The 56604-nt window shown below is 71.4% G+C and carries 56 protein-coding genes (2 of these 56 running past the window's edge); 45 read left to right on the plus strand and 11 right to left on the minus strand.

Annotated features, from left to right (window positions below; all coding sequences use genetic code 11):
• The 5 genes from Asi02nite_RS13245 to Asi02nite_RS13265 form a co-directional block, all read left to right on the plus strand.
• Positions 1 to 305 carry the final stretch of a [protein-PII] uridylyltransferase gene (locus tag Asi02nite_RS13245; RefSeq protein ID WP_203712907.1) on the plus strand. It extends 1957 nt beyond the left edge of the window, so the window shows 305 of its 2262 coding nt (coding positions 1958-2262); its start codon lies off the left edge, out of view; its stop codon occupies positions 303 to 305.
• An 83-nt stretch (positions 306 to 388) separates the two neighbouring features.
• Positions 389 to 1279: an ABC transporter ATP-binding protein gene (locus Asi02nite_RS13250; RefSeq protein WP_203712908.1), complete on the plus strand. Its 891-nt coding sequence runs from the start codon at positions 389 to 391 to the stop codon at positions 1277 to 1279.
• Positions 1269 to 2090 carry an ABC transporter permease gene (locus tag Asi02nite_RS13255; protein ID WP_203712909.1) on the plus strand — a complete coding sequence of 274 codons (822 nt, stop codon included), beginning with the start codon at positions 1269 to 1271 and terminating at the stop codon, positions 2088 to 2090. Before Asi02nite_RS13250 ends, Asi02nite_RS13255 begins: the two co-directional genes overlap by 11 nt.
• A 15-nt stretch (positions 2091 to 2105) precedes the next feature.
• A complete protein-coding gene (locus tag Asi02nite_RS13260) occupies positions 2106 to 3281 on the plus strand; it encodes a sensor histidine kinase (protein ID WP_444541770.1) in 1176 nt (391 codons plus the stop codon).
• Between the two features lie 428 nt (positions 3282 to 3709).
• On the plus strand, positions 3710 to 4375 hold the full coding sequence (locus Asi02nite_RS13265; RefSeq protein ID WP_239126686.1) for a response regulator transcription factor: 666 nt from the start codon (positions 3710 to 3712) through the stop codon (positions 4373 to 4375).
• Here Asi02nite_RS13265 and Asi02nite_RS13270 read toward each other — a convergent pair.
• On the minus strand, positions 4351 to 5328 hold the full coding sequence (locus Asi02nite_RS13270; protein ID WP_203712912.1) for a hypothetical protein: 978 nt from the start codon (positions 5326 to 5328) through the stop codon (positions 4351 to 4353). The genes Asi02nite_RS13265 and Asi02nite_RS13270 overlap by 25 nt on opposite strands.
• 309 nt (positions 5329 to 5637) lie before the next feature.
• Between Asi02nite_RS13270 and ffh the strand changes: the two genes are divergently transcribed.
• The 4 genes from ffh to Asi02nite_RS13290 all read left to right on the plus strand — a co-directional run bounded on the left by ffh (position 5638) and on the right by Asi02nite_RS13290 (position 9285).
• Positions 5638 to 7194, plus strand: a complete 1557-nt coding sequence (gene ffh, locus Asi02nite_RS13275) for a signal recognition particle protein (RefSeq protein ID WP_203712913.1) — start codon at positions 5638 to 5640, stop codon at positions 7192 to 7194.
• Between the two features lie 35 nt (positions 7195 to 7229).
• On the plus strand, positions 7230 to 7631 hold the full coding sequence (locus Asi02nite_RS41570) for a hypothetical protein (RefSeq protein WP_239126687.1): 402 nt from the start codon (positions 7230 to 7232) through the stop codon (positions 7629 to 7631).
• 146 nt (positions 7632 to 7777) lie between these two features.
• Complete coding sequence (locus tag Asi02nite_RS13285) at positions 7778 to 8206, plus strand: VOC family protein (RefSeq protein ID WP_203712915.1); 429 nt, start codon at positions 7778 to 7780, stop codon at positions 8204 to 8206.
• On the plus strand, positions 8203 to 9285 hold the full coding sequence (locus Asi02nite_RS13290) for an amidohydrolase family protein (protein ID WP_239126695.1): 1083 nt from the start codon (positions 8203 to 8205) through the stop codon (positions 9283 to 9285). The genes Asi02nite_RS13285 and Asi02nite_RS13290 overlap by 4 nt, the downstream gene beginning before the upstream one ends.
• A 23-nt stretch (positions 9286 to 9308) precedes the next feature.
• Here the strand turns inward: Asi02nite_RS13290 and Asi02nite_RS13295 are convergent, their stop codons facing one another.
• Positions 9309 to 9686: a carboxymuconolactone decarboxylase family protein gene (locus Asi02nite_RS13295; protein ID WP_203712916.1), complete on the minus strand. Its 378-nt coding sequence runs from the start codon at positions 9684 to 9686 to the stop codon at positions 9309 to 9311.
• A 47-nt stretch (positions 9687 to 9733) separates the two neighbouring features.
• On the opposite strand from Asi02nite_RS13295, the gene proS reads away from it, so the two are divergent.
• The 13 genes from proS (at position 9734) to Asi02nite_RS41575 (ending at position 19545) form a co-directional block, all read left to right on the plus strand.
• Complete coding sequence (gene proS, locus Asi02nite_RS13300; protein WP_203712918.1) at positions 9734 to 11140, plus strand: proline--tRNA ligase; 1407 nt, start codon at positions 9734 to 9736, stop codon at positions 11138 to 11140.
• On the plus strand, positions 11140 to 11790 hold the full coding sequence (locus tag Asi02nite_RS13305; RefSeq protein WP_203712919.1) for a ribonuclease FAU-1 family protein: 651 nt from the start codon (positions 11140 to 11142) through the stop codon (positions 11788 to 11790). Before proS ends, Asi02nite_RS13305 begins: the two co-directional genes overlap by 1 nt.
• A gap of 229 nt (positions 11791 to 12019) precedes the next feature.
• A complete protein-coding gene (rpsP, locus tag Asi02nite_RS13310) occupies positions 12020 to 12505 on the plus strand; it encodes a 30S ribosomal protein S16 (RefSeq protein ID WP_203712920.1) in 486 nt (161 codons plus the stop codon).
• Positions 12480 to 12740 (plus strand): RNA-binding protein, encoded by a 261-nt coding sequence (locus Asi02nite_RS13315; protein ID WP_203712921.1) that lies wholly within the window; start codon positions 12480 to 12482, stop codon positions 12738 to 12740. The genes rpsP and Asi02nite_RS13315 overlap by 26 nt, the downstream gene beginning before the upstream one ends.
• Positions 12740 to 13270, plus strand: a complete 531-nt coding sequence (gene rimM, locus Asi02nite_RS13320) for a ribosome maturation factor RimM (RefSeq protein WP_203712922.1) — start codon at positions 12740 to 12742, stop codon at positions 13268 to 13270. Before Asi02nite_RS13315 ends, rimM begins: the two co-directional genes overlap by 1 nt.
• On the plus strand, positions 13270 to 14004 hold the full coding sequence (gene trmD / locus Asi02nite_RS13325; protein ID WP_203712923.1) for a tRNA (guanosine(37)-N1)-methyltransferase TrmD: 735 nt from the start codon (positions 13270 to 13272) through the stop codon (positions 14002 to 14004). The genes rimM and trmD overlap by 1 nt, the downstream gene beginning before the upstream one ends.
• Before the next feature lie 374 nt (positions 14005 to 14378).
• Positions 14379 to 14735 (plus strand): 50S ribosomal protein L19, encoded by a 357-nt coding sequence (gene rplS, locus Asi02nite_RS13330; RefSeq protein WP_203712924.1) that lies wholly within the window; start codon positions 14379 to 14381, stop codon positions 14733 to 14735.
• A gap of 204 nt (positions 14736 to 14939) precedes the next feature.
• Positions 14940 to 15773, plus strand: coding sequence for a signal peptidase I (lepB, locus tag Asi02nite_RS13335; protein WP_203713005.1), 834 nt, complete (start codon positions 14940 to 14942; stop codon positions 15771 to 15773).
• A complete protein-coding gene (gene lepB, locus Asi02nite_RS13340) occupies positions 15770 to 16426 on the plus strand; it encodes a signal peptidase I (RefSeq protein ID WP_203712925.1) in 657 nt (218 codons plus the stop codon). Before lepB (Asi02nite_RS13335) ends, lepB (Asi02nite_RS13340) begins: the two co-directional genes overlap by 4 nt.
• 112 nt (positions 16427 to 16538) lie before the next feature.
• The gene (locus tag Asi02nite_RS13345; protein WP_203712926.1) at positions 16539 to 16997 is read left to right on the plus strand and encodes an NUDIX hydrolase; all 459 of its coding nucleotides are present in this window, start codon (positions 16539 to 16541) and stop codon (positions 16995 to 16997) included.
• 6 nt (positions 16998 to 17003) lie between these two features.
• Entirely contained in the window at positions 17004 to 17786 is a 783-nt protein-coding gene (locus Asi02nite_RS13350) for a ribonuclease HII (RefSeq protein WP_203712927.1), read from the plus strand.
• A gap of 332 nt (positions 17787 to 18118) precedes the next feature.
• Positions 18119 to 18442 carry a DUF2469 domain-containing protein gene (locus tag Asi02nite_RS13355; RefSeq protein WP_007075222.1) on the plus strand — a complete coding sequence of 108 codons (324 nt, stop codon included), beginning with the start codon at positions 18119 to 18121 and terminating at the stop codon, positions 18440 to 18442.
• 611 nt (positions 18443 to 19053) lie between these two features.
• On the plus strand, positions 19054 to 19545 hold the full coding sequence (locus Asi02nite_RS41575; protein ID WP_373312251.1) for a murein hydrolase activator EnvC family protein: 492 nt from the start codon (positions 19054 to 19056) through the stop codon (positions 19543 to 19545).
• Between the two features lie 118 nt (positions 19546 to 19663).
• Here the strand turns inward: Asi02nite_RS41575 and Asi02nite_RS13365 are convergent, their stop codons facing one another.
• A complete protein-coding gene (locus tag Asi02nite_RS13365; protein ID WP_239126689.1) occupies positions 19664 to 20833 on the minus strand; it encodes an aminotransferase class V-fold PLP-dependent enzyme in 1170 nt (389 codons plus the stop codon).
• 81 nt (positions 20834 to 20914) lie between these two features.
• Between Asi02nite_RS13365 and Asi02nite_RS13370 the strand changes: the two genes are divergently transcribed.
• Complete coding sequence (locus tag Asi02nite_RS13370) at positions 20915 to 21412, plus strand: NUDIX domain-containing protein (RefSeq protein ID WP_203712930.1); 498 nt, start codon at positions 20915 to 20917, stop codon at positions 21410 to 21412.
• Here the strand turns inward: Asi02nite_RS13370 and Asi02nite_RS13375 are convergent, their stop codons facing one another.
• Positions 21413 to 22345 (minus strand): tyrosine recombinase XerC, encoded by a 933-nt coding sequence (locus tag Asi02nite_RS13375; protein ID WP_203712931.1) that lies wholly within the window; start codon positions 22343 to 22345, stop codon positions 21413 to 21415.
• Positions 22346 to 22402: 57 nt separating this feature from the next.
• On the minus strand, positions 22403 to 23194 hold the full coding sequence (locus Asi02nite_RS13380) for a hypothetical protein (protein ID WP_203712932.1): 792 nt from the start codon (positions 23192 to 23194) through the stop codon (positions 22403 to 22405).
• A gap of 164 nt (positions 23195 to 23358) precedes the next feature.
• Here Asi02nite_RS13380 and Asi02nite_RS13385 point away from each other — a divergent pair, with 164 nt between their 5' ends.
• The 10 genes from Asi02nite_RS13385 to Asi02nite_RS13430 all read left to right on the plus strand — a co-directional run bounded on the left by Asi02nite_RS13385 (position 23359) and on the right by Asi02nite_RS13430 (position 34578).
• On the plus strand, positions 23359 to 23718 hold the full coding sequence (locus Asi02nite_RS13385; RefSeq protein ID WP_203712933.1) for a YraN family protein: 360 nt from the start codon (positions 23359 to 23361) through the stop codon (positions 23716 to 23718).
• Positions 23719 to 23812: 94 nt separating this feature from the next.
• Complete coding sequence (locus Asi02nite_RS13390) at positions 23813 to 25345, plus strand: YifB family Mg chelatase-like AAA ATPase (protein WP_203712934.1); 1533 nt, start codon at positions 23813 to 23815, stop codon at positions 25343 to 25345.
• A complete protein-coding gene (gene dprA / locus Asi02nite_RS13395) occupies positions 25338 to 26531 on the plus strand; it encodes a DNA-processing protein DprA (protein WP_203712936.1) in 1194 nt (397 codons plus the stop codon). The genes Asi02nite_RS13390 and dprA overlap by 8 nt, the downstream gene beginning before the upstream one ends.
• Positions 26532 to 27410: 879 nt before the next feature.
• Positions 27411 to 28241, plus strand: coding sequence for a 30S ribosomal protein S2 (gene rpsB / locus Asi02nite_RS13400; protein ID WP_203712938.1), 831 nt, complete (start codon positions 27411 to 27413; stop codon positions 28239 to 28241).
• A gap of 69 nt (positions 28242 to 28310) precedes the next feature.
• Positions 28311 to 29147, plus strand: a complete 837-nt coding sequence (tsf, locus tag Asi02nite_RS13405; protein WP_203712939.1) for a translation elongation factor Ts — start codon at positions 28311 to 28313, stop codon at positions 29145 to 29147.
• A gap of 120 nt (positions 29148 to 29267) precedes the next feature.
• A complete protein-coding gene (gene pyrH / locus Asi02nite_RS13410; protein WP_203712941.1) occupies positions 29268 to 30038 on the plus strand; it encodes a UMP kinase in 771 nt (256 codons plus the stop codon).
• A gap of 33 nt (positions 30039 to 30071) precedes the next feature.
• On the plus strand, positions 30072 to 30629 hold the full coding sequence (frr, locus tag Asi02nite_RS13415; RefSeq protein ID WP_203712943.1) for a ribosome recycling factor: 558 nt from the start codon (positions 30072 to 30074) through the stop codon (positions 30627 to 30629).
• Between the two features lie 118 nt (positions 30630 to 30747).
• Entirely contained in the window at positions 30748 to 31920 is a 1173-nt protein-coding gene (locus Asi02nite_RS13420; protein ID WP_203712945.1) for a phosphatidate cytidylyltransferase, read from the plus strand.
• Positions 31921 to 32264: 344 nt separating this feature from the next.
• Positions 32265 to 33386 (plus strand): dual-specificity RNA methyltransferase RlmN, encoded by a 1122-nt coding sequence (gene rlmN / locus Asi02nite_RS13425; protein WP_203713007.1) that lies wholly within the window; start codon positions 32265 to 32267, stop codon positions 33384 to 33386.
• Between the two features lie 43 nt (positions 33387 to 33429).
• The gene (locus Asi02nite_RS13430; RefSeq protein ID WP_203712946.1) at positions 33430 to 34578 is read left to right on the plus strand and encodes a DivIVA domain-containing protein; all 1149 of its coding nucleotides are present in this window, start codon (positions 33430 to 33432) and stop codon (positions 34576 to 34578) included.
• 693 nt (positions 34579 to 35271) lie between these two features.
• Here Asi02nite_RS13430 and Asi02nite_RS13435 read toward each other — a convergent pair.
• Positions 35272 to 35496 carry a hypothetical protein gene (locus tag Asi02nite_RS13435; RefSeq protein ID WP_203712947.1) on the minus strand — a complete coding sequence of 75 codons (225 nt, stop codon included), beginning with the start codon at positions 35494 to 35496 and terminating at the stop codon, positions 35272 to 35274.
• Positions 35497 to 35629: 133 nt separating this feature from the next.
• On the opposite strand from Asi02nite_RS13435, the gene Asi02nite_RS13440 reads away from it, so the two are divergent.
• Positions 35630 to 37234, plus strand: coding sequence for a Rieske 2Fe-2S domain-containing protein (locus Asi02nite_RS13440; protein WP_239126690.1), 1605 nt, complete (start codon positions 35630 to 35632; stop codon positions 37232 to 37234).
• Between the two features lie 178 nt (positions 37235 to 37412).
• On the opposite strand, the gene Asi02nite_RS13445 is transcribed toward Asi02nite_RS13440, so the two are convergent.
• Together Asi02nite_RS13445 and Asi02nite_RS13450 are read right to left on the minus strand one after the other, a co-directional pair.
• Positions 37413 to 37901 (minus strand): GyrI-like domain-containing protein, encoded by a 489-nt coding sequence (locus tag Asi02nite_RS13445; RefSeq protein WP_203712948.1) that lies wholly within the window; start codon positions 37899 to 37901, stop codon positions 37413 to 37415.
• A gap of 81 nt (positions 37902 to 37982) precedes the next feature.
• Positions 37983 to 38690, minus strand: a complete 708-nt coding sequence (locus tag Asi02nite_RS13450; RefSeq protein ID WP_203712949.1) for a TetR/AcrR family transcriptional regulator — start codon at positions 38688 to 38690, stop codon at positions 37983 to 37985.
• Positions 38691 to 38791: 101 nt separating this feature from the next.
• Between Asi02nite_RS13450 and Asi02nite_RS13455 the strand changes: the two genes are divergently transcribed.
• Positions 38792 to 40966, plus strand: coding sequence for an MMPL family transporter (locus tag Asi02nite_RS13455; protein WP_203712950.1), 2175 nt, complete (start codon positions 38792 to 38794; stop codon positions 40964 to 40966).
• Positions 40967 to 41057: 91 nt separating this feature from the next.
• Here Asi02nite_RS13455 and Asi02nite_RS13460 read toward each other — a convergent pair whose 3' ends face one another.
• The gene (locus tag Asi02nite_RS13460; RefSeq protein ID WP_203712951.1) at positions 41058 to 41888 is read right to left on the minus strand and encodes a YhjD/YihY/BrkB family envelope integrity protein; all 831 of its coding nucleotides are present in this window, start codon (positions 41886 to 41888) and stop codon (positions 41058 to 41060) included.
• Positions 41889 to 41938: 50 nt separating this feature from the next.
• Between Asi02nite_RS13460 and Asi02nite_RS13465 the strand changes: the two genes are divergently transcribed.
• From Asi02nite_RS13465 to ispG, 5 genes are read left to right on the plus strand one after another with little or no spacing between them, the layout of a single operon-like run.
• On the plus strand, positions 41939 to 42481 hold the full coding sequence (locus Asi02nite_RS13465) for a GNAT family N-acetyltransferase (protein ID WP_203712952.1): 543 nt from the start codon (positions 41939 to 41941) through the stop codon (positions 42479 to 42481).
• Between the two features lie 46 nt (positions 42482 to 42527).
• A complete protein-coding gene (locus Asi02nite_RS13470) occupies positions 42528 to 43049 on the plus strand; it encodes a YcxB family protein (protein WP_203712954.1) in 522 nt (173 codons plus the stop codon).
• Between the two features lie 35 nt (positions 43050 to 43084).
• Positions 43085 to 44278: a 1-deoxy-D-xylulose-5-phosphate reductoisomerase gene (gene dxr, locus Asi02nite_RS13475; RefSeq protein WP_203713010.1), complete on the plus strand. Its 1194-nt coding sequence runs from the start codon at positions 43085 to 43087 to the stop codon at positions 44276 to 44278.
• Positions 44278 to 45519 carry a M50 family metallopeptidase gene (locus Asi02nite_RS13480; protein WP_203712955.1) on the plus strand — a complete coding sequence of 414 codons (1242 nt, stop codon included), beginning with the start codon at positions 44278 to 44280 and terminating at the stop codon, positions 45517 to 45519. Before dxr ends, Asi02nite_RS13480 begins: the two co-directional genes overlap by 1 nt.
• Before the next feature lie 34 nt (positions 45520 to 45553).
• Positions 45554 to 46726, plus strand: coding sequence for a flavodoxin-dependent (E)-4-hydroxy-3-methylbut-2-enyl-diphosphate synthase (gene ispG, locus Asi02nite_RS13485; protein WP_203712957.1), 1173 nt, complete (start codon positions 45554 to 45556; stop codon positions 46724 to 46726).
• A 506-nt stretch (positions 46727 to 47232) separates the two neighbouring features.
• Here the strand turns inward: ispG and Asi02nite_RS13490 are convergent.
• Positions 47233 to 47781: a PadR family transcriptional regulator gene (locus Asi02nite_RS13490; protein ID WP_239126691.1), complete on the minus strand. Its 549-nt coding sequence runs from the start codon at positions 47779 to 47781 to the stop codon at positions 47233 to 47235.
• A 213-nt stretch (positions 47782 to 47994) separates the two neighbouring features.
• Here Asi02nite_RS13490 and Asi02nite_RS13495 point away from each other — a divergent pair, with 213 nt between their 5' ends.
• From Asi02nite_RS13495 to Asi02nite_RS13515, 5 genes are all read left to right on the plus strand, one after another.
• Positions 47995 to 48834: a GNAT family N-acetyltransferase gene (locus Asi02nite_RS13495; protein WP_203712961.1), complete on the plus strand. Its 840-nt coding sequence runs from the start codon at positions 47995 to 47997 to the stop codon at positions 48832 to 48834.
• A 125-nt stretch (positions 48835 to 48959) separates the two neighbouring features.
• Positions 48960 to 49505 carry a hypothetical protein gene (locus tag Asi02nite_RS13500; RefSeq protein ID WP_203712963.1) on the plus strand — a complete coding sequence of 182 codons (546 nt, stop codon included), beginning with the start codon at positions 48960 to 48962 and terminating at the stop codon, positions 49503 to 49505.
• Between the two features lie 89 nt (positions 49506 to 49594).
• Positions 49595 to 50410, plus strand: coding sequence for an SAM-dependent methyltransferase (locus Asi02nite_RS13505; protein ID WP_203712965.1), 816 nt, complete (start codon positions 49595 to 49597; stop codon positions 50408 to 50410).
• Between the two features lie 2 nt (positions 50411 to 50412).
• Positions 50413 to 52560, plus strand: a complete 2148-nt coding sequence (locus Asi02nite_RS13510) for a putative bifunctional diguanylate cyclase/phosphodiesterase (RefSeq protein ID WP_203712967.1) — start codon at positions 50413 to 50415, stop codon at positions 52558 to 52560.
• Positions 52561 to 52768: 208 nt separating this feature from the next.
• The gene (locus Asi02nite_RS13515; RefSeq protein ID WP_203712969.1) at positions 52769 to 54163 is read left to right on the plus strand and encodes an MFS transporter; all 1395 of its coding nucleotides are present in this window, start codon (positions 52769 to 52771) and stop codon (positions 54161 to 54163) included.
• Positions 54164 to 54246: 83 nt separating this feature from the next.
• On the opposite strand, the gene Asi02nite_RS13520 is transcribed toward Asi02nite_RS13515, so the two are convergent.
• A protein-coding gene (locus Asi02nite_RS13520; protein WP_203712971.1) for a GcvT family protein crosses the window boundary here: on the minus strand, positions 54247 to 56604 show its 3' portion. It continues 54 nt past the right edge of the window; only the last 2358 of its 2412 coding nucleotides appear in the window; its start codon lies off the right edge, out of view — the gene reads right to left on this strand; the stop codon is at positions 54247 to 54249.

Here is a 56604-nt window from a genome sequence, read left to right on the forward strand (position 1 = left end):
ACGTGTCGGTGACGCAGCGGCTGCGCGGCCGGGGCGGGCGGCCGGCGGCGGGCTCGGGCGCGCCGCCGCGGGTGGTCTGGCACCGCGACGCGGCCACGGACGCCGTGGTCCTGGAACTGCGGGCGGCGGACTCGCCGGCCCTGCTCTACCGGGTGGCGGCCGCCCTGGACGAGGCCGGCGCCGCGGTCCGCGCCGCCCGCATCTCCACCCTCGGTGGTGACGTGGTGGACGCCTTCTACCTGGTCGGCTTCGGCTCGGGCGAGCAGGCGGTCGAGGCTGCCGTGCTCGCCGCCGCCCAGGGCTGAGGCCGCTCGTACGTCACCGGGCGTAGGCGGGGTGCCGCTTTCGTGCGGACGTGTTCGCGCGCGCCGGCGGGCAGCCTGTGGTCATGGAACCGGTGGTGTGCGAAAAGCTGACGAAACGGTACGGCGAGGTGGTGGCCGTACAGGATCTCGATCTGGTCGTCCGGGCTGGTGAGGTCTACGGGTTCCTCGGGCCCAACGGCGCGGGGAAGACGACCACCTTGCGGATGCTGCTCGGGCTGGTCCGGCCGACGGGCGGAAAGGTGCTGTTGCACGGGCGGCCGCCGGGCGATCTCTCCGGGGTCGGCGCGATGATCGAGGGGCCGGCGTTCTATCCCTACCTGAGCGGGCGGGACAACCTGCGGGTGCTGGCCAGCTATGCCGGTGTCGAGGCGCGGCGGATCGACGTCGTCCTCGATCTGGTGGATCTCGCGGCGCGTTCCCGGCACAAGTACGCGACCTACTCGCTCGGAATGAAGCAGCGGCTCGGGGTGGCGGCCGCGCTGCTCAAGGATCCGACCCTGCTGATCCTGGACGAGCCGACCAACGGGCTCGACCCCGCCGGGATGGCGGACATGAGGGCGTTGATCCGCCGACTCGGGGCGGCCGGATCGACGGTGCTGATCTCCAGTCACCTGCTCGCCGAGGTCTCGCAGATCTGCGACCGCGTCGGGATCATCGCGCGCGGGCAGCTCATCGAGGAGAACTCGGTGGCCGAGCTGCGCGGGGCCGCCGGGCTGCGGATCCAGGCGACGCCGGTCGAGCACGCGGCGTCCTGGCTGCGGCTGGTGCTCGGGACCGCCGCCGTCACGGTCGTGGACGGTGGGCTGGACGTCACCGTCGACCCCGCGCGGGCCGGAGAGATCAACGAGTCGCTGGTGAAGGCGGGCGTCTCGGTCAGCGAGCTGCGGCCGCGGGAGCGCGACCTGGAGCAGGTGTTCCTCGAGCTCACCGGGGGTGAGAGCAATGGTCGGTAGTTTCCGCGCGGAGCTGGTCAAGCTGACGAAGCGGCCGGCGGTATGGCTGCTGCTCGGCATCGCACTGGCGCTCGGGGCGCTCTTCGCGTACGTGATCCCTTATCTCGGCGCCACCACCGGCACCGCCGGGCCGACCGCCGACCGTGGCCTCGCGGCCGTCCTGCCCGCCTCGATCGTGGGCAACACCCTCGCGGGCTATCCGGTCTTCCTCGGCGCGCTGCTCGTGGTGCTCGGGGTGCTGTTCGTCGGGGGCGAGTACGGCTGGGGCGCGTGGAAGACCGTGCTCACCCAGGGGCCGTCGCGGGGCGCGGTGCTGGCCGGGAAGCTGTCGGTGCTGACGCTGGCCGCGCTGGGCTTCGTACTCGCGATCTTCCTGATGGGCACGGTCGCCAGCCTGTTGATCGCGGCTGCCGAGGACGCGTCGATGACGTTCCCGTCGGCGTTCGACATCCTGCGCGGGATCGGGGCGGGGTGGCTGATCGCCACGATGTGGACGATGTTCGGGGCCGTGCTGGGGATCCTGCTGCGGGGGGTGGCGCTCGCGGTCGGGCTCGGTCTGGTGTGGATGCTGGTCGTGCAGAACCTGATCTCGGAGCTGGCGGCGCCGCTGCTGCCCTGGGTGGACTCGGCGCAACGGGGGCTGCCGGGGCCGGGGGCGGGCTCGCTGGTCTCGTCGCTGGGTGCGCCGGTGGGCACGCCCGGGGTCGAGGCGGTGCTGAGCGGCGGCCCGGCGACGGTGGTGGTCGCGGCATATCTGGTCGGTTTCGTCGCGCTCGGTGCGGTGGTTCTTCGCCGCCGTGACATTCTCTGAACTGTGGAGGCTGTAATGAGCTCGCGCTTGCGCCATAGCGCCCTGCGCCGTTGGCTGGTGGATGGGCTCATTACGGCGTTTCTGCTGCTTATGGGGGGGTTCGGGTCGCAGTTCGCGGAGCAGAACCAGGAAGCGACCGGGACGCTGCGTACTGCCCTGGACCCCCTGGCATACGGGATGATCTTCGCGGCGGCGGCGGTGCTGATCGTCCGGCGGCGCTGGCCGGTGACCACGCTGGGGGTGGTGGCCGGGCTGACCGCGGCGTACCTGATCGTCGGTTATCCCTACGGTCCGATCCTGATCAGCTTCGCGGTGTCCATCTACACCGTGGCGCGGGAGCTGCCACTGAGCCGGGCGGTCTGGTTCGGCGGGGTCGCGTTCGTCCTGCTCGCCCTCCACGCGTTCTTCCCCTTTCACGACTTCACCAACACCAAGTTCGGCGGTCTCCTCCCGGCTGCGGCGTTCGTCGCGGTGCCGTTCGCGATCGGGGTGACGGTCAAGGTCAGCCGGGAGGCGGTGCAACGGGCGCGCGCCGACGAGGCCCGCCGGATCGCCGACGATGAGCGCCTGCGGGTGGCGCAAGAGGTCCACGACGTGGTCGGCCACGGGTTGGCGGCGATCAACATGCAGGCGGAGATCGCGCTGCACCTGCTGCCCCGCAAGCCCTCCGAGGCGGAGGCGGCGCTGACCCGGATCAGCCGCAGCAGCAAGGAGGCGCTCGACGAGCTCCGGGTGACGCTCGCGGTGCTTCGCCAACGCGGCGACCGTGCCCCGGCGCCGGGCCTGGGCCAGGTCCCGGCGCTCCGCGACCGCTTGGCGGAGTCGGGCCTGCCGGTGACGCTGTCGGTGACGGGTTCGGCGGTGGAGCTGCCGCTGGCAGTGGATCTGGCGGCGTACCGGGTGGTCCAGGAATCCTTGACCAACGTCCTACGCCACGCGGGCACGGCGGCGGCGACGGTCGCGATCACCCACCTGCCGTCCTCGGTGGTGGTCGAGGTGACGGACACAGGCCGCGGAGGGGTGGTCCCGGTGGGTTCGCCGGGCCACGGCTTGGAGGGCATGCGGGAGCGGGTTACGGCCTTGGGGGGCACGCTCTCGGCGGGCCCGCTGACGGCGGGCCGTGGCTGGCGCGTCCGCGCCGAACTCCCGGTAGCCCCTGACGACTCCACCGACACGGATGGCCAGTGGTGACGCTCATCCGCTGGGCCAACGGCGCAGAGGCGCGGAGGCGAGCTGGTGGGCGATCGCGCGGTAGCGCACCGGCGCGCGGTGCGTTTGGTGCGGTGGCGGGGGCTGCGCAGTGCGGTGGTGGAGTTGGCGCGGAGGCTCGCGGCGTGGTGGTGCGGTGGCGCAATGGCGTCTGGCGCGGGGTGCGGTGCCACGCAGCGGAAAGCTCGCGGTGGCGACGGCGCGCGGGCGCGGCGGGGCGGCACGGTGGCGGTGGCGCCCCGGCGTGGTGCGGTGGCACGGTGGCGTATCGGCGGCGAGCGGGTGTTCGTCTGCCGGCCGTGCGCTCGTCGCGGGCCGTTGGGGATGTGGTGGTGGGTGGTGACCGGGTCAGGTTGGCCCGCGGGCTCGTTGGGGGCGGCGGTGGGTGGGCGATGGGGAGAGTGAGTGGTGTGGCGGATGAGATCGGCGTGCTGATCGCGGACGATCAGGATCTGGTGCGGATCGGGTTGCGGTCGTTGGTTGATGCCGAAGACGGCATGCGGGTTGTCGGGGAGGCCGTCGACGGGCTGGATGTGGTGGCGCGGGCCGCGGCGGCCGCGCCGGACATTGTGTTGATGGATGTGCGGATGCCCGGGATCGATGGGATCGAGGCCACCCGGCGGATCGTGGCGGATCCCGCGTTGGAGGGGACGCGGGTGATCGTGTTGACGACGTTCGAGCTGGACGAGTACGTGTTCGACGCGTTGCGGTGTGGGGCCAGCGGGTTTCTGACCAAGGACACCAAGCCCGCTGAGTTGTTGCGGGCCATTCGGCTCGTGGCCGCCGGCGAGGCGTTGTTGTCGCCGTCCGTTACGCGGCGGGTCGTGCGCGAGTTTTCCGCTCGGCCGTCGCGGACGCTCAAGCCGCACCCGCAGCTTGGTGCCTTGACCGAGCGTGAGCGCGAGATCGTCGGGCTGGTCGGTGAAGGACTGTCCAACGAGGAGATCGCGGGGCGACTGGTGGTTTCGCCCGCGACGGCCCGGACCCACGTCAGCCGCGCGATGATCAAGCTTGGTGCGCGGGACCGGGCGCAGCTCGTCGTGTTCGCCTATCAGTCGGGTCTGGTCGAGTTCTGAGCCCAGGCCAGGACCCGGCGGGCGCGTAGCGTGTTCCACCGGCTGGGCTTGCCGTCGCCCTCCTCCAGCGAGAAGAAGACCAGCCCCGGGTGCGTGTTTTCCAACAGCCAGGTGCCGTCGGGCTGCTCCTTGCTCCTGACCAGGTCGACGGCCTCCTTGACGCGGTCGTCGGGGGGGTTGCCGGTGGAGCGGAAGTAGTCGAGCGCCCGTAGCACGTCGTAGTGCCATCGGAACGGGAACGAGAAGCCGAGCCAGTCCTGGTCGACCACCTCGCCGGTGGTCCTGCGGCGGAACAGCCGCCGCTCGAGCAGGTATTCCTCGCCCCGCCGCAGCGCCGTCTCGACGTCGCGGTCGCCGCCGGTCTGCTGGTAGGTGAGGAGCCCGTCCAACACGTTGATCGTGCTGGCGAAGGAGGAGACCGTGGAGCCGTTTTCCCGCTCGCAGTTCCAGCCGCCGTCGGGGTATTGCTCGCCGAGCAGGCGGTCGACGATGCCGTCGACGGGCTGGCCGAAGTAGGCGCCGATCTTCACGGTGCGGCCGTTGATGCAGGCCTCGACCTCGCCGTCGAAGAACGGTAGGGAGTCGTATTCCCAGCGCACGTGCTCGCGGACGCCCGCGATCGCCTGCTGGACGCGGTCGTCGGCAGGGTCGACGCCGAACTCGACCAGGACGTCGAGCGTCGGGAGGGTGGAGACCCAGGGCTGCCCGTCTTCGCCGTTGGGCGGGGGCTCGTGGTCGGGGCCGGTGTGTCGGTATCCCCGGCCGGGGAAGCACGCGCCCCCGGCCCAGCCGCCGCCGTCGTCCTGCAGGGCCAGCAGCCGCGCGCCCCAGCCCTCGCGGGCCACTCGGGCGCGCTCGGCGGCGACGACGTCGGGCGCGGCTCCGTCGAGATCGCGCAGCACCTGCCACCGGAGAGCCGGGTCGGAGTCGAGCAACCAATCCATGACGGTCATGCTGGGAGGCTAACGAAGGGGTCCGACAATCCGCCGCCCCGAACGGGTGAGCCTTACGGGGGCAGCTTCGGGGTGAAGGAACGCGGGGTGACCCGCCGCGGACCTGGCAGCGGAGCGAAGCGCAGCGGTGTCCGGCGGGAGCGACGGTCGCGCCCACGGCGGACCCGGGCAGAACAGGAACTTGATCTGAACCGGCAGAATGGCCGTCCGCCACCGGCGTGAGCGGCCGTCGCGGACAGGGCCGGATACCCTAACGAGGGTCCTTCCGGCCTGCTTCGCCCACCGAACTATGACAAACGGGATGTTTACGTGTTCGACACCCTGAGCGACCGCCTCAACGGGATCTTCACCAAGCTCCGTGGCAAGGGGCGGCTGACCGATGCCGACATCGACGCCACCGCGCGGGAGATCCGGCTGGCGCTGCTCGAGGCCGATGTCGCGTTGCCGGTGGTTCGGGCGTTCATCGCCCGGATCAAGGAGCGGGCGCGCGGGTCCGAGGTCTCGCAGGCGCTGAACCCGGCGCAGCAGGTCATCAAGATCGTGCACGAAGAGCTGGTCAACGTCCTGGGCGGCGACACCCGGCGACTCCAGCTCGCCAAGCAGCCGCCGACCGTGATCATGCTCGCCGGTCTGCAGGGTTCCGGTAAGACGACGCTCGCCGGCAAGCTGGCGCGGTTCCTGGCGGGGCAGGGGCACCAGCCGCTGCTCGTCGCCGCCGACCTGCAGCGGCCCAACGCGGTCACGCAGCTCCAGGTGCTCGGCGAGCGGGCCGGTGTCGAGGTCTACGCGCCGGAGCCGGGCAACGGGGTGGGCGACCCCGTCGACGTGGCGCGGGCGTCGATCGACCACGCGAAGCGGGTGGCGCGTGACGTCGTCATCGTCGACACCGCCGGCCGGCTGGGCATCGACCAGGAGATGATGGCGCAGGCCGCCAACATCCGCGACGCCGTCGACCCCGACGAGGTCCTGTTCGTGATCGACGCGATGGTCGGTCAGGACGCGGTCAACACGGCCGAGGCGTTCCGCGACGGGGTCGGCATCACCGGCGTCGTGCTGTCCAAGCTGGACGGTGACGCCCGCGGTGGTGCGGCGCTGTCGGTACGCGAGGTGACCGGGCAGCCGATCCTGTTCGCGTCCACGGGCGAGAAGCTCGAGGACTTCGACATCTTCCACCCCGACCGGATGGCGAGCCGCATTCTGGGGATGGGCGACGTTCTCACGCTGATCGAGCAGGCCGAGCAGGCCTTCGACGCCGATCAGAAAGAGAAGATGACCGCCAAGCTCATGGGCGGCGAGCAGTTCACGCTCGAGGACTTCCTCGACCAGATGGTCGCGATGCGGCGGATGGGCCCGATCGCCAACGTGCTGGCCATGATGCCCGGCATGGGCCAGGTCAAGGACCAGTTGGCGGATCTCGACGACAAGCACTTCGACCGGGTGACGGCGATCATCCGCTCGATGACGCCGGGCGAGCGGGTCAACCCGAAGATCATCAACGGCTCGCGGCGGGCGCGCATCGCCAACGGCTCCGGCGTCACGGTGATGGACGTCAACCAGCTGCTCAACCGCTTCTCGGAAGCGCAGAAGATGATGAAGCAGATGGGCGGCATGATGGGCCTGCCGGGCTCGCGTCGCAAGGCCACGAAGAGCCCGAAGAACAAGCGCAAGGGTACGAAGGGCGGCTCGCGCCCACGCCCCGTCGGCGGCGTTCCGGGCGGCGGTTTCCCGGGCGGGATGCCGGGCCTACCGCCGGGCTTCGACCCGTCGGCGCTGCAGGGTGACGGTGCGCAGGGGTTGCCGCCGGGCTTCAAGCTGCCGAAGATCGACTTCAACAAGCTCCGCCGCCAGGAGGGCGACAACAAGTAGTCCCTGCCCGGCGGCTCGCGTCAGCGGAGGAAGCGGTGAGCGAAACGGCAGCGTCGTTCGGGCCGGCGGAGGGGGAGTGGACGGTCGACGACCTGGCCAAGCTGCCCGGCGACGTGCGTTACGAGCTGATCGACGGAAGGTTGATCCTGGAGCCGGGCGACTGCGCGCTGCCGGTTCGGAGGGCCAGGTCCGCCGGGCGGGTCCGACACGCGATTCTCGCGGCGTTGGAGGCCCATCGTCCTGATGACGCGTTCGTGGTGGAGTCGGGTGACGACGTGCTGGTCCTCGTCGCCGAACGGCCCAGCTCGCGCCTGCTCGTCGACGTCCTTCCGCAGGGGAGATCGCTGGGTGGGCGCTGCAACGACTGTTCACCCAAGGGCGGCATGGCACTGTCTTGTACTGGGTCGTCGATCTGTCCGGACCGCACGTCTCGCTGACAGAGTTGATCATCGGACCGGACGGTCGATATGTCGTCGACGGGCACACCGAGGGCTTCTTCCGTACAGGCCGGCCGTGGCCGGTGAGCCTTGACCTGCCCGCGTTGGACGGGCGTGATGTCGTACCGCGCATTTAGGATCGCCGGATGGCATACGAGTTTCAGGTGACGTTGGACTGCGCGCGGCCGCACGAGTTGGCTGACTGGTGGGCCGAGGCGCTCGACTGGGAGGTCGAGCCGCAGGACGAGGGGTTCATTCGGAGCATGATCGAGCAGGGTCATGCCACCGAGGACGAGACCACCCGGCACAACGGGAAGCTCGTCTGGAGGAGCGGCGCCGCGATCCGGCACCCCGACGGGCTCGAGCGGGCCCCGCGGCTGCTCTTCCAACTGGTTCCGGAGCCCAAGACCGTCAAGAACCGGATGCACCTCGACCTGCGTACGGGCGACGACCGCGACGCCGTCGTGCAGCGGCTCGTCGCCAAGGGCGCCACCTTCCTGCACGACGGGCGGCAGGGGCCGAGCACCTGGGTGACGCTCGCCGACCCGGAGGGCAACGAGCTGTGCGTGAGCTGACCCCACTGCACGTCCGCGGCGTGGTGCTGCCCGACGACACCACCCGCGACCTCTGGCTCGTCGGTGACCGCGTCACCTTCGAGCCGGTGGCCGGCGCCGAGACGGTCAGCGACGGCGGGTTCGTGCTGCCCGGCCTGGTCGACGCGCACTGCCACATCGGCATCGCCGCCGGCGGCGCGCCGATCAGCACCGTCGAGCAGGCGCTGGCCGCCGCCGTGATCGACCGTGACGCCGGCACGCTGGCGATCCGCGACGCCGGCTCGCCGTTCCCGTACCCGGCGCTCGACGACCACCCCGACGCGCCGCGGCTGTCGCGGGCCGGCCGGCACCTGGCCGCGCCCAAGACACACCTGCGCGGCATCCCGATCGAGTGCTCGCCCGACGAGCTACCCGCCGCCGCCGCCGAGCAGGCCCGCGCCGGCAACGGGTGGATCAAGCTGGTCGGCGACTGGCTCGATCGGTCGAGCGCCGATCTCGGCCTCACCTTCGAGCCCGACGTCCTCGCCGCGGCCATCGACGCCGCGCACGCCGCCGGCGCCCGGGTCGCCGTGCACACGTTCAGCGAGACCGCCGTGTCCGCGTTGGTCCGCGCCGGCGTGGACTCGGTCGAGCACGGCACCGGCCTGTCCCTCGACGACATCGACGAGATGGCCCGCCGCGGCACGGTCCTCGTGCCCACGATGATCAACATCGAGACGTTCGGCGACATCGCCGAGCGGGCGGAGGGCAAGTTCCCCGGGTACGCGGCCCACATGCGCGCCCTGCACGCCGGCTTCCCGGAGGTCGTCCGCGCCGCGCACGAGGCGGGTGTGCCGATCCGGGTCGGCACGGACGCCGGCGGCGCGATCCCGCACGGCGTGGTCGCCGACGAGATGCTGATGCTGCACGAGAAGGCGGGCCTACCGGCGACCGACGTGCTGGCCGCGGCGTCCTGGGCGGCCCGGGACTGGCTCGGGTTTCCGGGGCTGGTCGAGGGCGGCCTGGCTGACCTGGTGGTCTACGAGGCAGACCCCCGGGAAGACCTGCGACTCGTACGGACGCCGCAACGGATCGTCCTACGCGGGCGCGTCATCCGTTAGCCCGGCCGGCAAAGGCGCCGCTGTCACGCGGACTCGGCGAAGACCGCCAGCGCCGTCTGATACGACTCGAAGGCGCGCGCCGCCCCCGCGTACGCCTCCAGATGGATGAAGAGCTCGACGATCTCTTCCCTGGTCACGCCGCAGTTCAGGGCGATCCGCAACTGACCCCGGAGCGGCTCCGCCGTCCCCAGCGTCGCCGCGATCGTCACGGAGATCAACGCTCGCGTGCGGTCGTCGAGCCCGGGACGGCTCCACGAGTCACCGAAGGTGTGTGCCGTGGCCAGCCGGCGGAAGTCGGCGCCGACCGCCGGCTCGCCCGGCCCGAGGGGCAGCACGAGCGGGGCACCCAGCAGGCGTTCGGCCGTGTCCAGCGCCTGCCGCGACGGGTCGGATGTGGTCATCCGCCCCAGCCTAAGGCCGGGAACAGGGCTCGCTAGGATTTCCGGTTATGGCTCGCGTGTTGACTCCCCGTGCGGAGGACTTTCCCCGCTGGTACCAGGATCTGATCGCCAAGGCGCAGCTCGCCGACAACGGCCCGGTGCGCGGCACGATGGTGATCCGACCGGCCGGGTACTCCATCTGGGAGCGCATGCAGGCCGAGATGGACGCGCGGATCAAGGTCGCCGGCGCCGAGAACGCGTACTTCCCGCTGTTCATCCCCGAGAGCTACCTCAAGCGCGAGGCCGACCACGTCGAGGGCTTCTCGCCCGAGCTCGCCGTCGTCACCCACGGTGGCGGCAAGCAGCTCGCGGAGCCCGTCGTCGTCCGCCCCACGAGCGAGACCGTCATCGGCGAGTTCATGGCGAAGTGGGTGGACTCGTACCGCGACCTGCCCCTGCTGCTCAACCAGTGGGCCAACGTCGTGCGCTGGGAGCTACGCCCGCGCGTCTTCCTGCGGACCAGCGAGTTCCTCTGGCAGGAGGGCCACACCGCGCACGCCAGCGAGGAGGACGCGCGCAGCTACGCGCGCAAGATCCTGCACGAGGTGTACGAGGACTTCATGGTCGGCGTCCTCGGCATCCCGGTGGTGGTCGGGCGCAAGACCAACCGTGAGCGGTTCGCCGGCGCGACCAGCACCTACACGCTCGAAGGCATGATGGGCGACGGCAAGGCGCTGCAGATGGGCACCTCGCACGAGCTCGGCCAGAACTTCGCCAAGGCCTTCGACATCTCCTTCTCCGCGGCCAGCGGCGGCGTCGAGCACGCCTGGACCACCTCCTGGGGCACGTCCACCCGGATGCTCGGCGGCCTGATCATGAGCCACGGCGACGACAACGGCCTGCGGGTGCCGCCGCGACTGGCGCCGATCCAGGCGTACGTGATGGTCGTGAAGGACGGTGACGGTGTGGCCGCCGCGGCCGCCAAGCTGCGCGACGCCCTCCGTGACGCCGGCGTGCGGGTGGGGCTCGACGACCGGGTCGACACCGCGTTCGGCCGGCGGGCGGTCGACGCCGAGCTCAAGGGCTACCCGGTGCGGATCGAGGTCGGGCCGCGCGACCTGGCGGCCGGAAACGCGGTCGTCGTGCGGCGGTTCGACAGCAGCAAGACCCCCGTGCCGGTGGCCGACGTGGTCGGCCGGGTGCTGGCCGCGCTGGAGGAGGACCAGCAGCGGATGCACGACGAGGCGTTGGCCTTCCGCGAGTCGCGCACCTTCGAGGTGTCGACCCTGGCCGAGGCCATCGAGGCGTCGGCGAACGGCTGGGCCCGGGTGCCGTGGTCGGCGGTCGGTGTCGACGGCGAGGCCGAGGCCAACGGCAAGGCCGTGACCGTGCGCTGCCTGGTGCGGGCCGACGGCTCGGTGCCGGACTCGCAGGACGAGCCGGACCTGATCGCGATCCTCGGCCGCTCCTACTGATGGGCTTCGCGCCCGGCAGCCTGATCGTCCACCGCAACGCCCGGCACGACCGCCTGGGCTGGGTCCGCCCGGCCCGGGTGGTCAGCGACGACGAGCGCGGCCTGCTGGTCTGGGTCGCGCCCGGCACGCTGGTGGCCTCCGAGATCGCCACGGACGGCCGCGGCATGCGGGCGATGCCGTTCGCGGAGTGGATCACGCTGTCGTACGACGTCCAGCAGCACCCGTGGGCGGGCAACGGCGTGCTCAAGTTCCACCCGGTCGGCGAGGACCACTCGGTCTGGTGGTTCCGGTCCGCGGACGGCGCGTTCCACAACTGGTACGTGAACCTCGAGGAGCGTGCGGTCCGCTGGGACGACGGCGACCTGGCCGGTGTCGACGTGGTCGACCAGGACCTCGACATCGTGATCGCCCCGGACCGCTCGTGGCGCTGGAAGGACGAGGACGAGTTCACGGAGCGCCTCGCGTTCCCGGACCACTACTGGGTACGCGACGAGACGGCCGTCCGCGCCGAGGGCCGGCGCGTGGTCAAACGGATCGAGGCGGGCGAGTTCCCGTTCGACGGCACCTGGACGGACTTCCAGCCCGACCCGTCGTGGGTGACGCCGACGGCACTGCCCGCGGGCTGGGACCGCCCGGTCGTCGCACGCTGAGCCCGCTGGTGCCGGCGCGGCTGCTGGGGTGAGCGTGAACCTGGCGAGCAGAGCGCGGCGACCCGGCGTATGCGTCGGAGAACCGTCTGGCAGAATGGTTCGTTGGTATCCGGCTCGCACCCGGCGCCCTCTACCCCGGGTGTGCGGCCAGTCCACGAACGGTCTTCGGCACAAACCCCACTGCGTCGCCGACCGATCACCCACGTATCGCAACAGGAGCGAACAGACTGTGGCCGTAAAGATCCGGCTCCTGCGGATGGGTAAGATCCGCAACCCGCAATACCGCATCGTCATCGCCGACTCGCGCACCAAGCGTGACGGCCGAGCGATCGAGTACGTCGGCATCTACCACCCCAAGGAAGAGCCGTCGCTGATCGAGGTCAAGTCCGACCGGGTGCAGTACTGGCTGTCCGTCGGTGCCCAGCCGAGCGAGGCCGTGCAGCGGATCCTCGAGCGCACCGGTGACTGGCAGAAGTTCAAGAACCTGCCGGCCCCGCCGCCGCTGAAGGTCGCCGCCGCGCGCGTCGACCAGCGTGAGGCGTACGAGGCCGAGGCGCGTGCCGCGGCCGGCCTGAGCGAGGCCCCGGCCCCGACCAAGGCCACGAAGAAGGCGGCGAAGGCCGCGGAGCCGAAGGCCGAGGCGGCCGAGGCACCCAAGTCCGAAGCACCCAAGTCCGAGGAGCAGGCGGTTGCGGACTCCGGCGAGCAGGCCTGACGTGGCCCTCCGGCCCGCGCTGGAGCACCTTGTCAAGGGCATCGTCGACAATCCGGACGACGTACGCGTCCGGATGGTCGACTCGCGTCGTGGCAAGCGGCTCGAAGTGCGCGTCAACCCGGAAGACCTGGGCACGGTGATCGGCCGCGGCGGGCGTACCGCCAAGGCCCTCCGCCAGGTCATCGGTTCGATCGGCGGCCGGGGCGTCCGGGTCGACATCGTCGACGCCTACTGATGCTCCTTGTCGTCGGCCGGATCGGCCGGCCACATGGCGTCCGCGGTGAGGTCACCGTGGAGGTCCGGACCGACGAACCAGAGCAGCGGTTCGCTGCCGGGTCGGTGCTCGTCACCGACCCGGCGGCGGCCAGCGTCGCCTCCGTCGTGCCCGCGACCCTGACCATCGAGGACGTGCGCTGGCACCAGGGCCGTCCGTTGGTGCTCTTCGACGGCTACTACGACCGCGACATCGTCGAGAACCTGCGCAATGTGCTGCTCTGCGTGGACTCCGACGATCTGGAATCTCCGGATGATCCGGACGAGTTCCTCGACCACGAGTTGGTCGGTCTGTCCGTGGTGAGCCCGGGTGGCGAGGTGCTCGGCACCGTCGCCCGGATCGACCACACGCCGTCGTCGGACCTGTTGGTGCTGACCCGTCCGGGTGGCCGCACCGCGCTGGTCCCGTTCGTGAAGGCGATCGTTCCCGAGGTCGACGTGGCCGGCGGCACGGTGGTCGTCGACGCGCCGGAGGGTTTGCTGGACCTGTGATGCGGGTCGACGTCGTCACCATCTTTCCCGACTACCTGGCGCCGCTGTCGCTGTCGTTGATCGGCAAGGCGCAGGCGACCGGGGTGCTCTCCGTGGGCGTGCACGACCTGCGGACCTGGACGTCCGACGTGCACCGGACCGTCGACGACACGCCGTACGGCGGTGGGCCCGGCATGGTGATGCGGCCGGAGCCGTGGGGGCAGGCGCTCGACGCGCTGGCCACGCCGTCGTCGCGGCTCGTCGTGCCGACGCCGGTCGGGGCGCCTTTTACGCAAGCGACCGCCCACGCGTTGGCCGAGTCGTCGCATCTGATCTTCGCGTGTGGTCGCTACGAGGGCATCGACCAACGGGTGATCGACCACGCCGCGGCACGGATGCCGGTGACCGAGGTGTCGCTCGGCGACTATGTGCTGTTCGGCGGCGAGGTCGCGGTCCTGGTGATCATGGAGGCCGTGGTGCGGCTGCTACCGGGTGTGCTCGGCAACGCGGACTCGCTGGCCGAGGAGTCGCACGCGGCCGGTCTCCTCGAAGCGCCCGTCTACACGAAGCCGCCCGTCTGGCGGGATCTCGCCGTGCCGGACATCCTCCGCTCGGGTGACCACGGCCGGATCGCCCGCTGGCGCCGCGACGAGGCGTTGCGGCGGACCGCGACCCGGCGCCCCGACATGCTCACCGGCCCCAACGCTCCCGATCTCGACAAGAAAGACCGGGCGACGCTGGACGGCCTGACCTGATCACGGACGCCCCGCCCGCGCACCCTCCGCACGCTTCGCGTGCCAGATCTTGGTAGATCGCTGCTGCTGCGGCAGCATCCATTTTCCTAGATCTCGGCTGGCGACCCGCCGCGGACCTGGCAGCGGAGCGGTGTCCGGCGGGAGCGACGGTCGCGCCCACGGCGGACCCGGGACCGGATCCGGCTCTTGATCGTTCGCCTCTGCGGGGACCTGATTTCTTGAACGCGGCTGGGTTATGGCAAAGTAGTGGGGTTGCTTTTTGCCGCTGTTCGACCACGCCGTGGACGACCGCGAGGATCCCTCGAAGTGGTGGGGGATCAGCATCACCCGTCGCACATCGACCTGGTGTGCCGTCATAGCCGAAGGAATCAGAGATGAACACCCTGGACGCCCTCGACGCCCAGTCGCAGCGGTCCGACCTTCCGGAGTTCCGCGCCGGTGACACCGTCAAGGTGCACGCGCGAGTCGTCGAAGGCAACCGGTCCCGTGTGCAGATCTTCCAGGGCGTGGTCATCCGCCGCCAGGGCGCGGGCCTGCGTGAGACGTTCACCGTCCGCAAGATGAGCTTCGCCGTCGGCGTCGAGCGCACCTACCCGATCAACAGCCCCGCGATCGACCGGATCGAGGTCGTGACCCGCGGTGACGTGCGGCGCGCCAAGCTCTACTACCTCCGTGAGCTGCGCGGCAAGAAGGCCAAGATCAAGGAGAAGCGCGAGAAGCAGCCGAGCTGACTCTCGCCACTCGCGATGCGGTCGCCTCGTCCGGCTAGGCTAGCCCCCACGAGGCCTCTCGATCGGAAAGCGCCTCGGGCGGTAGTGCCGTCGACAGACGGCGGCGTCCGTTCGCGGGCGCTCGGCTGACCTGGGGAGAGGCGCGTCGTGGAGCGAGGCGATATCGGCCAGGAACCCCGGCGCCGCTTTCGGCGCCGGGTGCAGATGCCGCTCTGGCAGGAGCTTCCGCTGCTGCTGATCGTGGCCTTCTGCCTGGCGGTGCTGATCCGCAGCCTCCTGCTGCAGGCGTTCTTCATCCCGTCCGGGTCCATGGAGAACACGCTGCTCGTCGGCGACCGGGTCCTGGTCAACAAGATCGTTTATGACGTACGGGATCCGAAGCGCGGCGAGGTCGTCGTGTTCCGGGGCCCGGAGGCCTGGGCGCCGCAGCCGGTGGACGGCGGCGACCCGGGCCTCTTCAGCAAGATCGGGCGTACGTTCGGCGACCTCATCGGCGTCAGCCGGCCCGGTGCCAAGGACTTCATCAAGCGCGTGATCGGCGTCGGTGGCGACCGGGTCAGCTGCTGCGACGACCAGGGTCGCGTGATGGTCAACGGCAAGGGCCTGGACGAGCCCTACATCTACGACAACTCGCCGCTCGACGTCGCGCCGGCCGCGGGCGAGTGCCGGTCGCGGCAGTTCGCCGAGGTCGTCGTGCCCCCGAACCAGCTCTTCGTGATGGGTGACCATCGCGGCGTCTCGCAGGACGCGCGGTGCCAGGGGCCGATCCCGGTCGACAACGTGGTGGGGCGGGCGTTCGTCATCGTCTGGCCGCAGGACCGGTGGGCCAATCTCTCGGTCCCGGACACCTTCGACGCGATCCCGGCACCTCCGGGTGGTGGCGCGGGCGGCGGCACCGGTGCCCCCATTCCCGCGTCCGAGGTCCCATTGCCAGGAAAGGGAGACATTGTCGTCACGATGCCAATCTTCGCGTCCGCCCTTTTTCTGGCGCGTTCCCGACGTGGACTCCCAGACCCGCAACGTAGGCTCCGTCCGTGATTGAGGAACAGCTCCCCCAGAAGCCGGCCAAGAGCTCGTCCTTCTGGAAAGAACTGCCGATCCTGCTCGGCGTCGCGATCCTGGTCGCTGTCCTGGTGCGGGCTTTCCTGCTGCAGACGTTCTTCATCCCGTCGCCGTCGATGGAGCACACGCTCGACGTCGACGACCGGGTGCTGGTCAACAAGATCGTGTACGACTTCCGTTCCCCGGAACGCGGCGAGATCGTGGTCTTCAAGGCCCCGTCCGAGTGGCGCAGCGGCCTGGACGACGAGGACTTCATCAAGCGCGTCATCGCCGTGGGCGGCGACACGGTGAAGTGCTGCGACGACCAGAAGCGCCTCGAGGTCAACGGGCACTCGCTGGACGAGCCCTACCTCTTCACGGAAAACGGTGTCAGCGACCCGGCCGCCGACCAGCCCTTCGAGTTCACGGTGCCGCAGGGCCGCCTGTGGGTGATGGGCGACCACCGCGCCGCGTCGGGCGACTCGCTGGAGCACTGGAAGCAGAGCAACGGCGACCCGATCATCTCGACGATCACCGAGGAGTCGGTGGTGGGGCGGGCGTTCGTCGTGTTCTGGCCTTTCGGGCGGGGCAAGTGGCTGTCGGTGCCCGAGACGTTCGACGGGGTTCCGGCGCCGGCCGCGGCCAACTGAGCCTCCTTCATCTTCAAGACAGGACCCGCGTCGTGCGGGTCCTGTCTTGTTTCGTGTCGGTCGTCTCGAACCTCGCTCGGGATCGGTTCGGGGTCGGGCCTAAGCTGGCTCGGTGACCGAGTTCCAGCCGCGCCGCGCCGCGCGGGTGCTGCTGGTCGACGGTGCGGAGCGGGTCCTGCTCTTCCACGGTGTCGATCCGGGGCGGCCGGAGCATCGCTACTGGTTCACGCCCGGTGGCGGCCTGGCGCCCGACGAGCCCGCCGTGGCCGGAGCCGTCCGGGAGCTCGCGGAGGAGACCGGGCTGGTCCGCCCCGCCGTGGATCTCGGTAAGCCGGTCTTCCGGGAGACGACCGAGTTCCCCTTCGACGGTGTCTGGTACCGGCAGCAGCAGGAGTTCTTCCTCCTCCGCGTGGCCTCGTGGGTCGTCGACACGGCCGGCTTCGACGAGATCGAGAAAGACTCGATCATCGACCACCGGTGGTGGTCGATCGCCGAGTTGGAGCGTACGAAGGAGCGGTACTACCCCGACGAGCTGACCACCGTGCTGCGCCGGGTGCTGGGGAAGGACTGATCCGCCGTGCTGACACCACCGCGCACCGTGGTACGCCGCGAGGGCGGCCTGTACGCCCTCGAGCGGGCGTTGCAGCGGCGCGGTTTCCGGCACGTCGCCGGGGCCGACGAGGCCGGCCGGGGCGCGTGCGCCGGTCCGCTGGTGGCCGCGGCGGCGGTGCTGCCGGAGGGCAAGCGCGGCGAGATCGAGGGCCTGGCCGACTCGAAGCTGCTGACGCCGCTGGCCCGGAACCGGATCTACGAGGAGGTCGTCAAGCGCGCCCTCGCGTACTCGGTGGTGGTCATCCCGGCCGCCGAGGTCGACGCCCGCGGCCTGCACGTGTGCAACCTGCTGGCGATGCGGCGCGCGCTGGCGTCGCTGCCGGTCGGGCCGGAGTACGTGCTGACCGACGGCTTCCCGCTCGACGGCATGGGCGTACCCGGGCTCGCTGTCTGGAAGGGCGACCGCGTCGCCGCGTGCGTGGCGGCGGCCAGCGTGCTCGCCAAGGTCACCCGGGACCGGATCATGGTCGAGTTGGACGGGCAGTTCCCGGATTACGGCTTTTCGGAGCACAAGGGGTACGTGACGCCCGAGCACAATGCGGCGTTGACCGAGCACGGTCCGTGTGCGGAGCACCGGTTCTCGTACATCAATGTCGCGAATGCGTCGGGGCGGGACTCGCGGCCGCCGCGCAGCCGGCGCCCGCGGGTGTTGACTGATCCGTCCAAGCTGGGCGGTGAGGTGGTGCCGGACCTGGATCCGGCGTCGCTGGATCCGGCGGAGCTGGGTGCGGCGGAGCTGGATCTCTGAGCGGTGGGGTGGTTTGCGTCACTCCCGGATCGGCGTCGTCGCGGTCCGGAGATCGACGTCATTCCCCGGGCCGGACGCCGCGTTTCGGACGGTCCGGGCGTCCGGTCCGATCTGGATCGTCGGGTCGGATCAGAGCGTGATCCGGGCGGGTTTTCCGCTGATCTTGGCGTTTTCCGGACTGTCCGAGGCGGCCCATCGGGTGACGTTTTCGCCCGTCCGGATCCGGTAAGGCGCGCGGAGTCCCCAGGGGGTACCGTCGGCGTGGCGTCCGGCGAGCGGCTACGGCCGCCCACGCTGGTGGGGGAAGATGGTGCCATGAAGGGCGGAGAGCGATGAGCGCAGAGGATCTCGAGAAATACGAGACCGAGATGGAGCTGCAGCTCTACCGGGAATACCGCGATATCGTCCGCCAATTCTCCTATGTCGTCGAGACCGAGCGCCGTTTCTACCTGGCCAACCAGGTCGACCTGCACGTGCGCAACTCCGACGGCGAGGTCTACTTCGAGGTCGAGATGCACGACGCCTGGGTCTGGGACATGTACCGCCCCGCCCGGTTTGTCAAAAATGTCCGGGTAATGACCTTCAAGGACGTCAACGTCGAAGAACTCGAAAAGCCCGACATCTCCCTCCCGGCCGACTCAGGCTTCGGCGGCTGACCGCCTAGCACACCCGGGCCCGCGACGGGCCGCAATCCACAATCCACAGGCAGCCATAGACGGCGTTGCCGCCCCTCCACGCCGAGACGAGGCTGCCATGCATGACATGGCACGCACTTCGTAAAGCGGCGCTGTCCCTTGCTGCCGTGGCCTTGGTGGTCGCGGTGGCGTTGGTCGTCCCGGTCGGGTTGTCACCGCCGGCGGGGGCGGGGTACGGATCTGCCCTCGCGGGGGCTGGGGTCCGCGGGTTGCGGTCCTGGGTGGTGGCGCCGGCTAGCCCGGGTGGTGTGGTCGAGGTCGTCTCGGGTGTCGGCCCTGATCGACTGCTGGCCCGGCTGGTGCCGGTCGGCGTTGTCGGTGGGCGACCACCGGGGAGCGCGGCTTGCGGCTTCACGGGCGCTGATCTCGGGAGCGCTGGTCCTGCGGTCGCAGGCCTCGCATTCACGGTCAACGTGAGCTCGGCGGACGCCGACCTCGTGGGCGTGGGCTTTGCGGGCATAGGCTTCGCGGGCGTTCGCCGTGCGGACGCTGAGGTCGCGGGCGGTGACCTGGCGGGCGTGGGCCTTGTGGGCCGCCATCGTGCGGGCGCCGATCTCATAGGCGCCAACGTCTTGGGCGTCGGCATTGCGGCCGCAGGCCCCGCGGGCGCCGACCTCGCGGACGCGGTCCCCGTGCGTGCGGCGCCAGCAGAGGCGCGACATGGATTCGGGCCGCCAGTCGAGCCGCCGTTGCGGATCACCCGGCGGTTCGACGGGCCGCCCAGACCATGGATGCCGGGCCACCGCGGCGTTGACCTCGCTTCCGCGCCCGGTGCGACGATGTACTCCGCCGGCGCGGGCGAGGTCGTCTTCGCCGGTCCGGTGGCCGGTCGCCCGGTGATCAGCGTCCAACATGCCGACGGCCTACGCACGACCTACGAACCCGTGTCCCCGGTGGTCCGTCCCGGTGACCGCGTGACGGCCGGCGACCCGATCGGCGTGCTCGAGGCCGGCCATCCCGGCTGCCCAGCGGCCGCTTGTCTGCACTGGGGTCTGCGCCGGGGCATGGAATATCTCGACCCGCTGCTGTTGCTCGGCTTCCGGGTTCGACTGTTACCGATCTAGTGCCCACCGCGCGGGCTCGTTGGTCGGCGGGACGGTCAGGTCTCAGGCCGCGTTGATCGGCCGGGATGCCAGCCACTGGCCGCGTTGATCCGCAGGTGCCGGCGGTTGGGTTGGGGCGTCAGCGTAGGAGGGAGGGGAGGCGTTCGGCGAAGCGTTCGTACTCGTCCGCGTGGTTGTAGACCTGGCCGCAGATCCGGAGCCAGCCGCGGTTGTTCCAGGCGTTGAGGCTGACCTCGGTCCTGAGCTCGTCCGAGATGCGCTCGCGTAGCGCCACCGCCTCGTCCTGGGTCGTCGCGACGCCCTCGGGCAGTGGGAGGAGGCGCATGGGCACATCCGGTCCGCCCGGGTCGGGCAGTTCGTCCGGCGACAGGCCCAGGGCCGCGCCGATCACCCGCTGGCCGTAGGCGGCGAGCGCGGCGTTGTGCTCGCGCACGCGGTCGATGCCTAGGCTGCGCAACGTATACAGGCCTGCGGGCGCGGCCAGCCACGGTGTGTAGTCCAGCGTCGCCTGGAACTCGACGTTCTGGGGGAAGCCCAGCGGCTGCAACCACGACACGACGAGCGGCTGGATCCGGTCGACCCAGCGTTCGGCGACGCTGAGCAGGGCGGTGCCGCGCGGTGCGTACGCCCATTTGTGGAAGTTGCCCACCCAGAAGTCGGCGCCGATGCGGTCGACCTCGATCGGCAGCATGCCGGGCGCGTGGGCGCCGTCCACGAGCACGGCGACGCCCAAGCGGGCGGCGACGGTGGCGATGGTCGCGACGGGCAGCTGGTACGCGGTCGCGGACGTGACCTGGTCGACGATCAGCAGCTTGGTCCGGCCGGGTCGCAGGGCGGCGCGGATCAGCGCCACGACGTCGGTCTCGCTCGCCCGCAGCGGCAACGTGACCAGACCGGCGGTGGCACCGGTCCGGGCGCACTCGCGTTCGACGGCGTACGAGATCGATCCGTACCCGTGCGTGGTCGTCATGACCTCGTCGCCGGGGCCGAGACCGATCGACTGCAGCGCGATCGCGATGCCCGTGGTCGCGTTGCCGACGAGCGCGGTCCGGTCCGGGTCGGCGCCGAGGAACGTGGCGAGATGCCGGCGCGTGTGCGTGACCCGGTCGAAGAAGCCGCGGTCGAAGAACCGCAGCGGGTTGCTCTCGACCTCGTCGCGCAGTCGCTGCTGCACGCGCTGCACGTTGAGCGGCACCGCGCCGAACGAACCGTGGTTGAGATGGGCGACCGCGGGGTCCAGGGAGAACAGCAGCCGGGCGCCGGGGATCGGGGTCGGCGAGTCAGCCACGGGCGGTCCTCATAGGGATGATCGTACGAGCCGGCCGCGTCGCCGGCGGGCGGATGGTCACCACGGGCATAGGCTGCGGTCATGCCGTCCCGCGACTCGCACTGCTCGTACTGCGGCGCCGCCTACGCGACCGACCAGCCCTGGCCGCGGGTCTGCGCGGCCTGCGGCGAGACCACCTACCGCAATCCGGTGCCGGTCGCGGTCGCGCTGCTGCCCGTCGACGACGGCGTGCTCGTGATCCGACGAGCCATCCCGCCGCGCGTCGGGTTGCTGGCCCTGCCGGGCGGCTTCGTTGACCACGGCGAGTCGTGGCAGCGGGCGGTGGCGCGCGAGCTCGGCGAGGAGACAGGCATCGCGGCCGCGGAATCCGACGTCGTCCTGTTCGACGTCCACAGCGCGCCCGACGGCACGGTGCTCATCTTCGGCCTGCTGCCGGCTACGACCGCGGCGGCGCTGCCGGCGTCGGCGCCCAACGCCGAGGTCAGCGGGTGGGTGGTCGCCCGCGACACCGCCGACATGGCCTTCGACCTGCACGCCCGGGTGCTGACCCGCTACCTGTCGGAGCGGGTCACGGCCTGATCAGGCCCTTGGGTGCGCCTGCTGGTAGGCGGCCCGCAGCCGCTCCATCGAGACGTGCGTGTAGATCTGTGTCGTCGCCAGCGAGGCGTGCCCGAGCAGCTCCTGCACCGCCCGCAGGTCGGCGCCGCCGTCCAGCAGGTGGGTCGCGGCCGAGTGGCGCAGCCCGTGCGGGGTGGTGTGCGGCAGTCCGGCTGCCCGGGCGTACGCGCTGACCAGGCGCCGCACGACCGTCGGTTGCAGCCGGCCCCCGCGGGCGCCGAGGAACAGCGCGTCGGCACTGCCCGGCCCGGCCAGCGACGACCGGCCCAGCCGGAGCCAGTCCTCCAGCGCCTCCTGCGCCGGCTGTCCAAAGGGGACGGACCGCTCCTTGCCGCCCTTGCCGAGCACGCGCACCACCCGCCGGCCCGCGTCCACGTCGGCCCGGTCGAGGCCGCACAGCTCGCTGACCCGGATGCCGGTCGCGTAGAGCAGTTCCAGCACCGCCCGGTCGCGCAGCAGGGTCGGCGCGGCCTCCTCGCCTGGCGCCAGCACCAGGTCGGTCGCCTGGTCGGCGCGGAGCACCGCCGGCAGGTCGCGATCGGCCTTCGGCGTGGCCAGCTTCGCGCCCACGTCGGTCTCAAGCAGGCCGCCGCGGTGGGCCCACGCGCTGAACGTGCGCGCGGACGCCGCGCGTCGGGCCAGGGAGGTGCGGGCGCCGCCGAGCGTACGCAGCCGGGCCAGCCAACTGCGCAGCACGGTGATGTCCAGGTCGGCCGGGGTCGCACAGCCCATCCGGGCGGCGTGGTCCAACAACGAGACGACGTCACCGACGTACGCGCGTACCGTATGTGTCGATCTGTTTTCGACGTGTGACAGGTGCCGCGCGAACTCGTCGACCGCCTCGCGCATCGCGGGCGGCAGCCCCTCGTGCAGTGCCTGCGTCGACCGGCCCATCACCGTGACGGTCGCCGCCGTGGCGTGTCGCCGTCAAGCCGACGCGCCGGGCGCGGGTCAGCCTGCCGCGACACCGCCGGCGATCAGCAGGCCGAGGCCGACGACCAGGTAGAGCGCGGGCGGGCGAAGCCAGGCACCGGGACCGTCGACCCGGGCGCCGCCGGTGGACGCGCTGTAGAGGCCGGCCGCGAGCATCGGCAGGCCCGCGATGAGCATCATCCCCGACACGATGCCCGAGATGACCAGGTCACCGCCGAACATCGAGTCGAAGAAGATGCGCAGGGCGCCGATCTCGAAGATCGCGGTAACGACGCCGTAGACGAGGGCGAGCGCGGGGCGACGGGTGCGGTAGACGCCGTCGCTCGCCGGCGGCGCGCTCGCGGGGCGGCGCATCGGGTCCTCACGCGGCGTGATCGGCGGCATCAGGCCGGTGGGCATGTTGAGGTTCGCCGGGTCGGGTCCCGGTGTGGGCGGCATGGGGTCGGGCAGGGGCAGCGGTGCCGGCACGGGTTCGCCGAGCGGCAGGCGGACCTCCGCCTGGGCGGGCCGGGGCAACTCGCCGGTGGCCGGGCCGGCCGGCTCCGCGCCGTACCCCCGCTGCGGTGGATCGTCGATCTGACGCCGCACCCCATCGGCCGGCAACGGGCGCGCGGAGGTGTTCCACGACGGCTGGTCCTGCCCGCTGTCGGGCCAGCGCGGCTCGCGCTCGAAGCCGCCCGCGAAGCCGTTGAACGACGGCTCGGCGGCGCGCTCGGTGCCGCCCCGCCAGGTCTCCTCGCCGAAGCCGCGATCGTCGTCGCTCCAGCGCTGCTGCTGCTCGTCGTCTGGGTATCCGCGTCGTCCGTCCACGGGCCGCACGCTATTCGACATGGCCGCGACGCTGCAATCGCGGGTCCGAGGGGTTGTGATCCCGGTCCCGTAGCAGCCGGCGGCGCGTCGACCGCCGGTTTTCCACAGGGCGGCCTGTCCACAGGCGTTGTCCGTGGCCTCTTGCGGTTCGGCATCGTCGGGCCATGACGGTGGTACGACGAGCGGTCGGTGCCTGGGGTGAGCGGCAGGCCGCGCAGCATCTGGCCGACCAGAACTTCCGCGTGGTCGCGCGCAACTGGCGCTGCCCGCTCGGTGAGATCGACATCATCGCCTGGGACGGCGAGACGCTGGTCTTCTGTGAGGTGAAGACGCGCCGGGGGCGGGCGTTCGGGCTACCCGCGGAGTCGGTGGTGGCGGCCAAGGCGCGGCGGCTACGCCGGCTCGGTGCGCGGTGGCTGGCGGTCCACAGCGCGCGTCCGCGAGAGGTCCGGTTCGACGTGATCGCGGTGCTGGTCCAGCGGCCGGGCACCGTCGAGATCGACCACATCCGCGGCGCCTTCTAGCACGTTTCCGCGCGCGGCCTGGCCGTTGTCCACAGCCCTTCGGCTGTCCACAGGGGCCGTCCGCCGACCGTCCGTTTCCGGCACCGTCTTCGTCGTGAGCTACGCGAAGGTGTTGTCCGTCGGCCTGGTCGGTGTCACCGGGCATCTCGTCGAGGTCGAGGCCGATCTCTCCGCCGGGCTGCCCGCGGTCGTCATGTCCGGCCTACCGGACACGGCGCTCACCGAAGCCCGCGATCGGGTCCGGGCGGCGGTCGTCAATTCCGGTGAGCAGTGGCCCAACCGGCGCGTTACCGTCAACCTGCTGCCCGCGACCCTGCCCAAACACGGTTCCGCCTTCGACATGGGCATCGCGGCTGCGCTGTTGGGGGCGGCCGGCGAACTACCGCTGGCCGCCCTCGACGGTGTCGTGCTGCTCGGCGAGCTAGGGCTCGACGGAAGCGTGCGACCCGTGCGCGGGGTGCTACCCATGGTCGCGGCCGCCCTACGGGCGGGCGTGCGCCGCGCGGTCGTGCCGCTGGCCAACGCGGCCGAGGCGGCCGTGGTGCCCGGCGTGACGGTGAAGGCTGTCGAGACGCTGCACCGGCTGGTCGCCTTCGTCCGGTCCGGCGGCCAGTTGCTCGACCCGCCGTCCGGCACCGCGCCACCCGAGCCGCCGATGCCCGACCTGGCCGACGTGGCCGGTCAGGCCCTGGGCCGGCGGGCACTCGAGGTGGCCGCGGCGGGCGGTCACCACGTGGCGATGTTCGGTCCGCCGGGAGCGGGCAAGACGATGCTGGCCGAACGGCTGCCGTCGGTGCTGCCGCCGCTCGACGACGACGCCGCGCTCGAAGTCTCGGCGCTGCACTCGGTGGCCGGACTGCTCCCGGTCGGCGGTCGCCTGTTGCGCCGCGCGCCGTTCCAGGCGCCGCACCATTCGGCGACACTGGCCGCCCTCGTCGGCGGCGGCTCGGGCCTGGCCCGTCCCGGCGCGGTCTCGTTGGCACATCGCGGCGTGTTGTTCCTCGACGAAGCTCCCGAGTTCGCGAGCCGCGCCCTGGAGGCGCTCCGGCAGCCGCTCGAGTCGGGTCGGGTGGTGCTGAGCCGCACGGGCGGCACCACCGAATACCCGGCGCGGGTCCAGTTGGTCATCGCCGCCAACCCGTGCCCGTGCGCGAAACCTCAGGGCTCGGCGAGCTGCGAGTGCACCCCGATCGCCCGGCGGCGTTACCTGGGGCGGCTATCGGGTCCGCTGCTCGACCGCATCGACGTGCAGATCGAGCTGATGCCCGTCACCGCGGCCGACCTGTTCGTCGTCAACCGGGGCGGCGAGCCGTCCGCCCTGGTGGGGGAGCGGGTGGCGAAGGCCCGTGCGGCCGCGGCGGCGCGCTGGCTGACCGAGCGGTGGCGGGTCAACGCCGAGGTCCCGGGGCCGCGGTTGCGGCAACCACCGTGGCGGCTGCCGCTGCGCGACACGGTCTCGCTGCGCCGGCGCCTCGACAGCGGGTCGCTCTCGGCCCGCGGCTTCGACCGGGTGCTGCGTCTGTCCTGGTCGATCGCCGACCTGGACGGTCGCGACCGGCCGGTCTTCGACGACGTCGAGGAGGCGCTGGCGCTCCGCACCGGCGGTGGGCGGAGGTTCGATGGCTGACGCCGAGACCCGCCTCGCCCGGGTCGCGTTGACGCTGCTCGCGGAGCCCGGCACGCGCGCCGTGCACCGGCTGGTGGCGCGGCACGGCCCGCGCACCGCGCTGGCGCTGGCCCTGTCGGGCGAGATCCCCGACGACGCGACGCGCGACGCCGTCCGGGCCCGGCTCGGCGCCGGCGACCCGCGCCCGGCGGCCGAGGCGGCGCTGGCCACGGCGGCCCGGCTGGGCGCCCGCCTGGTCGTCCCGGAAGACGACGAGTGGCCGACGGGCCTGGACGCGCTCGAGCACGTCGAGCTGTCGGTGGCCGACCGTCGGGTCGACCGCGAGCTGGCGCCGCCGCTGTGCCTGTGGGTTCGCGGCGAGTGGCCGCTGGTCGACGCGTTCGACCGGTCGGTGGCGATCGTGGGCTCGCGGGCCGCCACCGCATACGGCGAGCACGTGGCGACGGACCTGGCTTACGGCCTCGCCGAACGCGAGTGGTCCGTGGTCTCCGGGGGCGCCTTCGGCATCGACGCGGCGGCGCACCGGGGAGCGCTGGCCGCTGGCGGGCTGACGATCGCGGTGCTGGCGTGCGGCATCGAGCGCGCCTACCCGGTGGCCAACACGGCCCTCTTCGACCGCATCGCCGAGACGGGCCTGCTGGTCACCGAGTGGCCGCCGGGCGCCGACCCGCTGCGCCCACGGTTCCTGATCCGCAACCGGGTGATCGCCGCCGCGACCCGCGGCACGGTCCTGGTCGAGGCGGCGGCCCGCAGCGGCGCGACGCAGACGGTCCGCCGCGCGATCGCCATGGGGCGCCCGGCGCTGGTGGTCCCGGGCCCGGTCACCTCGGCGATGTCGGTGGGTTGCCACGAGATCCTGCGCCAGCACGAGTCGGCGCGGCTGGTCGCCAACGTCGCGCACGTCCTGGAGGAGGTCGGCCGGATCGGCGCCGACCTGGCGCCGCCCGCGCAGGGGCCGCAGCGGCCGCGCGACCAGCTCGACGACCAGGCGACGTTCCTGCTGGAGTCCCTGCCGAGGCGCGGGGTGGTCACGCCGGACGCGGCGGCCATCAGGGCGGGCATCGACATCCGCACGGCGCTGCGCAAGCTCACGCTGCTGGAGACGCTGGGCTTCGTCATGCGCCGCGACGGCGGCTACGCCCTGACGCCGCCGTCCCGGCGGCCGGCCGAGGACGAGCCGCCGTGAACGCGACCGCCGAGCCGGCGGGCGGGGGCGAGCCGCCGTGACCGCGACCGCCGAATCTGCGGGCCGGGGGCGAGCCGCCGTTACCGCGACCGCCCACCGGCCGGGCGTCGCGGGCGACCGAGCCCGGGACGGCACGGGTCGCGGCCGGCTCCGGCTTGGGCGGGCCCGCCACGGCCGGGCCGGTCCGCGCGGGCCGGTGGTGTGGTGTCTGGCGGTCCGCGCGGTGGCGGCGGACGTGATCGAGCTCGTGTGCGCGGCCCGGCCGTGCGGGTCTGACCCGCTGCTCGAAGGGAGAGAGCCGAGATGACCTAATCTGACGGACGACGAGATGAACGAGCGGATCCGGGCGGCGACCGAAGCAGCCGCCCGCCGGCGATCCGAGCGGTCACGTGCCCGGGCGTTGTTCGCCGCGTCGCGGAGCGTCGGGCTGCAACTTCGCCACGCCACGAAGCTGGCACGCTTGGATCGGGAGCTGTCCGACCCCTCCCCGCCACCTTGATCAGTCCGAGCGGTCCGACCGCTGCAGGCCGCATCGAGCGGAGCCGGGAGCCCCGCCCGCCGCTGAGGTCGCAGCGGTCACGGGCGTGGATCTGGCAACAGCGGTCTCGATGGGCCACCCCCGTCGCGGGCCCCGGGAAGCACCCACCTGGGCGGGGAAGGGGCGCGCGGGCAGACGGCGTACACTTGGGTTTTGGCGACCGCCGCAGGGCGGTCGACCTCGCGCGCCCTTCTCGCGTTCGCGTCCTTGTGGCTCGAGGTGAGCGACGGTCCCCTGGTCCTGATCTTCGATTGGGCCCACCATGGCCGGCGACTGGGCGCCAGGACGCTCGGCCGACCGGCCGGCGTGACAACCAGGGACTACACGAGGAGCGCCCCACCATGGCCGTTGTGACCATGCGCCAGCTGCTGGAAAGCGGTGTCCATTTCGGGCACCAGACCCGGCGCTGGAACCCGAAGATGAAGCGCTTCATCTTCACCGAGCGTAACGGTATTTACATCATCGACCTGCGCCAGACGCTCGACTACATCGAGAAGGCGTACGAGTTCGTTCGTGGCACCGTCGCCGAAGGCGGCAGCATCCTGTTCGTCGGCACGAAGAAGCAGGCGCAGGAGGCCATCGCCGAGCAGGCGTCGCGGGTCGGCATGCCCTACGTCAACCACCGCTGGCTGGGCGGCATGCTCACCAACTTCCAGACGGTCTACAAGCGGCTGCAGCGGATGAAGGAGCTCGAGGCCCTCGGCGACCTCAGCGGCACCGCGGCCGGCTACACCAAGAAGGAGACCCTGCAGCTCTCGCGCGAGAAGATCAAGCTGACCCGCACCCTGGGCGGCCTGCGCGACATGCAGAAGGTCCCGGCGGCCATCTGGGTCGTCGACACCAAGAAGGAGCACATCGCGGTTGACGAGGCCCGCAAGCTGGGCATTCCGGTCATCGCAGTGCTGGACACCAACTGTGACCCGGACGAGGTCGACTTCCCGATCCCGGGCAACGACGACGCGATCCGGTCGGCCGAGCTGCTGACCAAGGTCGTCGCGGCCGCCGTTGCCGACGGTCTGATCGCGCGGTCGGGTCGCGGCCAGCGTGGTGGCGACGACAAGCCGGAGCCGGGTGTGGTCGCGGCCGACGAGCCGCTGGCCGAGTGGGAGCGCGAGCTCCTCGAGGGTGCCGAGAAGAAGGCCGACGAGACGGCGCCGGTCGCCGCGGAATGAGCTGGTTCCGGGTCCGCCCCACCGGGCGGGCCCGGCCACGACCCCCACTAACCACCAAAAGAGAGAGTCATGGCTGACTTCACCGCCGCGGACGTCAAGAAGCTCCGCGATCTCACCGGCGCCGGCATGATGGACAGCAAGAAGGCGCTCACGGAGGCCGACGGCGACTTCGACAAGGCCGTCGAGGTCCTCCGGATCAAGGGTGCCAAGGACGTCGGCAAGCGCGCCGGGCGTACCGCCGCCAACGGGTTGGTCGCCCACTCCGGCCGGGCGCTGCTCGAGCTCAACTGCGAGACCGACTTCGTCGCCAAGAACGCCGACTTCATCGCGCTCGCTCAGCAGCTCGTCGAGCACGCCGAGAAGTCGGGTGTCGCCGACGTCGAGGCGCTGCTGGCCAGCACGCTGGCCGACGGCCGCACCGTCGCCGACACCGTCCAGGAGGCCTCCGCCAAGATCGGCGAGAAGCTCGTGCTCAACCGCTTCGCGGTGCTCGACGACGCCGGCGCGGTCGCGGTCTACCTGCACCGCAAGAGCCAGGACCTGCCGCCGGCGGTGGGCGTGCTGGTGCAGTACGGCGGCAAGAACGACGAGGCCGCCGACGCCGACGCGCGTGGCGTCGCGATGCAGATCGCCGCGATGCGGCCCAAGTACCTCACCCGTGACGAGGTGCCGGCCGACGTCGTCGAGTCGGAGCGTCGCATCGCCGAGCAGACCGCTCGCGAGGAGGGCAAGCCGGAGGCCGCGCTGCCGAAGATCGTCGAGGGCCGTACCAACGCCTTCTTCAAGGACTTCGTGCTGCTGGAGCAGTCTTCGGTCGCCGACAACAAGAAGACCGTCAAGCAGGTCGTCGGCGAGGCTGGCATCGACGTCACGCGGTTCGTCCGCTTCGAGGTTGGCCAGGCCTGACCGGCCGTCGCGCCCCCGTCCCACCGGGCGGGGGCGCACCACCGGCCGCCGCCGGTGGTTTGCGAGATCACGGTGGCACCGCGACCTACCCGGTGCCGAAGCGCGACGAAAGGCGGTCGGATGACGGACGTGGCAGGCGAGTCGACGTGGGCGGTCGAGGACCCCACCGCGCCGCCCCCGGGAAGACCCCGCCGGGTCGTACTCAAGCTCTCAGGTGAGGTGTTCGGCGGCGGCATGGTCGGCGTCGACCCCGACGTCGTGCAGGCCGTGGCCCGCCAGATCGCGGCCGTCGTCCGCCGCAACGTCCAGGTCGCCGTCGTCGTCGGCGGTGGCAACTTCTTCCGGGGCGCCGAGCTGCAGAAGCGCGGCATGGACCGGGCCCGCGCCGACTACATGGGCATGCTCGGCACGGTCATGAACTGCCTGGCCCTCCAGGACTTCCTGGAGAAGGAGGGCATCGAGACCCGCGTCCAGAGCGCCATCACGATGGCCCAGGTCGCCGAGCCCTACATCCCGCTGCGCGCCATCCGCCACCTCGAGAAGGGGCGTGTCGTGATCTTCGGCGCGGGCGCCGGGATGCCGTACTTCTCGACCGACACCGTCGCCGCCCAGCGCGCGCTGGAGATCCGGGCCGACGTGGTGTTGATGAGCAAGAACGGGGTCGACGGGGTCTACACCGCCGATCCGCGCACCGACCCGACGGCCAGCAAGTTCGACTCGGTCACGTTCGCGGAGGTGCTCCGCCGCGGGCTGCGGGTCGCCGACGCGGCCGCCTTCAGCCTCTGCGAGGAGAACGGCCTGCCGATGCTGGTGTTCGGCGCCGAAGGCGATGACACGATCATGAAGGCCGTCGCCGGCGAGCGCATCGGCACCCTGATCACAGCCAACTGAGAGCCACATCCCCAGAAGGAGGCGACGGACCCGGTGATCGACGACACACTCCTCGAGGCCGAGGAGAAGATGGATGGCGCGGTCAACCACGCCAAGGAAGAGTTCGCCGCGATCCGTACCGGTCGGGCCAATGCGGCGATGTTCTCCAAGATCATCATCGATTACTACGGCACACCGACGCCGCTGACCCAGATGGCGTCCGTCGGCACGCCGGAGCCACGGATGGCGATCATCAAGCCGTACGACACGTCGCAGCTCGGCGCGATGGAGAAGGCGATCCGCGACTCGGACCTCGGGGTCAACCCCAACAACGAGGGCAACCAGCTGCGCATCATCCTCCCGCAGATGACCGAGGAGCGGCGGCGCGACATGATCAAGGTCGCCCGGCACAAGGGCGAAGAGGCCAAGATCGCTGTTCGGAACGTACGGCGCAAGGCCAAGGAAGAGCTCGACCGCCTGGTGAAAGACGGCGAGACCGGGGAAGACGAGGGGCGACGGGCCGAGAAGGAGCTCGACGACCTGACCCACCGGTACGTCACCCAGATCGATGAACTCCTCAAGCACAAGGAGACCGAGCTGCTCGAGGTCTGAGCGGGAAGCCGTCGCCGGTGCAGTATTCTCGGCACGATTCCTCCTGGTCAGGAGATCGATAGGCGAAGGGGGGCTCGGCGACATGTGGCGTTCAACGACGGGCCCGGTTGGGGCGTAGATGTCCTACTCTGATCCCTACTCGAGCGTTGACCCGCGGCGGGCGCGGCACCCCGGTGTCGCGCCCGAGGACTACACCGGCGGCTTCCAGACCAACCTCGAGGTCCCCGGCTGGGCCGGTCCCACGCAACCCGGCGTCGAGCCGCCGCCGCGGGACCCGCGCCGGGACGAGGACAACGGCTTCGCCGCCGACACCGCTGCGCTACCCGTGGTCACGCCGCACGCCGACCAGCGCGGTGACGACCAGGCACGGGCCGACCGGCGCCGCGACGACGGTCCCGACGAGGACGCGACCCCGCCGCGCCGTCCCGGGCCGGGCCGGCGCCGCGCGGGCCCCGGCCGGCCACCCACGGCGCGGAAGACCAGCCGCGCGGGCCGCAACCTGCCGGCCGCGATCGGCGTCGGTGTCACGCTCGGCGCGGTCCTGCTGGTCTCGCTGTACGTCTACAAGCTCGCCTTCCTCGGCGTCCTCGCCCTCGCGGTGGCGGTCGGCATCTGGGAGGTCAGCCGCGCCCTGCGCGAGGTGAAGGCCCGCCCGCCGGCGATCCCGCTGATCGCGGGCGGGGTGCTGATGATCGGTCTGGCCTGGTACGCCGGTGCCGACGCCCTGCTCCTCGGCCTGGTGGTGACGCTGCTGGCCGCGACGGTCTGGCGGCTCGCCGACGGCCCCAAGGGCTTCAAACGGGACCTGATCGCGTCGGCCCTGATCGCGGTCTACGTGCCCTTCCTGGCCGGCTTCGCCGCGCTGCTCGCCGTGCCCGAGGACGGTGCCGACCGCGTGCTGGTCGTCCTGATCGGGGTGGTCCTCTCCGACACCGGCGGGTACGCGGCCGGGGTCTTCCTGGGGCGTCATCCGATGGCCCCGACGATCAGTCCCAAGAAGTCCTGGGAAGGCTTCGGCGGCTCGCTGGTCGCGGCGGCGATCGGCACCGCCATCAGCTGTTACTTCCTGCTCGGCGTCGACTTCTGGTGGGGCGCCCTGATCGGTGCCGCGATCAGCGTGGCGGCGGTCCTCGGTGACCTCGCCGAGTCGATGCTCAAGCGCGACCTGGGCGTCAAGGACATGAGCCGCCTGCTCCCGGGCCACGGCGGCCTGATGGACCGCCTCGACTCGATCCTCTTCGCGGTGCCGACCGCGTACCTGCTGCTCTCGATCTTCGCCCCCGTCCGTTGACCGTGAGGTTCGTCATCCGGTAATCGGTGCCACGGTGGGTGGGTGAAGCGACGTTTCGGGTACGTCGTAAATGCCGATCGCTGAGTTGAATGGGTTATTCGCACGCTCTATACCCGTCTAGGGCAGGTTGTGCCCCGGCAGCGTGCCGCATATCTGGACTTTCGGATAGAGAAGCCGTTGGTACGCGGACCCGGCAGCGAAGCGCAGCGAGCGGTGCGCGCGGGAGCGAGCGGTCGTGCCCACCACGGACGTGCGTCGATGAATGGGTTCCTGGGCTTTTGATCGCCGATCCGGCACCCGGGCAGGTGAAGGTGATCGAACAGTCGTGGGAGACTGGAGCCGCCATGACGAGCCTGCCAATAATCCAGTCGGAGGCCGCTCCCGCCGGGCGGCGTGCGGCCATGCCGCCGCGCCATCTTGCCGATCTTGACGTCGCGGGACGCGAGGCGGCGTTGGTCGCGCTCGGTGAGCCCAAGTTTCGTGCGCGGCAACTGTCGACCCATTACTTCGGGCGGCTGGTGCGCGACGCCGACGAGATGACCGACCTGCCGGCGGCCAGCCGGGCCAAGATCGCCGGTGACCTGTTGCCGCGGTTGCTGACGCCGGTGCGCGAGATGGCGACGGACGACGGCGCGACGCGCAAGGCGCTCTGGCGACTACACGACAACGCGCTGGTCGAGAGCGTGCTGATGGGCTATCCCGACCGGGTCACCGTCTGCATCTCCAGCCAGGCCGGCTGCGGCATGGCGTGCCCGTTCTGCGCGACCGGCCAGGCGGGGCTGACCCGCAACCTGTCCACCGCCGAGATCGTCGACCAGGCCGTCTACCTCGCCGGTGTCGCGGCGTCCGGCGTGATCACCGGCTCGCCGACCCGGCTGTCGCACGTGGTGTTCATGGGCATGGGCGAACCGCTGGCCAACTACAACCGGGTGCTGGCGGCGGTGCGCCGGTTGACGTCGCCCGCGCCGGAGGGCCTCGGGCTGTCGCAGCGGCACATCACGATCTCCACCGTCGGGTTGGTGCCGGCCATGCGCAAGCTCGCCGAGGAAGACCTCCAGGTGACTCTTGCGTTGTCGCTGCACGCGCCCGATGATGATCTGCGCGATGAACTGGTGCCGGTCAACCAACGGTGGAAGGTGGCCGAGGTGCTCGACGCCGCGTGGCACTACGCGGATCGCACGGGGCGCCGTGTTTCCGTCGAATACGCGATGATCAAAGACGTGAACGACCAGCCCTGGCGAGCGGACCTGCTCGGGCGTCTACTGGCCGGGCGGCTCGCGCACGTCAACCTCATCCCGCTGAACCCGACTCCGGGCAGCCGATGGGACGCGAGCAGCAAGCCGGTCGAACGCGAGTTCGTCCGGAGGCTGCGCGCAGCGGGCGTGTCGACTACCGTGCGTGACACCAGAGGTCGCGAGATTGACGGCGCGTGCGGTCAGCTCGCCGCGACCGAGGTGACGACATGACCGCGTTCGGGGCCGCGGTTGAGCGAACTAACCAGGAGACATAGTGGCGAGCCAGGGTCAACGATTCCGCCGTCGGGCGTTGCGTCGCGGCTACAAGGTCGACGAGGTCGACGCCTTCCTCGACCGCGTCGAGGCGACCCTCGCCGGTGATCCGATCGGTGCGCCGGTCGGTTCCCAGGAGGTCCACGACGTCGTCTTCCGGGTGCGCTTCGGCGGGTACGACGAGTGGCAGGTCGACCTCCACCTCGACCGGGTCGAGCGGCAGGTCGGTGAGCTCGAGGAGCGCAACGGCCGGTTCAGCGGTCCCGACCGGATGGGCCTCCCGGACCGGATGGGTCCGCCGTCGGGCGCGCTCGGCCCGCCCGGTGGCGACCGGATGGGCCCGCCGCAGGAGCGGATGGGTCCTGCCGACCGGATGGGCCCGCCGATCCCGGCGCCGCCGCCCGGTTCGTTCGGCCCGCCGGACCGCCGGCCCGCGATGGGTGGCGGCCCGCTGCCGACCCGCCCGGTGCCCAACGAGGACCCGTACGCCCGCCCCGGCCCGCCCCCGCCCTACGGCGGCGCTGCTTTCGACGGTGCGCCCCCGCCGCGCGGGTACGACGGCCCCCCGATGGCCGGCGGCCCCGGCCCGATGCGTGGCGGCCCCGGCTTCCCCGGGCAGGATGACGGTTACGACGGCCCTGAGCAGCCCGGCCGGCGCGCGCGGATGGACATGACCGCGGAGATCCGGATGCCCGAGCGCGGCGATCCGGGCCGTGGTGGTCCGGCGCACCCGGGTGGCCCTGGCCCCGGCGCGGGTCCTGGTCCCGGCATGGGCGGTGGCCCGGCGATGGGTGGCGCGCCCGGCATGGGCGGCGGCCCCGGCCTCGCGATGGGTGGCCCGCCCGGTGGCGGCATGGGCGCGCCCGGCATGGGTGGCCCGCCGCTGATGGGCCCGCCCGGGAGCGACCTGGCCCGGGTCGACCACATGCGACGGTCGTTCCAGGTGCGGCGCTTCGGCAGCGGCTACGACCCCAACCAGGTCGACCGCTTCTTCGAGGACGTGCTCACCGGAATGACGGGCCGCGGCCCCATCCCGACGACGGACGCCGACTTCGACGCGACCCAGTTCGGGCTGGTGCCCGGGGGTTATTTCGAGGCCGAGGTCGAGCAGGCACTGCTCGAGGTCCGCGACATCGTGCGGCGGCGCTGAGCGTCGTAGGTTTGGTTCCCGCCCGCAGGTCGTTCGCGACCGGCGGGCGGGTGCGTTTCCGGGCCGCGGGGCGCTGCCATGACGGCGACGCCCGCACCCTGGTGCTCGGCCGGGGCTCGACCTTCGGTTCCATCGGCGTGGCTTGCCAGGTCGCCTCACCGGCGTGCGGGGGCGCCCCCTATGTCTGTGACGAACGTGCGTGGCGCTGCGCGGCCGGGTCTTGGGCCGCGAGATTATCTGTAGAGCCCTGGTGTCCGAAGCGCCGCGTAGGCGGACTGCGAAGCTCGTGATTACCGACACGCCATGGCTGTTCCTTGGTGTCGACCGGCCCGCGACCATCCGGCCGCTGCCGCGCTGCCGCGCTGCCGCGCTGCCGCGCTGCCGCGCTGCCGCGCTGCCGCGCTGCCGCGCTGCCGCGCTGCCGCGCTGATCGGGGGCCTACGGCGCCGCGTGATTCGGGATGGCCGTGACCTGGCTGGTCTGGTGGCGCGGACCTGGCAGCGACGCGTAGCGAGCGGTGCCCGGCGGGAGCGACGGTCGTGCCCCCGACGGACCCGGGAAAGGCTCGGTTGCTTTTGACCCTGGAACGAACGGCTCGGTCGCTCTGCTCGCCCCCGGAAGCGGGGGCTCGCCTCGGCCGCAGCAGAGCCTTCCTCTACCGCGGCGAACCTGTTTCGCGCCGGCTCGGCGTGGTCAGGAGCGCAGGCCGTTGCGGCGGAGGACCGCGTCGCCGATGACCGCGAGGATTAGGGCCGCCGCGATGCCGTTGAGCCAGATGCGCTCGACGCCGGTGACCTCGTTGTTGCAGAACTGCATCAGCACCAGTGAGATCGCGACGACGACGGCACCGAGCCGCCCGGCCTTGCGGTGGCCAGGTTTCCTCTGGTCAGGTGCGATGACCGGCTCGTGCTCTGCCACCTCGTGGCTCCTCCCTCGGCTGGGTGCGGAGATCAGTGTGGCACGTCCGTGGCGTCGAGGATCGGGCACCCCGGCTCGTCGGGTAGCGTTTTCGCCGTACATGCCGAGCTTTTGATCTTGGGGGTTTGCTGCCGTGCGAGTGACCGGGACGGGACACGCCAGCATGCGGATCGACACCCCGGCGGGAAGCATCCTCTGCGACCCCTGGGTCAACCCCGCGTATTTCGCGTCGTGGTTTCCGTTCCCCGACAACTCGCTGCTCGACTGGGAGACCCTCGGTCAGGTCGACTATCTCTATCTGAGCCACCTGCACCGCGACCACTTCGACGCCGCGCACCTCAAGCGCTTCGTTTCGAAGAAGGCCCGCGTGCTGCTGCCGGAGTATCCGACCAGCGAGCTCGAGGACGAGCTGCGCGAGCTGGGCTTCACCGACTTCGTCAAGACGGTGTCGGAAGAGGTCATCGAGCTCGACGGCGGCCTGAAGGTCATGATCCAGGCGCTGACGTCGCCGACGGACGGCCCGATCGGTGACTCCTCGCTCTGGGTCGAGTACGACGGCGTGCGGCTGCTCAACCAGAACGACGCCCGGCCCACCGACCTCTCGCTGTTCGCCTCGCTCGGCCACGTGCACGCGCACATGCTGCAGTTCTCCGGGGCCATCTGGTATCCGATGGTCTACGAGCTGCCCCAGGCCGCCAAGACGGCGTTCGGCAAGCAGAAGCGGGACCGGCAGTTCGACCGCACCTGGCGCTATATCGACGACCTCAAGGCGTCGCACGTCTTCCCGATCGCCGGGCCGCCGTGCTTCCTCGACGACGAGCTGTGGCAGTTCAACGACATCTTCGGCGACGAGGGCAACATCTTCCCGGACCAGTCGGTCTTCATGAAGGAGTACGCCAAGGTCGGCGGCACCAACGGCGTGGTCCTCCTGCCCGGCAGCGTCACCGAGATCACCCAGGACTCGATCGAGACCACGCACCCGACCGACGTCGACGAGTTCTTCGCCAACAAGGTCGCGCATCTCGAGGAGATGCGGGAGCGCAAGCGCCCGATCATCGCCGCCGAGAAGGCCTCCTGGCGGCACCCCGAGATCGACGTGCTCAAGGAGATGAAGCGGCGGATCGAGCCGCTCCTCGACGAGTCGATCTATCTGGCCAAGGGTGTCGGCGGGCCGGTGCGCTTCGACCTGGTCGGCTACGACGGCGACTCGGTCGAGTCGATCGTGGTGGACTTCCCGGGCCAGGAGGTCCGGCGCTATGCCGACGAGAAGGTCCGCTACCGCTTCCGCACCGAGCGCGCGCTGATCGAGCACCTCCTGTTCATCGACGAGGTCGACTGGGTGAACTCGCTGTTCCTCTCCTGCCGCTTCTCGGCGGCCCGGATCGGCCAGTACAACGAGTTCGTCTACGCGTTCTTCAAGTGCCTGTCGGAAGAGCGGCTGCAGTATGCCGAGGGCTGGTACGACGAGCACCAGCGCGCCACCGACGCCGAGGACATCACGCTCGGCGACTGGGTGGTGCAGCGCCGCTGCCCGCACCTCAAGGCCGACCTGACCCGCTTCGGGATCGTCGACGGCGACCAGCTCACCTGCCAGCTGCACGGGTGGCGGTTCGACCTGCCCAGCGGGCGCTGCCTGACCGGCGTGGGGCACCAGATCCGCGCGCGTCGGGCGGGCGAGCCCGCGCCCGATGCCAACCCCGAGGGCGACGCCCCGGCCACCGCCGCCACGCCGGCCTAGCCGGCGCGGGGCGCCTAGGTTCTGTTGCGTATCTGCGGTCGAGGCGAGGCGGAGTCCAGGTTTCGTCTGGGCGTGCGGCGGCTTTGCCCGGATACCGGTGTTGTATCCGGGTGAAGGGGCCGTGCGGCCAGGCGGCGGCTGGGCCCGCCGCAGCCCGGCTCCAGATACGAAACAGAACCTAGCGTAGTAGGAACGCGAGCTCGGTCTCCCACTTGTCGATGGGGGTCTCCGCGGGGTGGGTGTGGTAGATCTCCAGCCGGCAGCGCCAGACGTCGCCGGCGGGGGAGTCGTGGTGGTCGAACTCGAGGTCGCGCTCGTGCGCCCAGCCCAGCAGGTCGCCGGTGACCTGGAGGAGCTCGTCGGGGTGGCCGACGTGGGTGACGGTCGCGTATCGGCCCGCCGGTAGGACCTCGCCGAAGATGTCACCGCTGCCGCCGACAGGCATGTTGACGGGAACGCCGGCCTCGATCTCGAGGTCACCCTCCATGTCGATGGTGTTGTATTTGAGGAACGGCGCGCCGGCGGGTGCGATGCCGCGCTGGCGTAGGAACGCGAGCACGTCCGGAATGCGGTCGGCGATGTCGGCGATGGAGCTCATCGTCACCGTGCGCTTGATGGCGACGTAGTCCTGCGCCGGACGGTCGGTCACGCTGGGCTCGCTGCTCACAGCCGGGTCCTTCCTCGTGGCTTCATCGACCGGACCATTATGGGTGCGGGGTCCGACAGAATTCCGCCGCGCGTACCCGCGTCAGCTTTTCTGGCTCGTGAACTGGTCGACGTAGGCGTGCAACTCCATCTCGAAGAGCGCGCCCGGATCGGAGACCGCCCACCGCAGGTGGTGGAAGACCTCCATGGACACCAGCCCGTAGAGCCGTGACCAGCCACTGAGGAACGCCCAGGTGACCTCGATCGGATACTGGTCGCCGTGGCTGGCGCGCAGCGGCTCGAGATGGGCGGCGAGCCGCTCCTCCATCAGCGTCCGCGGCGGCGTGGCATAGCGTTCGCGCAGCCAGAGGGCGTTGATCGTCTCCATGAACGGGCGGCCGAACTCGACGCCCGGATGGTGCTCCTCGTCGCAGCTCTCCTGGAACGCGACGATGCCCGGCAGCGGGTTGCCGAGGATGAGGGCGAACTCGGCCGGATGCGCCACCGACCAGCCCCGGAACGCGCGCGCCATCGCCTTGACCTGGGTGACCGGGTCGTCGCCGGCGTCCTGCTTGGCCGTCGCCACGACCTCGGACAGCTCGGCGTAGAGATCGCCCGCCAGCGCCTCGACGAGCGCGTCGAGGCTGTCGAAATAGCGATAGATCGCGGGCGCGGTCATGCCCATCTCGCGGGCGATCGCCCGCAGCGAGATCGCGTCGGGGCCGCCGGTGACCAGCAGCCGCCGGGCCTCCTCCTTGATCTCCGAGAGGGTCGAGGTACGCAGGCGCTCACGCCGGGTCGGCGCGCTCAATCGCGAACTCCCTTGACTGCCGAGAACACTGTTGCCATAGTTAACGCCGTTCATCTTCCTAACGCTGTTCGTCAGTTTTGCACAGATCCGTGGGGGGATCCATGTTCGCGTGGTGGGGGCGGGCGGTCGTCCGGTTCCGTTGGGTCGTGCTGGCCGCGGCGGCGGCGCTGGTGCTGGTCGGGGCGGCCTGGGGTTCCGGGGTGTTCGGTGCCCTGACCGGCGGCGGGTTCGAGGATCCCAGCGCCGAGTCCACGAAGTTCCGCGAGCGCGTCGTCGCCGAGTTGGGCAACCAGGACGTCGACGTGCTCGTGCTCTACTCCGACGCCGGTGTTGCCGTCGACGACCCACGCTTCCGCGACCCGGTGACGGCGACGCTGGAGAAGGTCCGTGCGCTGCCCGAGGTCGCGAGCGTGACCAGCTTCTACGACACCCAGTCGCCGGCGCTGGTCTCCACCGACCGGCACGCCACCTACGCGATGGTGCAGCTCAAGGCGACAGACCCGGACGGCAAGACCTCCGCGTACGAGACGATCGAGCCGGCGTTGACCGCACCCGGGATCACCACGCGTACGGGCGGCACGATCCCGTTCCTGGACGAGGCCAACGAGCAGACCAGCGCCGACCTGGCCCGGGCGGAGATGTTCTCGCTGCCGGTCCTGCTCGTCCTGCTGGTCCTCATCTTCGGCGGCCTGGCCGCGGCCGCCACACCGCTGATGATCGGCGGCATAGCGATCCTCGGCTCGCTCGTGGTCGTGCGGCTGATCAACATGGTCACCGACGTGTCCGTCTTCGCGATCAACATCATCACGTTGATCGGTCTGGGCATGGCGGTCGACTACGCGCTGTTCATCGTCAGCCGGTTCCGGGAGGAGTTGGCCCACGGCCACGAGCCGCCTGCCGCGATCGCGCGCACCATGGCCACCGCGGGCCGCACGGTCCTGGTGTCCGGGCTGACCATCGCGCTCGCACTGGCCAGCCTGCTGATTTTCCCGCAGTCCTTCCTGCGCTCCATGGGGTTCGGCGGCCTCGCGGCGGTGCTGGTGGCGATGCTGGCCGCCCTCACCGCGCTGCCGGCCCTGCTCGTGGTGCTCGGGCACCGGATCAACGCCCTACGCGTGCCCCTGCCGTGGGGCCGCGGTCGGGGGCGCACCAGCGGCGACGGCGCGTGGGCGCGGATCGCCCGGAGCGTGATGCGCCGACCCATCGTGTACGCCGCGGGCGTCATCGTCATCCTCGGCGTCCTCGCGTCGCCGGTGCTGCGGATCGAGTTCGGTGGGTTCGACGAGCGGGTGCTGCCGCCGGGGTCCGAGCCGCGGGTGGTGTCCGACGCGATCAGCGCCGACTTCGCGGGCGGCACCGTCGGGCCGATCGAGGTGCTGGTCTCGGGCGGCGGCACCGCGGCATCGGAGCGGGTGGCGTCGTCCATCGCGGCGTTGCCGGACGTGACCGACGTCCAGGCCGCCGCGTCGCAGGGCGGCTCGTCGCTGCTCACCGTGACCTACCAGGGCGAGTCGACCGGCGACGCGGCCCAGGAGGTGGTGCGGGCGATCCGCGACCTACCGGAGCCGGCGGGCGTCGACGTCCTGGTCGGCGGCCGCACCGCGGCCGACATCGACCTGATCGACAGCCTGGTCGCGCACCTACCGTGGATGGCCTTGATCATGGCCTCAGCGACGCTCGTCCTGCTCTTCCTCGCCTTCGGTTCGATCGTGCTGCCGATCAAGGCGGTGCTGATGAACCTGGTCTCGATCGGCGCCTCGTTCGGTGTGGTCGTCTGGGTCTTCCAGGATGGGCACTTCGCGGACTTCCTGGGCTTCACGCCGACCGGTTTCATCGAGCCGAGCAATCCGATCCTGATGCTCGCCGTCCTGTTCGGACTCGCGACCGACTACGAGGTCTTCCTGCTGTCACGGGTGCGTGAGGAGTGGGATCGCGGCGGCGACAACACCGCCTCGGTCGCCTCGGGCCTCCAGCACACCGGCCGGATCATCACGGCGGCCGCGCTGCTGCTGATCGTGGTGGTGGCGGGCTTCGCGAGCGGCGGGATCGCCTTCATCAAGCTGATCGGCATCGGCATGATCGTGGCCATCATCGTCGACGCCACCCTCGTCCGACTACTGCTGGTCCCGGCGACGATGCGCCTGCTGGGCCGCTGGAACTGGTGGGCGCCGGGTCCGCTGGGCGCGATCTACCGCCGGTTCGGCATCCGCGAACTGGAGCCGCATCCGGCGGTGGCCAAGGAGGAGGCGTTGGCTGGGAGCGGCCGCGGCGACTGACGTCCGCGGGGTCGAGCATGGTGCGTCGGCGGTCGCGGAGCGGGGCTGGCCGGCCGCCGCGACTCGTCGACGTGCGTCGGCGGTCCCGGTTCTACCCGGCTTTCGCGGCTCGCCGGGCTGCCAGGGCAGCGCTGAAGGCGAGCGTGCCCGAGTAGCCGGCGAGGACGATCACGTGGAACAGGTAGAGCCACAGGAGGACGGCCACGACCGCGCCGATCGGGTCGAGGCCGCCGAAGGGGATGCCGAGGTCCAGTGGGAAGGAGGTGAACAGGACGAAGCCGTGCAGGAAGCCGGACAGGTTCGCCGCCGTGAAGGAGCCGACCAGGCAGGCGGGGAGCCAGTCGGGGCGGCCGGGGCCGACGACGCGGTACACCCAGATGAGCACCGGCGTCAGCACGAGCCAGACGGCCAGGAACGACAGGACCACGCCGAGCGCCAGTGCCCAGCCGCCCCGCCGGACCAGGCCCGTCGTGTAGGGCAGCGACGCGATCGTGGCCAGGACCAGCGCCGGTGCCGGCGCCAGCAAGGGGAGGAGCAGCAGGCGGCCGCGCCAGCCGATCAGGCGTTCGTCGCCCGGGCGCGCGACCGAGACGAAGGCCCGCCGCAGGCCCTCGCCGTAGAACGACGCCGGCAGCAGGGCCGCCACCGCCAACCACGGCGTCAGGGTCAGCCCGGCCTCGATCAGCGCCGCGACGGCCCGGTCGGCCCCGATCGACGCGGGCAGGGTCTCCGTCGCGTAGGAGGTCAGCCGCCGTACCCGGTCAGCGCCCGCGACCAGCCCGGTCAGCCAGAGCGCCAGCAGCGACACCGGCACGATCGCGATGGCGCCGTAAAAGGTGATCGCCGCCGCGTGCAGCGACAGGTCCCGCCCGCGAAGCGGCGCGAACGCGGTGCGCAGCACCCTCCCCAGGCCCTCGAACATGCCCTTCCTTTCCCTGAAAGGGCGCCCGACACTCACTAGCATCCCTGCACATGACGGTCTTCGAGACGGATCGGCTGATCGTTCGGCACTGGACGGAGAGCGACGCCGACGTGGCCCGGGTCTTCGACATCATGCGCCGCTGGGAGGTCGCCCGCTGGCTGGGCGCCGAGCCGCGCGTCCTGGAGAACGAGGCGGAGGCGTTGGGCTTCATCCAACGCTGGCGGGCCCGCGCGTCGGCGGACGACCGCTACGGGATCTGGGCGGTCGACGTCCGCGACACGGGCGTCACCGTCGGTTCGGTGCTGGTGGTCCCGCTGCCGGGGGTCGACAACGAGCCGACGACCGACATCGAGGTCGGCTGGCACCTGCACCCGGACTCGTGGGGAAACGGCTACGCGACCGAGGCCGGGCGGGCGGCCATCGAGCGGGCCTTCGGCGCAGGGCTCCAGGAGATCTTCGCGGTCATCCGGGAGGGGAACGCGCCCTCAGTGGCGGTGGCCCGTCGCCTCGGCATGGCGCCGATCGGCAAGCGCCGCGACTGGTACGGCGGGGTCGAGCTTGACACCTACCACTTGGCCGCCACGCCCGACTGATCCGGCGGGGCATCGGTGACCCGGCTGCCGGAACTACCCTCCTTCGGTGCGCATCGTCATCGTCGCCGCTCCTGACCGGCGGAGGCCGGTCGCGGCTCTCCGTTACGTGTCGCGCTGGCTGTTCCGCTGCTTCCACCTGTTGGGCCTCGCCGTGGTCGCGCTCGGCGTGTTCAGCGCGGTCGCCCTGCCCGGCGACCCGGTGCTCGACCTCGCGATCATCGCGCTCGGCCTGTTCGCCCTCGCGTACCCGACCGGGGTGGTCGCGGCCCTGCGCCGGCAACAGCGGGGCTATGCCCCGATCGAGATCGAGTACGAGATCCACGACGGCGGGATCATCACCAGGTACGCGGACGGCGAGGAGAAGCTGCGCTGGTCGGACCTGCAGCGGGCGGCGCTCCTGCCCGACCTCCTCCTGCTCTGGCTGGCCCGCAACCAGTACTTCCCGATCCCCGTGGACGGGCTCACGCCGGGGGAACGGGCGGAGCTGGCCGACGTGCTCGATCGGGAGGGTCTGCTGAACCGTCCCCGGCGCGGCCTGTGGACAACTTCGGACCCCGCCGCGCGATAGGGGAGAATGGCCCAGTGAGCGAAGCAGCCCGCGAGATCGTCCTGCTCGGCAGCACCGGGTCGATCGGCACCCAGGCCGTCGACATCGTGCGCCGCAACCCCGACCGGTTCCGGGTCGTCGCCCTCGGCGCCGGCGGCGGCAACGTCGGTTTGCTCGCCGCGCAGGCGCTGGAGCTGGGCGTCGAGGCGGTCGGCGTCGCCAAGGCGTCCGCGGCTCAGGACCTCCAGCTCGCCTTCTACGCCGAGGCGGCCCGCAAGGGCTACGCGACGGGCGACTTCCGCATCCCCAAGATCCTGGCCGGGCCGACCGCCATGGCCGAGCTCGCCGAGTGGCCCGCCGACCTGGTGCTCAACGGGGTGGTGGGCTCGCTGGGGCTGGCGCCGACCCTGGCCGCGCTGCGGGCCGGGCGGGTGCTGGCGCTGGCCAACAAGGAGTCGCTGATCGCCGGCGGCAGCCTGGTCAAGGCCGCGGTGACCCGGCCCGGTCAGCTCGTCCCGGTCGACTCCGAGCACTCCGCGCTCGCCCAGTGCCTGCGCTCCGGCGCCGAGCGCGAGGTGCGCAAGCTGGTCCTCACCGCCAGCGGCGGGCCGTTCCGGGGTCGGCGGCGCGACGAGCTGACCGAGGTCACGCCCGACGAGGCGCTGGCGCACCCCACCTGGAACATGGGCCCGGTGGTCACGATCAACTCGGCCACCATGGTCAACAAGGCGCTCGAGGTGATCGAGGCGCATGAGCTGTTCGACGTCGCCTACGACGACATCCAGGTGGTCGTGCACCCACAGTCGGTGATCCACTCCATGGTGGAGTTCTTCGACGGGTCGACGATCGCCCAGGCGAGCCCGCCCGACATGCGACTACCGATCTCGCTGGGCCTGGGCTGGCCCGACCGGGTCGCCGACGCCGCCCGGCCGGTCGACTGGAGCACCGCCAACACCTGGACCTTCGAGCCGCTCGACGACGCCGCCTTCCCCGCGGTCGAGCTGGCCAAGGCGGCCGGGCGGGCGGGACGGTGCCGTCCGGCGATCTACAACGCCGCCAACGAGGAGTGTGTGGCCGCGTTCACGGCCGGCCGGTTGCCGTTCCTCGGCATAGTGGACACCGTGGAGCAGGTTCTGACCGCGGCGCCCGATTTCGGCGAACCAGGTACCGTCGATGACGTGCTCGCCGCGGAGACGTGGGCCCGGGAGCAGGCGCGCGAACTAATCGGGTCAGCGGTGAGGGGAGCCTGATGCTGTATCTGGCCGGGGTGGTGGGCTTCGCCCTTGTGATCCTGATATCGGTCAGCCTGCACGAAGCCGGGCACATGCTCACCGCCAAGCGGTTCGGCATGAAGGTCACCAAATACTTCGTGGGCTTCGGCCCGACGCTGTGGTCCTTCAAGCGCGGCGAGACCGAATACGGCATCAAGGGCATCCCCCTCGGCGGCTTCTGCAAGATCGTCGGCATGACGCCGCAGGACGACGACGTCGACCCGGCCGACGAGCCCCGGGCCATGTGGCGGTTCCCGCTCTGGAAGCGCACCGTCGTGATGAGCGCGGGTTCGATCACCCACTTCCTGCTGGCGGTCGTCGCGCTCTGGTTCGCGGCCATCTTCATGGGCCTGCCCAACCCGGCGCTCGACGGGCCGCAGCCGGCCTACGTCAAGGTCACCAACTGCGTCATCGTCGGTGCGACGGCCGACAACCGCGACTGCATCCCCGGCGACCCGGCCAGCCCGGCCAAGCAGGCGGGCCTGCAGGACGACGACAAGATCACCGCGGTCAACGGGGTCCTGGTGCCGACCTACGCCGACCTCGTCAACCAGATCCGCAAGCTGCCGGCGGGCTCGCAGGCGACGATCAACTACGAGCGGGCCGGCGCCCAGCAGCAGGTCAACGTCTCGCTCGCCTCGGTGCAGCGGCCGCCGGTCGGCGACCCCACCGGTCCGGTCAGCAACGTGAGCGCGCTCGGCGTGGCCGGCCCGGTCCCGCCGCCCGGCGTGCCGATCATGGTCAAGAGCAACCCGATCGAGGCGTTCCCGGCGACCGCGAAGTTCACCGGCAACCTCGCCGTCGACACGGTGCACTCGCTGCAGCGGATCCCGCAGAAGGTCCCGGCGCTCTGGGACGCCATCACCGGCGCGCCGCGCGACGCCGACACCCCGATCAGCGTCGTCGGTGCCAGCCGCCTCGGTGGCGAGGCCGTCGAGCACAGCGCGTGGGAAGTCGTTGTCCTGCTGTTCGTCTCGTTGAACTTCTTTATTGGCGTGTTCAACCTGCTGCCGCTGCTACCACTTGACGGTGGGCACATCGCGATCGCCTGGTTCGAACGGATCCGGTCGTGGTTCGCCGCGCGGTTGGGGAAGCCCGATCCAGGGCACGTCGACTACTTCAAACTGATGCCCGTTACGTACGCGGTTATCCTGATCGGTGGGGCTTTTACGCTCCTGACGATCACTGCTGACATCATCAACCCCATCACGCTCTTCTAGAACCCGCACAACTCGTTCCGAGGTGAGTGTTCCTGTGACCGCGATCAGTCTGGGTATGCCGGCCGTCCCGCCCCCGCCGCTGGCTCCACGGCGGCAGAGCCGGCAGATCCACGTCGGCTCGGTGCCGGTCGGTGGTGGGGCACCGGTGTCCGTCCAGTCGATGACGACCACGCTGACCGCCGACATCAACGCGACGCTGCAGCAGATCGCCGAGCTCACGGCGTCGGGCTGCCAGATCGTCCGGGTGGCCGTGCCGTCGCAGGACGACGTCGAGGCGCTGCCCGCGATCGCCAAGAAGTCGCAGATCCCGGTGATCGCCGACATCCACTTCCAGCCGCGGTACGTGTTCGCGGCGATCGACGCCGGCTGCGCCGCCGTCCGGGTCAACCCGGGCAACATCCGGCAGTTCGACGACAAGGTCAAGGAGATCGCCGCCGCGGCGTCGGCCGCCGGCGTGCCGATCCGGATCGGCGTCAACGCGGGCTCGCTCGACAAGCGGCTGCTGCAGAAATACGGCAAGGCCACGGCGGAGGCCCTGGTCGAGTCGGCGCTCTGGGAGTGCTCGCTGTTCGAGGAGCACGGCTTCCGCGACATCAAGATCTCGGTGAAGCACAACGACCCGGTCGTGATGATCCGCGCCTATCGGCAGCTCGCCGAGCAGTGCGACTACCCGCTGCACCTCGGCGTCACCGAGGCGGGCCCGGCCTTCCAGGGCACGATCAAGTCCGCGGTCGCCTTCGGCGCCCTGCTCGCCGAGGGCATCGGCGACACGATCCGGGTGTCGCTCTCCGCGCCGCCGGTCGAAGAGGTCAAGGTCGGTCAGCAGATCCTCGAGTCACTCGGCCTGCGCGAGCGCGGCCTCGAGATCGTCTCGTGCCCGTCCTGCGGGCGGGCCCAGGTCGACGTCTACAAGCTGGCCGAAGAGGTCACCGCGGGGCTCGAAGGCCTGCCGGTGCCGCTGCGCGTCGCCGTCATGGGCTGCGTGGTCAACGGTCCGGGCGAGGCGCGCGAGGCCGACCTCGGCGTGGCGTCCGGCAACGGCAAGGGCCAGATCTTCGTCAAGGGCCAGGTCATCAAGACGGTGCCCGAGGCCCAGATCGTCGAGACCCTGATCGCCGAGGCGGTCCGCCTGGCCGAGGAGATGGGCGCGGACCTGCCGGAGGAACTCCGCGAGCTCGCGGTCGGCCCGACGGTCACCGTCCACTAGCCAGCAGCACCCGAAGGCTCCGCCGACCCGACCGGGTCCGCGGAGCCTTCGTCGTTCGCGCACAGGCCGGTTCTCGCGCGCGCCGCGCCCCTGGCGCCGCCGGAAGCGGCGAGCTTCGCTCGGGCGCGGCGCCGCGGGTGTCGCGCGGTGAAGGCCGCCGGGGGTCGTGATTTTGACGCTGCGGGCGGATGGCGCTCGATGGCCGCGCTTTGGACCGGAGGCCGGACGCCGGAGGCCGGACGCGGTATGCGCTTGGGCCGTCGGACCCGGGCGCCTGAGGCTGGGTTACCGGAGGCCCAGGTGGTTCGCGACGCTGCGCAGCCAAGGCGAAGGCTCCGCGAACCAGAAACAGTTCGCGGAGCCTTCGTACCGCGCCCCCCACAGCCGCGGCCTACCAGAACCCGGCCGACCGCGAGCCGCGGCCGAGCCGAGCCCGCCACGTCAAGGCGCGCCCCCGACGCGCCGCGAACCCCCGTGGTTCGCGGCGCGAGCGGCGCGCGACGTCGTCACCGGGTGCCGGGGTCTTCGGCCAGGATCGCGTAGAGCTTGCGCCGGGCCTCGTCGAGCACCTCCGCCGCGCGGGTGCGCTGGTCGTCCGTGCCGTTGCGGAGTACCTGGCGGAGGGCGTTCATCGTGCCCATCGCCGCCTCGCGGATGTCGTGCCAGCTGTTGACCGTGCCCGCCGCCTCGAAGGCGCTCCACGGCGCCTGCTCGGCCGCCTGCGTGGCCTCGGCCTGGCCCGCCTCCGTCAGCGAGAAGCTCTTGCGGCCACCCTCGCTCGTACTGACGATCAGCCCCTCGTCCTCCAGCAGCTGAAGGGTGGGATAGACCGAGCCCGGGCTCGGGCGCCACATGCCGCCCGTACGCTGCTCGAGCTCCTGGATCATCTCGTAGCCGTGCATGGGCCGCTCGGTGAGCAGCGCCAGCAGGGCCGCGCGGACGTTTGCCCGGCGGCCGCCCCGGCCGCGCCCGCGTGGCCCGCCCGGGCCCCCGCCGAAACCGCCGAAGCCGCCGCCCCAGCCGAAGTCGCCGCCGGGGAAGCCGTGTCCGCGCATGCGGGCCGCATCGCCATGGCCATGGTGATGCCCGCCGCGATGAAAGTTCTCTCGTTGGAACCTCATAGGTCCTCCTCCGATCTGTTGTCGATACGTTGACGATATATCGGCAATGCATCGACGACAACACGCAGTGGCCTGGACCACACATGGAAAGAGAGCCCACCAAACCGGGGGAGGTCGTCCGCGCGGTGATCTGGCACGCTTGAGGGCGTGTTGATGGTGCCCGTCCGGCAGCTCGGCGAGACCGAGCGGGGAGCGGTCGAGCGCCTCCTGGACACCGACCCCTACGGCGCCGCGCAGGTGGCCGAGCGTGTCGCCGCGCGCGGCCTCGCCTGGTGGCGCGCCGACGGGCGGATCTTCGGGTACGGGTCGCGCCGCCACGTCGAAGCGCTCTGCTGGCTCGGCGGCCACCTGACGCCCGTCCACGCCGGCCCGCCGGCCGTCGCCGCGTTCGCCGAGCGGCTCGCCGCCGAGGACCGCACCTGCTCGTCGATCGTCGGCCGCGCCGACGCCGTCCTCGGTCTCTGGGAACGGCTCTCCGCCCACTGGGGCCCGGCCCGCGAGGTCCGACCCCAGCAGCCGCTGCTGATGGCCGACTCGATGCCCGATGTCAGCCCCGATCCCGGCGTCCGGGTCGTCCGCACCGACGAGACCGACGCGCTCTTCCCCGCCGCGGTCGCGATGTACACCGAGGAGGTCGGCGTCTCGCCCCTCGTCGACGACGGCGGTGTCGGCTACCGGCGTCGCGTCGCCGACCTGGTCCGCGCCCGCCGCGCGTACGCCCGCTTCGTGGACGGCGAGGTGGTCTTCAAGGCCGAGCTCGCGGTCGTCACCCGGCACACCGCGCAGGTCCAGGGCGTCTGGGTCGCGCCGAACTGGCGCGGCAAGGGGATCGCGGCACCCGCGCTGGCCGCGGTCATGCGCGACGCGCTGCGCCGGGTCGCGCCGACGGTCAGCCTCTACGTCAACGACTTCAACGAGCCGGCCCGGCGGGCGTACGCGCGGTGTGGCTTCTCCTCGGTCGGCGAGTTCGCCACCGTCCTCTTCTGAAGCCGAAGCTGAAGCGCCCTCGTCCCATCACGTGGGATTCCTAAGCAAATGCACGATTGCCGGATTCCGCCCATCCCCTACGCTAAGTGACGGCGCAGATACCACATGTCACTGGAGGTCCTCGGGTGGGCAGGATCGAGAAGAAGGTCTCCGAGGGCACGACCAAGTACTACTGGTACCCCGGCGACAAGCGTGAGTGGAAGCGGGCCGCGATCGCCGTCGGCATCGGGATCGGCGTCTTCCTCATGCTCTACGTGCTGAACCGGGACCTCCTGCCGGCGGTCGTCGGCGGCACCTCGGTCACCGCGGGCGTCACGGGACTCAACTTCGGTCGCCGCGACGCGCGCGCCCTCAACACGTTCCCCAACCTCACCGGCCGCGCCGCGCGCCTAGCCGCGGTCGCGCAGACGGGACGGGCGGCGTGGCGCGGACTCGTGCACGGCTTCGGCGGTGCGGCCGCCGCCGTGCTGATCCTCAACCTGCCGCACACCGGCATCGTCGCCGACTGGGTCCTGCCCGTCGTGCCGGCGGTGGTCGGCGCGCTCGCCCACCAGGCCGGCATGATCGCCGAACAGCTGCCCTCGACGACCAAAGCGTCGACCAAGGCGCCGACCACGGCCCCGGCCAATGCGCCGGCGACCCCCGTACCGGCTGGTGAAGGCGCAAAATAGGTACGACGCGGGTCGCTCCGCTCCGCCGTGGGGAATGAGTATGCTCGGGCGCGACCATGAGCCCCAGCGACATCGAACGAAGGCGGACGATGGAACAGTCGAGGGCGCTACCGACGGAGGTCGATCTCAGCCGGCCGAGCGCCGCCCGGGTCTACGACTATTTCCTGGGCGGTGCGCACAATTTCGAGATCGACCGACAGCTCGCCGAACAGATCGCGGCGATGACACCCAACCTGGCCGACACGATGCGCGCCGGCCGGGCCTTTCTGCGCCGCGCCGTCGCCGAACTGACGCGACTGGGCGTCGACCAGTTCCTCGACATCGGTTCGGGCATTCCGACCGTGGGCAACGTGCACGAGGTGGCCCAGGCCATCAATCCCGAAGCGCGGATCGTCTATGTCGACATCGATCCGGTCGCGGTGGCGCACAGTCGGTCCATTCTGGAGGACAATCCGCGTACGGCAGTCGTACAGGCCGATGTCCGTGATCCCGCCTACATCATCGCGGAAGCGAAGAAGACGGGGCTCGTCGACTTCTCCCGACCGGTCGGTGTGCTGCTCGCCGGCGTCGTCCACTTCGTACCCGACGACGACGATCCGGAGCGCCTGATGGCGGTGCTGCGCGATGCCGTGGCGCCAGGCAGCTATCTGGTCATCTCGCATTCGACCTATGAGGACCAACCGCAGGAGATGCTGGACGCGCAGAAGCTCTCCGCGCGCACCGCGACCGAGATCACGCTGCGCTCCAAGGCCGCTGTCACCGCGTTCTTCGGCGACTGGGAGCTGCTCGAACCCGGCGTCGTCCACATGCCACTGTGGCGACCGGACTCACCGGACGACGTCGACGACAACCCCGCCCGGTTCGGCGCCTTCGGTGGGGTCGGCCGAAAGCCGACCGTGGGCTGAACATGGCACTCTCCGCCCCGGAGATCAGCACGTCGGGCGCACAGCGCTACGCCGGGCGATGGATGCGTGCCATCGCCCGGCGGCCGTTCGTACCCATGTCGTCCGACCAGGTCGAAAGCCTGCTCACCGAGCACACCGTGCGGCTCGCGGAGGCGTTGCGGGCCGACGAGTTCAGCCCGGAGGCGGCCGTCGCGGTGGGCCGGGCACTGGTCGAGGCCAACCTGACCGAGCCCGAGGCGCTGGGTTGGACGCTGGGGGCGCTGGCCGACCATCTCGTCGACGACGTCGTGCCCGGCCTCGACCGGCCCGACCTGGCCGCGCGGATCACGGCGTCACAGGCCGCGCTGGCGGAGAGTTTCGCGTGGGCGTTGCGGGACCGCACGTTCGCGCAGCAGGAGCGGATCAGCCGCTCCGCGTGGGAGGCGCGCAACGAGGCGGAGCGGGCGTTGCGCGACAGCGAGGCCAAGTTCCGCGCGGTGTTCAGCGGCGCCGCGATCGGCATCGGCATCGCCGACGTGTCCGGCCAGATCCTCGACGTCAACCAGGCGTTCGCCAACATGCTCGGCTACTCGCGCGAGGAGATGCGCGAGATCAACGTCGGCGACCTGTTCTACGCCGAGGACCGGCCCGGGATGGTCGCGCTCTACGAGGAGATGCTGGAAGGCAAGCGCGATCGCGTACGCATGGAGAAGCGCTACTTCCGCAAGGACGGCAGCGAACTCTGGACCGACCTCGCGGTCAGCCTGATCCGCCACGACGACGGGCGCCCCCGCTACACGGTGGCGATGGTCCAGGACATCACCGAGCGGTACGCGCTGCAGCAGCGCCTGCGTTTCCAGGCGTTGCACGACCCGTTGACCGGCCTGCCCAACCGCACGCTGTTCTTCGAACGGCTGGAAGCGGTGCTGCGACAGCCGGCGGAGCAGCGCCGGATCGGGGTCTGCTTCCTCGACCTCGACGGCTTCAAGGCCATCAACGACACGCTCGGCCACGACGTCGGCGACAAGCTGCTCATCGTCGTCGCCCGCCGGCTCGCCGAGGCGGTGGCGGGAGCGGGCCATCTGGTCGCCCGGATGGGCGGCGACGAGTTCGTCATCCTGGTCGCCGACGTCGACCAGGACGGCACCGCGGTCGAGGTGGCGGAGGCGGCGCTGCGGGCCGTGGCCGAGCCTGTCTACATCGGAGCGCACCAGCTCGCCGTCTCGGCCAGCGTGGGCATCGTCGACCGGTTCGTCGCCGACGGCGCGGCCACGGAGCTGATGAAGGCCGCCGACACGACTCTCTACTGGGCCAAGGCCGAGGGCGGTCGCGGGAGGTGGGCCCGGTACGACCCGGAGCGGGCGGCCCGCGAGGCGACGAGCACCGCGCTGGCGGCGGCCCTGCCGGCGGCGCTCAGCCGTGACGAGTTCGTCGTCGAATATCAACCGATCGTCTCGCTCGGCAGCGGCACGATCCGCGCCGTGGAGGCGTTGATCCGCTGGCAGCACCCGACGCTCGGGCTGCTCTCTCCCGACCAGTTCATCGGGCTGGCCGAGGAGACCGGGCTGATCGTACGCCTGGGCCAATGGGTCCTGGAACGGTCCTGCGTCGAGGCCGGGCGGTGGCACAAGGAGTTCCCGCGGGCCCGGCTGATGGTCAGCGTCAACCTGTCGCCGCGCCAGGTCAGCGATCCCGAGATCGTCGACCAGGTGGCCGGGGCGCTGCGGGCCAGCGGGCTGCCGCCCGACCTGCTGCAACTCGAACTGACCGAGAGCGCCGTGATGGCCACGGGCGGCGAGCCGGTGCGGGCGCTGCGGAAGCTGGCGGACACGGGCGTACGCCTGGCGATCGACGATTTCGGCACCGGTTATTCGAACCTCGCCTATCTGCGGCAGTTGCCCCTGCACACCCTGAAGCTGGCCGGGCCGTTCGTCGACGGGATGCGCGCGCAGGATCCGGCGAGCGTGGTCGCCGAGCGGATCGTCGACGCGCTGGTGCGGCTGGCGCACGCGATCGGGCTGTCGGTGACGGCGGAGTCGGTGGAGACGGCGGAACAGGCGGAAGGGTTGACGGCGCTCGGCTGCGACTGCGGGCAGGGCCGGTATTTCGGCACACCGGTGGAGGCGTCGGCGATCGCCGCCCTGTTGCGCGCCGCGGAGACGCCTTTGTAATGGACAGCCGGGCGGGCACGGGCCGATGACGGCCGCGCGCCCGCCCGCCGCCTCGCGCCGGAGCGATGAGAGAGGTTAATCGCGCCGGTGCGATCGCGCTTGCCGAGTGCGCGGAGTCTTCGGGGCCCCTCTTGACCTGGCTCCAAGCATGCGTTATGCGGCTGATCGCGGCAACGTATTTGTCGGTGGGTGCCGGCATGATGTCCGGGTGGACCTCCTCGCCGACACCGACTTCCGCCGCTACTGGCTGGCCCGCATGGTGTCGGTCACGGGGTCGCTGGTCACCTACGTCGCCCTGCCGGTCCTGATCTACTCGGTCACCGGGTCGAGCCTGTGGACGGCGTTCGTGGTCGTCGCCGAGGGCCTGCCCTACCTCTGCTTCGGGCTGTTCGCCGGCGCGCTGGCCGACCGGCTCGACCGCCGGCGGCTGATGGTCGTCGCCGACGTGGCCAACGCGTTCGTGCTGGGCTCGGTCCCCGTGGCCTACGCGTTCGGCGTGCTGACGGCCCCACACGTGCTGGTCGTCGCGTTCCTGACCCACATCCTGTTCGTCTTCTTCGACGCCGCCAACTTCGGTGCGCTGCCGGCGCTGGTCGGCCGCGCCCGGATCGCCTCGGCCAACTCCGCCGTGCACGGTGGCGGCACCGTGCTGGAACTCGTCGTGCCCGGCCTCGCCGGCGTCGCGCTCACCCTGGTCACACCGGCGCCGCTGCTGCTGGTCGACGCGGTCTCGTTCGCGGTCTCGGCGTTGCTGGTGCGGGCGATCGCGACGCCCCTGCAGGCCGCGGTCGCGGGATCGGGGCCGAGTGCGGGCCTGCTGCGCGACATCCGCGAGGGCGTGGTCTTCCTCAGCCGGCAACCGATCGTGCGTACGCAGACCATCGTCGGCTGCCTGCAGTCGATGACCGGCGGCGCCTTCATGGGGCAGTTCGTGCCGTGGTTGGACCAGACCTTGGGCGTACGGCCGACCAACGACGCCCGACTAGGTGTCCTCTATGGAGTCTGGGGCGCCGGTGGCATCGTGGCGGCCCTGGTGTTCCCGCGCCTGGCCCGGCGGATCGGCGAGCCCCGGGTGACGCTCTGGTTCCTGCCGTTGTCGGCGCTGTTCGGGCTGGCCTGCGGGGTGGCGACGAGTTGGGTGGCGGTGGCCTGCCTGCTGGCGCTGTGGGCGGTGGTCTACTCGCTGGTCATCCTCAACGCGATCACGCTGCGGCAGCGGGTGACGCCCGACCGCCTGCAGAGCCGGGTCAACACCGCGGGCCGGATGGTGTCGTTCGGGCTCGGGTGGCCGGTCGGGGCGCTGGCCGGTGGTCTGGTCGCCGACGCGTCGAGCCCGCGGGCGGCGATCGTGACGTCGGCGGCGATGAGCGGGGTCGGTGTGCTCGTGGCCTGGCTCTCGCCGTTGCGCCGGCTGGCCGGGGAGCCGATCCCGGACGCCGATGACTCGCCGGCGGCCGGTGGCCTGGCCGGCCTACCGCCCGACGGTGCGGCCCAGGTCGAGTTGGTCGCGACGGGTGCGGAGAAGGCCAAGAGCAGCGAGCGGATCGTGACGCCGGCCGGGCCGGAGGTGAGCCCGACGGAGGCGGACCGGGAGGGGCGGTAGGTCAAGGAACTGGCCGACTTCGACCGGGCGGAGCAACAGGAGGGGGCGCCCGGCAACGGACGGACGCCCGATCGCCGGCCGCTTCAGCCCGCGTGGCGGACGCGGGTGTTCTCCGGGTCGTACAACGGCTCCTGGGTGACCGTGGCCGGCTGCCACGTGCCGAACATGCCCACCTCGACGCGTTCGCCCGTCTCCACCGCGGCGGGCAGGTAGGCGTAGGCGATCGACGCCTCCACGCGGTGGCCGTAGCCGCCGGAGGTGACGCGGCCGCGCGGCTCGCCGCCGACCCGCACCGGTTCCGTGCCCAGGCAGACCGCCGTCGGGTCGTCCAGCACCAGGCAGCGCAGGCGGCGGGTCGGGGTCGTGGCGCGCAGGGCCGCGCTGCCGAGGAAGTCCTTGTCGCGGCGCACCGCGAACGACAGGCCCGCCTCGTCGGGCGTGGTCTCCGGCGTGATGTCGGAGCCCCACACCCGGTAGCCCTTCTCCAGCCGCATCGACTCGATCGCGCGATAACCGGCGGGCCGCAGGCCGTCCGGGCCGCCCGCCGCGACCAGCAGGTCCCAGAGGGTCAGCAGATACTCGGTGCTCGCGTAGAGCTCCCAGCCGAACTCGCCGACGAAGGTGACCCGCTGGGCCAGCACCGGCACCGGGCCGATGGTGACCCGGGAGGCGCGCATGAAGCGGGTGTCCAGGTCGCCGTCGACCAGCGGCGTCACGATCTCCCGGGCCGCGGGGCCCCACAGGCACAGGCAGCCGTACGCCCCGGTGACGTCGTCGATCCGGACGCTGTCGGGGGCGTGGCGGCGGAGCCAGGCGGCGTCCCTGACGCCGGATGCGGTGCTGGTCACGATGCGGAAATGGTCGTCGGCCAGGCGGGTCACGGTCAGGTCGGCCTCGATGCCGGCGCGGGCGTTGAGCAACTGGGTGTACGCGACGCCGCCGACCGGGCGGTCCACGTCGTTGGCGCACATCCACTGCAGGAAGTCGACCGCGCCCCGGCCCCGGACGTCGAGCTTGGCGAACGACGACTGGTCGAACAGGCCCGCCGCCGTCTCGGTGGCCCGGCACTCGGCGGCGATCGCGGGCGACCAGGTGCGGCCGGCCCAGCCCGCGGGCCGCGTGGCCGCCGGGTCGTCGGCGCGGGCGGGGAACCAGTTGACCCGCCCCCAACCGGCCTTCTCGCCCAGCGCGGCGTCGACGGTGCGGGGCCAGACGGCCGAGCGGCGCAATGGGCGTCCGGCGGTCCATTCGGTGTGCGGATAGACCACGTCGTAGTAGCGGGAGTACGCGTCGAGCGCCTTGGCGGTCGCCCACGCGCGGCTGGCCGCGTGCGCGCCGAACCGGCGGATGTCCATATGGGACACGTCGTATTCCGGTTGGCCGTCGACGATCCACTCGGCCATGACCTTGCCGACGCCGCCGGCGGCCGCGAGGCCGTGTACGCAGAATCCCGCCGCCACCCAGAAACCGCGCACCGCGGTCTCGCCGAGCAGGAACTCGCCGTCAGGTGTGAAGGCCTCCGGTCCGTTGACGACGCGGGCGATCGACGCGTCGCGCAGGGTGGGCACGCGGTGCTGGCCCGCTGCCCACGACTCGGCGAAAAGGTCCAGCTCCGGGGCGAACAGGGCGCGGGGGGAGGCGAGCGGTGGCCCTGACTCGGGCCAGCACACCGACGGTGTGCGGATATACCCGCCGATCAGCAGGCCGTCGGGGTGCGCCGGGTCGTCGGAGCCGCGGAAGTAGACGATGTGGTCCGGGTCGCGGACGGTCGGCAACGACGGCACTCCGGCCAGCGGGAGCGGCGAGCTGACGACGTACTGGTGTTTGATCGGCACCACCGGCACGGCGACGCCGGCCAGCGCGGCGACGTGTCCGGCCGCCGCGCCGGCCGCGTCCACGACGATCTCCGTCGCCACCGGCCCGCGCGTGGTGACGATGCCGGTCACGCGGCCGTCGGCGACCGTCACGCCGGTGACCTCGGTGCCCGTCACGAACTCGACGCCGAGTGCCCGGGCTCCGGCCGCGAGGGCGCCGGCCAGCGCGGCCGGTCGCAGGTAGCCGTCGCCGGGCAGCCAGCCGGCCAGTCTCACGTCGTCGACCGCGAGCCAGGGCATGCGGGATTTCAGCTCGGCGGGGGTCAGCAGTTCCAGGTCGAGTCCGTAGGTTGTGGCCGCCGATGCCTGGCGGAGCAGTTCCTCGACCCGTTCCTGGGTGGTCGCCAGGCGCACGCCGCCGACGCCGCGCCAGCCGGGGTCGAGGCCGGTCCGGCCGGCGAGCTCGGCGTAGAGCCCGGACGAATACATGATCATGCGGGTCTGGCTGATCGTCGACCGGAGCTGGCCGACGAATCCCGCCGAGTGCCACGTCGTGCCCTCGGTCAGCTCGTGGCGCTCCACGACCAGCACGTCCGTCCAGCCGAGCCGGGCGAGGTGGTAGGCGAT

It is taken from the genome of Asanoa siamensis (assembly GCF_016862555.1).
Taxonomy (GTDB): domain Bacteria; phylum Actinomycetota; class Actinomycetes; order Mycobacteriales; family Micromonosporaceae; genus Asanoa; species Asanoa siamensis.

Bases quoted from the DNA above. Each gene is read 5' to 3' on its own strand.
- Asi02nite_RS13250 (WP_203712908.1), top strand. From the start codon at position 389: ATGGAACCGGTGGTGTGCGAAAAGCTGACGAAACGGTACGGCGAGGTG.
- Asi02nite_RS13255 (WP_203712909.1), top strand. From the start codon at position 1,269: ATGGTCGGTAGTTTCCGCGCGGAGCTGGTCAAGCTGACGAAGCGGCCG.
- Asi02nite_RS13260 (WP_444541770.1), top strand. From the start codon at position 2,106: ATGAGCTCGCGCTTGCGCCATAGCGCCCTGCGCCGTTGGCTGGTGGAT.
- Asi02nite_RS13270 (WP_203712912.1), bottom strand. From the start codon at position 5,328: ATGACCGTCATGGATTGGTTGCTCGACTCCGACCCGGCTCTCCGGTGG.
- Asi02nite_RS13285 (WP_203712915.1), top strand. From the start codon at position 7,778: ATGGCATACGAGTTTCAGGTGACGTTGGACTGCGCGCGGCCGCACGAG.
- Asi02nite_RS13295 (WP_203712916.1), bottom strand. From the start codon at position 9,686: ATGACCACATCCGACCCGTCGCGGCAGGCGCTGGACACGGCCGAACGC.
- proS (WP_203712918.1), top strand. From the start codon at position 9,734: ATGGCTCGCGTGTTGACTCCCCGTGCGGAGGACTTTCCCCGCTGGTAC.
- Asi02nite_RS13305 (WP_203712919.1), top strand. From the start codon at position 11,140: ATGGGCTTCGCGCCCGGCAGCCTGATCGTCCACCGCAACGCCCGGCAC.
- rimM (WP_203712922.1), top strand. From the start codon at position 12,740: ATGCTCCTTGTCGTCGGCCGGATCGGCCGGCCACATGGCGTCCGCGGT.
- trmD (WP_203712923.1), top strand. From the start codon at position 13,270: ATGCGGGTCGACGTCGTCACCATCTTTCCCGACTACCTGGCGCCGCTG.
- rplS (WP_203712924.1), top strand. From the start codon at position 14,379: ATGAACACCCTGGACGCCCTCGACGCCCAGTCGCAGCGGTCCGACCTT.
- lepB (WP_203713005.1), top strand. From the start codon at position 14,940: ATGCCGCTCTGGCAGGAGCTTCCGCTGCTGCTGATCGTGGCCTTCTGC.
- Asi02nite_RS13355 (WP_007075222.1), top strand. From the start codon at position 18,119: ATGAGCGCAGAGGATCTCGAGAAATACGAGACCGAGATGGAGCTGCAG.
- Asi02nite_RS13370 (WP_203712930.1), top strand. From the start codon at position 20,915: ATGCCGTCCCGCGACTCGCACTGCTCGTACTGCGGCGCCGCCTACGCG.
- Asi02nite_RS13375 (WP_203712931.1), bottom strand. From the start codon at position 22,345: ATGGGCCGGTCGACGCAGGCACTGCACGAGGGGCTGCCGCCCGCGATG.
- Asi02nite_RS13385 (WP_203712933.1), top strand. From the start codon at position 23,359: ATGACGGTGGTACGACGAGCGGTCGGTGCCTGGGGTGAGCGGCAGGCC.
- dprA (WP_203712936.1), top strand. From the start codon at position 25,338: ATGGCTGACGCCGAGACCCGCCTCGCCCGGGTCGCGTTGACGCTGCTC.
- rpsB (WP_203712938.1), top strand. From the start codon at position 27,411: ATGGCCGTTGTGACCATGCGCCAGCTGCTGGAAAGCGGTGTCCATTTC.
- tsf (WP_203712939.1), top strand. From the start codon at position 28,311: ATGGCTGACTTCACCGCCGCGGACGTCAAGAAGCTCCGCGATCTCACC.
- pyrH (WP_203712941.1), top strand. From the start codon at position 29,268: ATGACGGACGTGGCAGGCGAGTCGACGTGGGCGGTCGAGGACCCCACC.
- Asi02nite_RS13420 (WP_203712945.1), top strand. From the start codon at position 30,748: ATGTCCTACTCTGATCCCTACTCGAGCGTTGACCCGCGGCGGGCGCGG.
- rlmN (WP_203713007.1), top strand. From the start codon at position 32,265: ATGACGAGCCTGCCAATAATCCAGTCGGAGGCCGCTCCCGCCGGGCGG.
- Asi02nite_RS13455 (WP_203712950.1), top strand. From the start codon at position 38,792: ATGTTCGCGTGGTGGGGGCGGGCGGTCGTCCGGTTCCGTTGGGTCGTG.
- Asi02nite_RS13460 (WP_203712951.1), bottom strand. From the start codon at position 41,888: ATGTTCGAGGGCCTGGGGAGGGTGCTGCGCACCGCGTTCGCGCCGCTT.
- Asi02nite_RS13465 (WP_203712952.1), top strand. From the start codon at position 41,939: ATGACGGTCTTCGAGACGGATCGGCTGATCGTTCGGCACTGGACGGAG.
- Asi02nite_RS13480 (WP_203712955.1), top strand. From the start codon at position 44,278: ATGCTGTATCTGGCCGGGGTGGTGGGCTTCGCCCTTGTGATCCTGATA.
- Asi02nite_RS13490 (WP_239126691.1), bottom strand. From the start codon at position 47,781: ATGCGCGGACACGGCTTCCCCGGCGGCGACTTCGGCTGGGGCGGCGGC.
- Asi02nite_RS13505 (WP_203712965.1), top strand. From the start codon at position 49,595: ATGGAACAGTCGAGGGCGCTACCGACGGAGGTCGATCTCAGCCGGCCG.
- Asi02nite_RS13510 (WP_203712967.1), top strand. From the start codon at position 50,413: ATGGCACTCTCCGCCCCGGAGATCAGCACGTCGGGCGCACAGCGCTAC.